Below are 41,171 nucleotides of genomic sequence, written 5' to 3' on the forward strand. Positions count from 1 at the left end.
CCGTGGACAAGCTGCGGGCGAGCTTCGCCGCGATCGGCGACTCTTTCCACATGGACTGGCAGATCCACCGGGCCGACGAGAAGATGCGCATCCTGCTGATGGTCAGCAAGTTCGGGCACTGCCTGAACGACCTGCTGTTCCGGGCCCGGATCGGCGCGCTGCCCGTGGAGATCGCGGGCGTCGTCTCCAACCACACTGAGTTCGAGGAGCTGGTGGGCTCCTACAACATTCCCTTCCACCACATTCCGGTGACGAAGGACACCAAGGCCGAGGGCGAGGCGAAGCTGCTGCAGATCGTGCGCGAGGAGAAGGTCGAACTGGTCATCCTCGCCCGCTACATGCAGGTCCTCTCGGACGACCTGTGCAAGCAGCTCAGCGGCCGCATCATCAACATCCACCACTCGTTCCTGCCGAGCTTCAAGGGCGCGAAGCCGTACCACCAGGCGCACGCGCGGGGTGTGAAGCTGATCGGCGCGACGGCGCACTACGTCACCGCGGACCTGGACGAGGGGCCGATCATCGAGCAGGAGGTCGAGCGCGTCGGCCACGACGTGACCCCGGACCAGCTGGTCGCCCTCGGCCGTGACGTGGAGTGCCAGGCGCTGGCGCGGGCGGTGAAGTGGCACGCGGAGCGGCGCATCCTGCTCAACGGCCGGCGCACGGTCGTCTTCGCCTGAGGCCCCCGGGCCGCGCGGCGGGGGGCCGGCCACGGAGGCCCGGCCCCCGTCCCGTCCCGCCCCGGCGCGGGAGCCGCCCCACGGAGGCGCGGTGACCGTCCCGCCCCGGCGCGGGAGCCGCCCCACGGAGGCGCGGTGACCGTCCCGCCCCGGCGCGGGAGCCGCCCCGCCGAGGCCCGGCGACCGTCCCCCCAACGGCGCAGCCGCGGCGCAGGGGCCGTCACATCCGGCTCAGGCCCGCCGCCGCGAACAGCACGTCCCTGATCGCCTCGCGATCGCCGACCTGCCCGGCCGCCGCCTCCTGAGGGGGCACGTGACCGGCGGCCAGTCTGCAGAACTCCACCCCGTCCAGGGCGACATGGGCCACCTCGAAGTCCGCCGACCCCACCGCCGCGGGCGAGTCCAGCGGGATCAGCCACTGCCCTCCGCCCGCGCCCTCGATCTCCAGCCGCAGGCTGCGCCCCGGCGCACCCGCGGGCACGAGGTGCGGGGTGCGCCCCGGGGCGGAGAGCCCCGCCCGCCGCCGCTCGGCGAGCGCGAGCGGCAGCATCCGGGCCGCCAGGTCGATCATCCGGTTCAGGTGGCGTGGCGCGGGCGGCTCATAGGGGTAGGCGACCGCCTCCGCGATGTCCTCGGCATGCACCCAGCACTCGAAGGCGCGGTCCAGCATCGCGTCCCGCAAGGGCAGTTCGAAGTCGCCGTACGACACCGCGAGGCCGCCCGAGTGGCTGCCCGTGAAGGACACCGACCGCACCAGGCTGTGGCTCTGGTCCCGCCAGGGCGCCTGCACCGAACGGGTGGGCGGGAAGTGGGAGGCCCGCCAGTACGCCTCGGTGCGCCCGGCCGGGCCCACCGCGTCCTTCCCCGCCGCCTCGGCGACCCCGGCCAGCAGGTCCTCCAGGCCGAGCGCCGCCGCGATCAGCCCGTCCACCGACATCAGGTGCGCGATCACCCCGGCGACGGTCGTACGGCGGGTCGCCGGCGCGTCGGCCTCGAACCAGCGCAGCCGCACCGGCGCGTGCCACTCCGCGTCCCCGAAGTCCTGCAGCAGCGCGTCCAGTCGCGCGGTCTCGGCGTCGTACGGCGCCGCCCACCCGGGTACCGGGATGCGCGGCGGCCGGCGGTCCAGGCAGCTCTCCAGGACGCGGTCGCGCAGGGCCGGGTCCAGGTCGAGGCTCTCCGGCCGGCGCAGCAGTCCGACCGCCTCGCGCAGCCGGCGGGCCTCGTCGGCGCCGCCGCCGCAGGTGCCCAGGTGGTCCTCGACGGCGACCGTCTCGTCCGCCGAGCAGGCGGCCAGGGCCCAGGCGCCGAGGAGCGACTTCAGGACATCGTGGGGCAGGTCGAGCGGCACGGGTGCGAGGTCCCCCGGGTCGGCGAGGTCCGGCAGCGGTAGCCCGCCGTCCTCCACGGAGGCGCGGGGCATCGGTATGCGCGGGGACCGGCCGGGACCGGACCCGTGCGGCACGTCCCCCGCACCCCGTGCCCCGTGACCCTGTGCCCCGTGATCCCCTGCCCCGGGCCGCCGGCCCTCGCGGTCGTCGTGCGCCTCGTGCGCCCCGGACTCCTCCGCCCCGCTCACACCGCACCCCCGTACCCGGGAGGTGTTCCGGTGTCGTGGGCGGTGGAGAGCAGTTGCAGGCCCAGGCGGAGCCGGCGGCGGGCCTCGTCCTCGGTGACGCCGAGGTCGGTGGCGGTCTGGCGGTAGTCCCGGCGCTGGAAGTAGGCCAGTTCCAGCGCCGCGCGCAGCGGAGCGGGCATGGAGTGGACGATGTAGTCGGCGCGGGCGGCTGCCGAGGCGCGGCTCACCTTGCGCTCCAGGTCCTCCGTGGCCCGCTCGCTCCGCCGGGGGAGTGCGGCGGTCTCGCTGTCGCGCAGCCGCTGCACGGCCAGGCGGTGGACCACCGCGGCGACCCAGGACCGCAGGTTGCCCTGCTTCGGGTCGTAGGTCTCGGGGTGTTCCCAGATGTGCGCGAAGACCTCGCGGGTGACGGTGTCGGCGGCCGCCTCCTCACCGAGGACGCGGTGGGCGAGGCTGTGCACGAGCGAGGCGAACCTGTCGTACAGCTCGCCGAGCGCCGCCGCCTCGCCGCGGGCGAGCCGCTGCTGCATCCGGCGGTCCCAGCGGGGCGGTACGTCCTTGTCGGCCATGCGGTCCCCTCCCCTCGCCCGTGTCCCGGCCCGTCCAGCGTGTCGGTGCCGCCCTCTCGAATGTAGTCGGCACGCCCGACGGTGCACGCCCCTTCGTGTCAATGTGCGCCCCCTTGAGCGCCGCAGGTGATAGTGCCCTCTTCACACATCCTTCACTCGGAACGCGCATATCCGCGATCGAACAGGATCGATAGTGACCGAAACATGTTCCTTCCTGACTACCCCCCGTTTGTCGCATCACGTTTCAGGGAACGGCCGCTGGGCAGCTGCGCGGAAAGAAACGTAGGAACTGCTTCCGTTTCCGGGTGGTTCCGGCGGTTCCGGCGGACCGGCGAGCGGAGGGGCATGGCCGTGGCATTCAAGGTGACCGGCGCGGAGCGAGACGGGTGGGCCGTGCTCCAGGTGTCCGGTGAACTGGATCTGTTGACCTCGCCGATGCTGCGGCAACGGGTCCACGACGCCGTCGCCGAGGGGCACCACAGCCTCGTCGTGGACCTCTCCGACGTCTTCTTCTGCGACTCCAGCGGGGTCGGCGTCCTCGTCGCCGCGCGCCGGCTGATCCGCTCCTGCCAGGGCCGGCTGCGGCTGATCCTGCCGGACCGGGGGGCCGAGGACGGCTCGCACGTCAACCGGGTCCTGGGCGCGCTCGGCGTCCGCCGCCTCTTCGACGTGCGGCCCGACGTCGACTCCGCGACCACGGACGAGGCGGACCCGCTCTCGGCCTGAGCGATACAGGTGCCCGTGCGACAAAGCCATACCGGTGTCGCAGAATTCCCCCGGTCTTGGCACAACCGACGTTTTCCCGGCACCTTCCCGCCGCCCGCGACGTACGCTCCCTGCCGGATCAACCCCCACGTCAACGGAAGGCGGCCCGAACAGACATGGTCAGCACCGAGTACGAGCGCAGGATCGCCGCCCGGTTCGCCACCTTCGACCAGGACGGCAACGGGTACATCGACCGCGCGGACTTCAGTGCGGCGGCCAAGGCGCTGCTCGCCGAGTTCGCCGTGACCGCGCGCTCCGACAAGGGCCAGGCCCTGTACGCCGGCGCGGAGGCCTTCTGGCAGGGCATGGCCGGCATCGCGGACCGGGACGGCGACCAGCGCATCACCCGCGAGGAGTTCGTCACCGGCGCCGTCAAGCGCCTGCGCGACACCCCCGACCGCTTCGCCGAGATCGCCCGTCCCTTCCTGCACGCGGCCCTGGCCGTCGCCGACACGGACGGGGACGGCCGCGTCACGACCGCCGACACCGCCCGCGTCCTCCAGGTGCTCCACGTACCGGACGCGACCGCCCGGGAGGTGGCCGCCGCTCTCGACACCGACGGCGACGGCGTGCTCGGCGAGGCCGAGATCGTCCCGGCGGTCGCGCGGTACTTCACGGTGCCGGAGTAGCGAAAGTCGTGGCCCACGATGTTGCGGATCGTGGCGTACGGCGGTCACGGAGCGTTGATACCGGGTTGTGGGCCTCGCGGGACTCGTCACGACCCGGAGTCGGGTGTCCGCTCCGGTACCTTGGGTGGGATGCGAGTGGCTGCGAGCACGAACCGTGCCGGTGATGCCCCTGGGGCGGCGCCGGTTCGTGCGGTGCGCGCCGCTGTCCGCACGGCGATCGGGGCCTCGGCCCCCGCCTGTTCGACTCCCCGGCACGAGCGTCGCACAGTATGCACCGCGCGTACTCCTTCGCGTTGGAATATGCCCGAAGCGCTTGTTGGGGTGACTGTACGTCAACCAAGCTGTCTCGTAAGGGAATCACGTTCCGTAACCCATGCTCTGGCCGTTGTCCTGGTCATGCAGAAAATGGCTACGATCGTGGCCCTCGCCGTACCAGCCGCCGCGGCCTCGGCCGTGACGTCCGGATGGCGTCGGGTCATGTGTCCGCCGGTTCGGATGGTGTGAGCGGTGCAGGTGCTTCAAGTGCAGCTGGAGATCCGGCCTGATCCCGCGGAGGTGGGCCGGGCCAGGCGGTGGGCCCGCTCGCGGCTCGCCGGGTCGGGGATACAGGCCGACGAGCCGTTGGCCGAGACCCTGGTCCTCCTCGTCTCCGAGCTGGTGACCAACGCCGTGGTGCACACCGGCCGGCCCGCCGTGCTGCGGCTGCTCCTGCCGGAACCGGCCCCCGGCGCCGTGCCGTCGGCCACGGTGCGGGTGGAGGTGGCCGACACCAGCTCCCGCGCCCCGGTGCCGCGGTGTGCCGGCGACGACGCCACCGGCGGCCGCGGCCTGGCCCTCGTGGACTGCCTGGCCGACCGCTGGGGCTGGAGCCCCGACGGCGCGGGCAAGAGCATCTGGTGCGAGCTGGACCGCTGTTCACAGCCGCCGGAGAGCGCGGCGACGGCGTACGGGGGCGGACTTCCCGCGCACCAGGGCCTCGCCTTCGAAACGGTGTAGGTGCCGGTGCGCGGATGCGCCGGGGGTGCACCCGTGCGCGGGGCGGCCCGAACAGGCCGTTCGTGACGAACCGCCGTTCCGGCGTTGACGGCCCCGGTCCGGTTGATCACGCTGGTGTGCGTCGATTCGCCGCGAGGGGACGGCGAGGGCCCGGTCGACGGCGTCCTCGCCGAGTGCGGGTCGTACCGGCCGGCGGCGCGTGCGCGCGACGGTGGGGGAGACGCGCCACCGGCCGGCCCGTTCGGGCGGACATCGGTTCCGCGCACCGCCCGACGGCGCCGCCCGCCTCCCCGCCGCGCCTCCCGATGCCTGCCGCCCGCCTCCCCGCCGCACCGCCTCCGCCCCTTCCACAGCCTGTGGACAACCGCGGCCCTGTCGCGCACGGGACGGCCCGGGAGGCGATGGCCCGGGCGGCGCTCAGGCTCCGGCGCCCGTCCGGAAGGTCCGCCGGTACGCCGTGGGCGTCACCCCGAGCGCCTGCTGCAGGTGCTGCCGCATCGACTGGGCGGTGCCGAACCCCGCGTCCCGGGCCACCTGGTCCATGGACAGGCCGGTGTCCTCCAGCAGGTGCCGGGCGCGTTCCACGCGCTGCTGGGTGAGCCACTGGCCGGGGCTGACGCCGACCTCCTCGCGGAAGCGGCGGGTGAAGGTGCGCACCGACATGGCCTCCTGCTCGGCCATGTCCCGCAGCTGGATCGGTTCGTGCAGCCGGCCCAGGGCCCAGGCGCGGGCCGCCGTGGTCGTGGACAGCTGGGGGTCGGGTACGGGCCGCTCGACGTACTGGGCCTGGCCGCCGTCGCGGTGGGGCGGCACGACCGTGCGCCGGGCCACGTCGTTGGCGACCGCGGTGCCGAAGTCGCTCCTGACCATGTGCAGGCACAGGTCGATGCCGGCGGCCACCCCGGCCGAGGTCAGCACGTCCCCGTCGTCGATGAACAGCACGTCCGCGTCCACCCTGACCTTCGGGAACATCCGCTGGAAGCGTTCGGCGTCCGCCCAGTGCGTCGTCGCCGGGCGGCCGTCCAGCAGTCCGGCGGCGGCGAGGACGTAGACGCCGGTGCAGATGGAGGCGAGCCGGGTGCCCGGGCGGATGAGGCCCAGGGCCGCGGCCAGTTCGCCGGTGAGCCGTCCCTCCTCGAAGACGGGGCCGAGTTCGTACGACGCCGGGACGATCACCGTGTCGGCCTCGGCCAGCGCCTCCGGGCCGTGCGGCACGTGGACGGTGAAGTCGGCGTCCGTCTCGACCGGTCCGGGCGGCCGGACCGAGCAGGTCACCACCTCGTAGAGGAGTCGGCCCCGTTCGTCCTTCGGGCGTCCGAAGATGCGGTGGGGAATGCCCAGTTCGAAGGGCAGCAGGCCGTCGAGCGCCAGGACGGCGACCCGGTGCGGACGGAAACCCCCGGTGGAAGTCATGGCCCGATCCTAGCGAACGATGTCCTCCGGGCCACTCGATGGGAAGAGCCGGGTGCCGGAAGCTCTATGACGTGACTCAGACAAGCCCAGCCGCAGCCCCCGTCCAGGCCCCGCCCGCCCGGCGCGACCGGCGCGACCGCGTGCACCGCGCCTGGTTCGTCGCCGCCGTCACCTTCGTCACGATCATCGGCGCGGCCGCCTTCCGCTCCCTGCCCGGCCTGCTCATCGACCCCCTCCACGAGGACTTCGGCTGGTCGCGCGGCACGATCGGCGCGGCCGTCTCCCTCAACCTCGCTCTCTACGGCCTCACCGCCCCCTTCGCGGCCGCGCTGATGGACCGCTTCGGCATCCGCCGGGTGGTCGCCGTCGCGCTGACCGTGATCGCGCTCGGTTCCGGCCTGACCGTGTGGATGACCGCGGCCTGGCAGCTGTGGCTGTGCTGGGGTCTGCTGGTCGGCCTCGGCTCCGGCTCCATGGCGCTGGCCTTCGCCGCCACCGTCACCAACCGCTGGTTCACCGAGCGGCGCGGCCTGGTCAGCGGCATCCTGACCGCGGCCTCCGCCTCCGGTCAGCTGATCTTCCTGCCGGTGCTGTCCTGGATCGTGGAGCACCACGACTGGCGCCCCGCCGCCGTCACCGTGGCGCTGGCCGCCCTCGCCGTGGTCCCCTTCGTCTGGCTCCTGCTGCGCGACCACCCGGCCGACGTCGGCCAGAAGCCCTACGGCGCGAAGGAGTTCGTGCCCAAGCCGCCCCCGGTCACCGGCGCCGCCCGCCGCACGCTCACGGTCCTGTCCTCCGCCGTGCGCACCGGCACCTTCTGGCTGCTGGCCGGCACCTTCGCCATCTGCGGCGCCTCCACCAACGGCCTGATCCAGACCCACTTCGTGCCCGCCGAGCACGACCACCACATGCCGGTCACGACGGCGGCCTCGCTGCTCGCGGTCATCGGCGTGTTCGACGTGGTCGGCACGATCGCCTCCGGCTGGTTCACCGACCGCTTCGAACCGCGCCGCCTGCTCGCGGTGTACTACGCCCTGCGCGGCCTGTCCCTGCTGTTCCTGCCGATGCTGCTCGGCCCGTCCGTCCACCCGCCGATGCTGTTCTTCATCGTCTTCTACGGCCTCGACTGGGTGGCGACCGTCCCGCCGACCCTGGCCCTGTGCCGCGAGCAGTACGGCGAGGACAGCGCGATCGTCTTCGGCTGGGTGCTCGCCTCCCACCAGGTCGGCGCGGCACTCGTCGCCTACCTCGGCGGACTGGCCCGCGACGTCTTCGGCTCCTACGACCTGGTCTGGTACGCCGCCGGGACCCTGTGCGCGGCCGCGGCCCTGATGTCCCTGGTGATCCGCCGTACCCCGGCGACTCCGCTGCCCGCCGTGTCCTGACCCCGGCGAGGCGGGCCGGCGACGTCGCGGCGGGCTACCTCAGCCGCTTCGCCACCGCCTTGGCGATCCTCCCGGCGTCCAGCGCCATCTCGCGGAACATCCCGCTGATGGGGTTGGTGAAACCGGTGAAGTACAGGCCGGGAGCCTCGGCGGGGGTGCGGCCGGCCCGGGTGACCGGGCGGCCGCGGTCGTCCAGGACGCCGAGGTGGCCGACCAGGCCCTCCAGCGCCCGGACGTAACCGGTTGCCGCGATGACCGCGTCCGGCGAGAGGCGGCTGCCGTCGGCGAGGACCACCTTCCCGTCCTCGAACGCCTCGACGGCGGCGACGATCTCCACCTTCCCCCGGCGCACGGCGTCGATCAGGCCCACGTCCTGGACCGGGATGGCGCCCTGCTTCACCCTGCTGTAGAGCCCGGTGTCGGGCCGGGGCAGCCCGTGCGCGGAGAGGTCCGGCACGCCGACCCTGGCCTGGAGCCGGCTCAGCCGGTCCACGAGCGCCACCGGCAGCCGCCGCACCAGCACCCCCGAGTACTGCGCGGGCCAGCCGAGGGTCGAGCGGCGCACGATGTGCGGCACCGTGCGCACCGCCAGCCGCACGCGGGCGGCCCCGCCCTCCACGAGGTCCACGGCGATCTCCGCACCGGTGTTGCCGATGCCGACGACGAGCACGTCACGTCCGGCGTACGGCCCGGCGTCGCGGTACTCGCCGGCGTGCAGGAGATCCCCGTCGTACGCCTCCCGGCCGGGCCAGTCGGGGATGCGCGGGGTGTGGTTGAAGCCGGTGGCGACGACCACGGCGCTGCCGGTCAGCTCCCGCCCGCCGGAGGCGTGCAGCAGCCAGCCCGTGCCGTCCGGGGTCCGCTCGACGCGGTGCACCTCCACACCGGTGACGATCTCCAGCTCGTGGTGCTCGGCGTACTTCTCCAGGTACCGGACCACGTCGTCCCGGGCCACCCAGCGCCCGAACCTCCGGGGTATGGCCAGGCCCGGCAACGCCGACAGCCGACGGGTGGTGTGCAGACGCAGCCGGTCGTAGTGCCCGCGCCAGGAGGCGCCCACCCGGTCGGCCTTCTCCAGTATCACGGCCCGTATGCCCCGCGCCCGCAGCGCGTACGCGGCGGCCAGGCCCCCCGGACCTGCGCCTATGACGTAGACCGGGCGGTCGGCGGGGGTCGCGGAGAGGGGCGCGGGCGCGGGACGGGAGGTGGCCATGAGCGGGAGCGTAATCACACACCCGGTTGATGGGTCTCGGTCAAGACCGGAATTGGTTGCGGATTGATCACGTGTGTGGAGAAGCCGGCGCCGCTCGTGACGCATCCCACACGGATGAGGAGGAGCGCCGTGCGAGCGCCGTGCCGCCGGTGCCGGCCGGGCCACCGCTCCCGCTACGGCCGGCGCCGTCACGGCGCACGTACGGCGGACTCCCGCGGCCCCCCGGACCCCGCCCCTCACGGCGCACGTACGGCGGACTCCCGCGGCCCGCCCCGGCCCCCGCCCCTCACGGCCACAGCAGCCCCTTGCTCCAGCCGAACTCCGTGCGCCGGTACTCCAGCCGTACGTGGCGCCGCTCGGGGTCGCCCTGGAAGAACTCCACCGCCTCCGGCCGCAACCGGTACAGCGTCCAGGTACCGGAGGGCTCGGCCGGGTTCTCCCGCGCCCGCCGCCAGGCCGCCTCCGACGCCTGCCGCAGCTCCTCCAGCGAGGACAGCTCCGCGCTCTGCCGCCCCGTCAGCGCGGCCGCCAGCGCGCCCGTCGAGCGTGCGTGCAGGTCCGCCAGGCTCTCGTGCGACGGCGCCGACGCCACCGTGCCGCGCACCCGGATCTGGCGGCCCAGCGCCGGCCAGTAGAAGGCCAGGGCCGCGTACGGACGGGCGCTCAGCGCCCGGCCCTTGCGGCTCGTGGCGTGGCTGCCGAAGGACCAGCCGTCGGCGTCCGCACCGTGCAGCATCACGATCCGTACGTCCGGGCGTCCCTCCTCGTCCACCGTCGCCAGCGACATCGTGTGCGGCTCCGGCTGCCCGGCGTCCACCGCGTCCGCGAACCAGCTCGTGAACAGGGACAGCGGTGTAGGGGGAGCGGTGTCCGGGTCGAAGGGGCGCAGCTCCGTCACCCCGGGCGCCCAGACCCGCAGGGACCGCAGCATGTCGTGGAGATCCTTGTGTGCCATGGGCCGAGTATCGCTCGACGGGCGGCCCGCACCGCCGGGAACGCCCGTCGCTCCCGGACCGTCGCTCCCGGCCCGGAGTCACCGCCACGCGCGAGCGCGGCCGGCCTCCGGCGCCTATAGCGTCGCCAGGCGCTCCACCAGCAGGAACGCGCCGATTCCCAGCATCGCCGCGCCCGAGGTGCGGGTGACCGCACGGGCCGCGGCCGGGCGGGCCGCGAGCAGGGCGCGGGCGAGGACGCCGACCGTGAGGTAGACGGCCGCGCAGCACGCCATGTGCAACATGCCGAGGGCCGCCGTCTGGGCCGGCACGGGCAGATGGGCGCCCCGCAGGGTGAGGAACTGGGGGAGGACCGAGAGGTAGAGCAGCAGGCCCTTGGGATTCAGTCCGCTGATCGTCGCCCCGCGCAGAAAGAGCCGCCCGGCGGGCGGGGACGTCCGTGCCGCTGCGGGCACCGCCGGACGGCGCAGTACCGACCAGCCCAGCCACAGCAGGTACCCGGCGCCCGCCACCGTCAGCGCCGTGAGCAACCGGGGCGAGCCCGCCACCAGCACCGCCAGGCCGGCGGTCGCCAGTGCCGTGTGCAGGGCGTATCCGCAGACCAGGCCCGCCACCGCACGCGTCACCGAGGCGCCTCGCAGGGCGGCCGCGATCACGTACGCCCAGTCCGCGCCCGGTACGCACACCAGCAGCAGATCCACGGCGAGGAAGGAGAAGAGCAGTCCCGAGTCCATGCTGGTGACATTAGGCGCGAATTGGCCGAAGGTGTTCCCGGAATTTGCCCCTCGACCCCCTACCTGAGCAAAGATCTGCCCCATGGACGACGTAGACAGAAAAATCCTTGCCGAGCTGCAGCAGGACGGGCGGCTGACCGTGACCGAGCTGGCCGCGCGGGTGCGTCTCAGTGTCTCCCCCTGCCACCGGCGGCTGCGCGAGCTGGAGCGCTCCGGAGCCATCACGGGATACCGGGCGGTGGTGGACGCGGCGGCGCTCGGGCTGACCTTCGAGGCGCTGGTCTTCGTGTCCATGCGGCAGGAGGACCGGGAGACGGTCGCCGAGTTCGAGCGCGCGGTCAGCGAGCTGGACCACGTACTGGACGCCCAGCGGCTGTTCGGCGAGCCGGACTACCTGCTGCGGATCGCCACCGCCGACCTCGCCGCCTTCCAGCGGCTGTACGACGAACGGCTCGCCACCCTGCCGGGGGTGCAGCGGCTGACCTCGACGCTGGTGATGAAGCACGTGGTGCGGGACCGGCCGCTGCCGGCGTGAGCCCCGCACAGCACGACGGGCGATGGCCACCCCAGGTGAACCGCCGCCCGCCAGACAGGACTTGTGCAAAAGGTGACGGGAAACCCCGGGAGTTACTTCGCGGGCTTCTTGCCCGTCACGCCCAGGTGGACCAACAGTGCCAGATTCGGCTTGAGTTCGGCCTGCTTCACGCCCCAGGACGAGAAGCCCTTCTGGTGCGCCGCCACCGCCGCGAGCATCGCCACCAGCGAGCCGGCCAGCGCCGCCGGGTTCACGTCCTTGTCGACCCTGCCCTTGGCCTGCAGCTCCGAGATCGAGTCCGCCAGGGAGTTGTTGACCGTGTTCAGGATCTTCATACGGATCTTGTAGAACCGTTTGTCCCCCTCGGCCGCGCCGAGGTCGACCACACGCAGGATGGCCTCGTTCCTCCGCCAGAACTCCAGGAAGCCGTCGACGAGTTCCTGCGCGGTCTGCCACCCGGCCTTGCCGGCCCAGGTGCGTCCCTCCAGCAGCTCGGTCAACCCGGCACTCTCGGCCGCCATTTCCTCGGCGATCTCCAGGACGGCGCCTTCGACGTCCGGGAAGTACTGGTAGAAGGTCGCGGGCGAAGTGCCGGCCTTCCGTGCGACATCGATGACCTTGACGTCCCGGTAGGGGGAGGAGCTGAGCATCTCGCCGAGGCAGTCGAGCAGCTTCTGCCGCGTCGCCTGCCCGCGCCGGCCGGCCACGCGGCCGTCGACGGTACGCACTTGTCCTGTCATGCCGTCAGCTTACCGACGGGTGATCGGAGCGCGATTCGGCCGACTGCAAATGGGGTGCGCGGGCCCGTCCGGGGAGGATTGGCTGGTCTGCGGGGTGCGCCCGGCCCGGTTACTTTGGCGACATGGCCGAAAACAGGGCATCCGCGCATGAAGCGGCGTACCGGGAGGGCGTCCCCTGCTGGGTGGACGCCCAGCTCCCCGACGTCGAGGCCGGCAAGCGGTTCTACGGTGAGCTCTTCGGGTGGTCCTTCGAGGAGGCGTACGGCTCCTCGGTGTGGGCCCGGCTGGACGGCGGCCTCGTCGCCTCGCTGGCCCCCAAGACGGACGGCCGTATGCCCACCGTGTGGACGGTCTCCTTCGCGACCTCGGACGCCGTGGCCCTCGCCCGGCGGATCACGGCGGCCGGCGGGCAGGTGGTCATGGCCCCGTTCCCGGTGGGTGACCTCGGCATCGCCGCCCTGGCCACCGACCCGGGCGGCGCGGTGTTCGGCCTGTGGCAGGCGGGCACGCACACCGGATTCGGGCGGCGGCACGAGCCGGGCACCTTCGTGTGGGCCGAGCTGTACACCCGGGACACCTCGGCCGCCAACGCCTTCTACGGCGGTCTCTTCCACGACGCCCTGTTCGGCACCGACGCCGAGCCCGACTTCGGCCGCGCGGACGTCACCGACGTCTTCCCGGCCGAGATGCCCCCGCACTTCGTCACCCACTTCCGGGTCACGGACCTGGACGACGCCCTCGGGGTGGTGCGGCGGCTCGGCGGCCGGGTGCAGGCGCCGCCCTTCGAGACGTCGTACGGCCGAGTGGCCGTCGTCACCGACAATCAGGGGGCGTCGTTCGCGCTGCTGCGGCGGTGAGGCGGTGGCACGGCGATGAAATGACCGTATTGGGCACGAGAAACACCGATTCGTCAACGGTTCGCAACCGGCCGCCCGGCCAGGGAGAATCGGGGTGCGTGCCGCCATGGCGGTGCGGTGGTGAGACGCTGCACTTCGGCCGCGTACATATGTGGGTGGCGCGGCTTGTACGGGGAGGTGGCAGGCAAGTGGTGGATCAGCTGACGCAGCACGATCCGCGGCGGATCGGGCCGTTCGAGGTGCTGGGCCGGCTGGGCGCCGGCGGCATGGGGCTGGTCTATCTCGCGCGCTCGGCGTCCGGCCGGCGCGTGGCGATCAAGACGGTGCGCACCGAGCTGGCCGAGGACCAGCTGTTCCGCGTGCGCTTCACCCGCGAGGTGGAGGCGGCCCGCGCGGTCTCCGGCTTCTACACGGCCGCCGTGGTCGACGCCGACCCGCGCGCCGCCGTGCCCTGGCTGGCCACCGCCTACGTGCCCGCACCCTCGCTCGAGGAGATAGTGAACGAGTGCGGGCCGCTCCCGGCCCAGGCCGTGCGCTGGCTCGCGGCGGGCGTCGCCGAGGCCCTGCAGTCCATCCACGGCGCCGGGCTGGTCCACCGCGACCTCAAGCCCTCCAACGTCCTCGTCGTCGAGGACGGTCCCCGGGTGATCGACTTCGGCATCGCGTCGGGCGTCTCCAACACCCGCCTCACGATGACGAACGTCGCGGTCGGCACCCCCGCCTACATGTCCCCCGAGCAGGCCAAGGACTCCCGCAGCGTCACCGGCGCCAGCGACGTCTTCTCGCTCGGTTCGATGCTGGTCTTCGCCGCCACCGGCCACCCGCCCTTCCACGGCGCGAACCCCGTCGAGACGGTGTTCATGCTGCTCCGCGAGGGCCCGGACCTCACCGGCCTCCCGGACGAGCTGCGTCCGCTCATCGAGGCCTGCATGCAGATGGAGGCCACCGGCCGGCCCAACCCGGCCGACCTCCAGGCCCAGCTCGCCCCGCACCTCTTCGGCTCCGGCTCCGACGACAGCGGCACCGCCTCGGCCTGGCTGCCCGAGAAGGCCGTCGCCCTCATCGAGACCCGCCGTGGCGGCCGTCCCACCGCCAAGCCGGCCCCGACCGGGCCCGGCCCCCGCAGCGGCGGCCACGCGGCCGTGCCCCCGCCGCCCTCGTACAACCCCTCGGTACCGGCCCCCGTGCCTGTCGGCGCCCCCGACACCGGTCCGGTCCGGCTGGCCGGCGCCCCGGTGCCCATCGGCCCCGGCCCCCGGGTCGCCGACGCCCGCGCCGCCGCCGTCAAGGCGCCCCCGCCGGAGGCCGGCCTGGTCGCCGGCTGGACCCGCCCGCGCCCCGGCCCGGCCGGCGCCGACCCCGCCGTACCGCCCGTCCCGGCCCAGCCGCCGGAGACGGCGAACGGCTGGCGGCCCTGGCGGTTCCGCATGTCCAACGACGTCTGGGGCACCCCCGCCGTCGACGGCGACCTCGTCTACGTCACCTCCTTCGAGGTGCACGCCCTCGACGTGGCCACCGGCCGCCGCAGCTTCAAGACCCGGGACGTCGCCTGGTCGATGGCCGTGTCGGACGGCCGTATCCACGCCTCCGACGGACCCACCCTGTTCGCCCTGGACGCCCGCGAGGGCACCGACCTGTGGCGGCTGTCCACGGACGCCTGGGTCTACTCCCTCAAGGCCGACCACGGCACGGTCGTCACCGGCACCCGCGGCGGCGGCGTCCAGGCATGGGAGGCAGCGGGCGGCCAGAAGCTGTGGGAGATCACCGGCTGCCAGACCGACTTCGAGTCCCCGGAGTCCGGCCCCCAGGTCCACGACGGCACCGTCTACGTCTGGCAGGACGCCCGGCTGCGCGCCCTGGAGGCCCGCACCGGCGAGGAGCGCTGGTCGTACCCCATCGGTGACGCGGCCTCCTGCGGCGGCGTCCCGGTCCGCCTGACCCCGGCGTCCGACGGCTACGTCTACATCTCCGCCGGCACGCGTGTCCTCGCCGTCGACGTGGCGAGCGGCCTGGTGCGCTGGCACTTCGAGGCCCCGGCGGTCTTCCTCAGCCCGCCGGCCTTCGCCCCGGGCCCCGCGGTCACCGGCGGCGGCGTCTACCTCGCCGACTACCTCGGCACCGTCTACGCCCTCGACGCCACCGACGGCCGCGACCGCTGGCGCATCGCCACCGAGGCACGCTCCTCCATCGAGCCGGTCCTGGTGGCCGCCGGCCACGTGCACGTCGGCAGCGGCAAGGGCCTCTACACCCTGGACGCGGTCACCGGCACACCCAAGTGGCGCTTCCAGGCGGGCGGCGACGTCGTGGGCGCCCCCGCGGTGGCGGAGGGCCGCATCCACTTCGGCTCCACCGACCACCTGCTCTACACCCTCAAGGCCGACGACGGCCGGCTGCGCTGGAAGCTGGCGACGGGTGGCGAGATCACCGGCTCACCGGTGGTCAAGGACGGGGTGGTGTACGCGTGCAGCAAGGACCGGTGCGTGTACGCGCTGGACGCCGAGAAGGGCACGGGCACGGCCCGGACCACGTGAGCGCGTGACGGCCGTCGTACCGGTTCGCACGGAAGGGGCCCGGACGGCGGCCGTCCCAGGGCCGACGCTACCTCCGGCACCGGGCACCCGCCACGCGGTGCGGGCCGGTGACGGCGCTCGGTAGGGTGCCCGCATGCCCATGCGTACACGGACGCGCACGCTCAAGTTCACGGCCGTACTGACCTTCGTGGTGCTCGGCCTCACCGGCTTCTCCACCGGCCGGCACCACAGCCGCCACGGCAGCGGAGGCGGGGGCGGATGCAGCAGCTCCCACCAGGACCACGACACGTCGTCCACGTCCACGTCAGGCGGCGGCTCGTACGGCGACGACTACGGCGGCAGCGGAACGAGCGGAACGAGCGGAAGCACCACCGGCGGCTACCGGTCCCGCCCGACACACCGCTCCACCTCCACGGCCACCGCCTCCGCCACGGGCAGCGGCAGACAGCTCAAGGACGGGACGGCCGAGCTGGTCAGCTGCGCCACCCCCGAAAAGCCGTACGCGACACTCCGGATCACCAACCCGAACGACCGCGAGGCCGAGTTCCAGGCCCGGGCCGTGTTCTACGACGACGAGGGCACCGAGATCCTCGACAACGCCTCCTACACCGTCAAGGTTCCCGCGAACGGCACGGCGACCACCCGGGTGACGGTGGGCGACCGCCTCCGCCTGAAGGTCGACCACTGCAAGGCCCGCCCGAAGGCCGACGCACGGCCCTGAGGCACGGGGCACCCTTGGAACGCATGTCGGGGTGACCGCTGTTGCCCTGCGGATGACCGGGTGGCGCCGGCGGCCGGCGCCGGAACGCCGCCCGGACACACCTCGGCCGCGACGGCTCCCCCTCCGCGCCGCCGCGGCCGATCCCCCGTGGTGGAAGGTCCCGTCAGGCCTTCTCGTCAGTGGCGTGAGAGTTGTCCGGCTTCGCCTGGCCGCCGGTCTCCTCGGTGTCGAGGGGGGCGATCTTCACCGGCTGAATGGTGGCGTGGCTGTTGAGCGTGGTCACGTCAGCCGTCTCGGTGTCTGCAGCCGCCGCCGCGGGCGTGTTCTCGTTGCTCATCACTTTGCTCCCCTGCAAGTTCGTGTTGCGGTGCGCTGACGGACCTCGTCCGGCAGCTCCCCCGAAGGCCGCCGGACGGGTCCTGCGGGCCGCTACACCTTACGGTGCGGCCGTCGGCCAACTCGCCTGCCCCCCGACGCGGCGGATCGACAACAAAGAGGATGCCGTGCTGCGATAAACGAACGATGAACGCATACATGCACCGAATCAGGCGATGGCACGGGGGGCGAGGAGAGCCCGCACCTCATCGGCTTCCGGAACCTTCAACACCTCGAAGATTTCCAGGGCTTCCTGCCAGCAGACGTGCGCACGACCGGACTGCCCTATGCCGCTCAGGGCACGGCCCAGCACGGTGAGTGCGTTGCCGCGCCGCCAATCACCGCCAACCCCGCGAAGAAGCGCCAGCGCCGTCTCGGCGTTCGTCGCGGCCGGCGCGGGGCGGTCGGCCGCCAAGTCCAGCTCCGCGAGCCGGAAGAGGGTCATCCCCTCCCAGAGGCGCATCCGGGAGTCCCGGAACACCGAGAGGGCCTCTTCCAGGCGCTCGGCAGCGTGCTCGTACTGGGCGCACTGGGTGAGGGCGAGGCCCAGCGCGTAACGGCCGTTGGCGCCCTTGAGGGCATGCCCCATGTCGTCGTACATGTCGGTTCCCTGCTGGGCCAGGGACACGGCGCTCGCGGTCTGTCCCATCGCCAGCCGGATCCGGGAGAGGTTGCACAGGGCGCTGGCTTCCCCTGGCCGGTCCTCGCATGAGCGGAAGCTGTCGATGGCGCGTGTCAGATGCTTTTCGCCGTCCTCGAAATGACCCTGATACAGCGCGATGATGCCGAGCATGTTGGAAGCCCAGCACTGGGGAAGCGGATCCCCCGCGGCGTCGGCGAGCCGCAGAGCTTCGGTGGCCTCTTCCGCGGCCGGCTGGAAGCGGCCCGTCAGGTGCAGCCCGTTGGCAACGGTGACCAGGGCGCGGGCCTCCGCACGTTGATCACCCGCTGCCTGTGCCGCGGTGCGGATGGAGGCACCCGTGTCCACGTACTCCCGCGAGTTGGCGCCCGACTCGGTCAGGTCGATGGCAGCCCACAACAGGTCGACAGCGCGTCTCAGGAGGTGCGGAGCCGTTGACTGCCGGACGCAGGCGAGCAGGCAGATCGCCTCCCCGTAGAGCCAGTCCTGGGCCCGCCGCCGGTTCTCGAACGTCAGCCCCGGATATTCCGCGACCTCCAGGTGATCCACCAACCGGTCGCCCGGTCGTTCGATCGCGTAGACCCCCGCCGCGGTCGCCAGATAGAAGTCCAGCAGCCGCGACATCGCCGCCTCCCGCTCGCTCGGCGGCTGCTCGTCCCTCTCCGCGCAGGCGCGCGCGTACAGGCGTACCAGGTCGTGGAACCGGTACCGGCCCGGCGCCGCGGACTCCAGCAGGGAGGTGTCGACCAGGGACTCGAGCAGGTCCTCCGTGTCCTCCGGGGGGAGGTCCAGGACCGCCGCCGCGGCGGTGAGGGAGATGTCGGGGCCGTCGGCCAGGCCCAGCAGGCGGAAGGCGCGGGCCTGCGGCGGTTCCAGCTGGCCGTAGCCGAGTTCGAACGTGGCCTTCACGGCCAGGTCACCGGCTTGCAGTTCGTCCAGCCGGCGGCGTTCGTCGGCGAGCTTGGCCGCCAGGACGGAGACCGTCCACGTGCGGCGGGCCGCGAGGCGGGAGGCCGCGATGCGGATCGCCAGGGGCAGGAAGCCGCACGCCGCGACGACGTCCAGCGCGGCTTCCCGTTCCGCCGCCACCCGCTCCTCGCCGACGATCTTCGTGAAGAGGGCCAGGGCCTCCTCGGGGGACATCACGTCCAGGTCGACCAGGTGGGCCCCGGCGAGGTCGAGCATCCGGACCCGGGAGGTCACCAGGGCCGCGCAGCCCTCCGTGCCGGGCAGCAGCGGCCGTACCTGTGCGGCGTCCTTCGCGTTGTCCAGCAGGACCAGGACCCGGCGGCCGTCCAGGACGGAGCGGTACAGGGCCGCCCGTTCCTCCAGGCTGTCCGGGATCGCCGAGTCGGCCGTGCCCAGTGCGCGCAGGAAGGAGCCCAGGACCGTCTCCGGTTCGGCGGGGCGGGGGCCCGCGCCCTGCAGGTCCACGTAGAGCTGGCCGTCGGGGAAGGCGGGGCGTGCCCGGTGGGCCACGTGGACCGCCAGGGTCGTCTTGCCGACCCCGCCGATGCCGGCCAGTGCCGACACCGCCATCACCCGGCCCTCCGCCTCGGACGCCGAGGACAGCACCTCGCTCAGCTCGCTGACGCAGGCCGAGCGGCCGGTGAAGTCCGGTACGGAGGCGGGGAGCTGGGCGGGGCGGACCCGGGCCACCGCGGGCTCGGCCGCCGGGGCGGAGGGCTCCGCCAGCGCGGGGTCCGCCTGGAGGATGCGCTGCTGCAGTTCCCGGAGGCCCGGACGCGGATCCACGCCCAGTTCCTCGGCCAGCAGGCGGCGGGTGTCGGCGTAGACCGCGAGGGCCTCCGCCTGGCGGCCGCTGCGGTAGAGGGCGAGCATCAGCAGTTCGCGCAGGCGCTCCCGCAGCGGGTGCGCCGCCGTGAGCGCCGTCAGCTCGGAGACCGCCTCCGCGTGGCAGCCCTGCTCCAGGTCCATGTCGAGGCGGGACTCCAGCAGGCCGAGGCGCCACTCCTCCAGGCGGGCCCGCTGCCCTTCCGCGTAGGGGCCGGGCACGCCCGCCAGGGGCTCGCCGTCCCACAGGTCCAGCGCCCGGTTGAGGGCCTCGCGGGCCTGGCCCAGGTCCCCGGCGGCGCGCGCCTTCTCCGCCTGGGCCGCGAGTTCCTGCGCGAGGGCCAGGTCCAGGGCGCCGTCGCCCGGCGAGCGCACCGCGTAGCCGCCGGACTCGCTGACCAGGACGCCGGGGTCCAGCACCTTGCGCAGCCGGGAGGCGTAGGTGCGCAGGGCCGCCAGCGCCTGGGACGGCGACTCGGTGCCCCACAGGGCGTCGATCAGCTCCGCCGCCGTGGCCGTACGGCCCTCGCGCAGCAGCAGGGCGGCCAGGAGGGCGCGCTGCTGGGGAGAGCCCGTGTTCAGCGCTTCCCGGCCGCGCCAGGCCCGCACCGGACCGAGCACGCTGAAGCGCAACCCCTCCGACTCCACGACGCCGCCGGCCCCGGCCGTGGTCACGGAGCCGGTACGCCGCTGCTCAGGCACTCGCGGCACACCGTCCATGCGTTCGCCCCCCTAGGACCCCGCTCACCCGCACTGACAAGACACCGTTGCCCGGGGCCGGCCTGCTCCGCCGGCAGGCCCCGGGCATCACGAACAACCCCGTCAGTTTGCCTTGTTCCGGCCGGTTGCGTCAGCCGTGGGAGACACCGGTCACAGGGTGACGCCCTCCGGTGCACAAGGTCCTCACATGCTCTCCGCACACTCTCTCCCCAACACCGCTGCCTGCAGCGTGTGCTGACGGACCGTCGGCGGAGTCAGTCCCTCAGGTCGATGCGCACCGTCAGCAGGTCGGTGCCGAACGCCCGTACCGCCGCGCTGTTGAAACGGGGCAGGGCGCGCAGGCGGGTCAGGGCGTCGTCGTCGGGGAGCAGGTGGGCGGTGCCGTGGTGCCAGCGGCCGGCGACGCGGACGCGGACCTCGGGGTCGGCCTGGATGTTGCGCACGTACTGCGACTTGTAGCCGAACTCCGAGACGATCCAGAAGGACTGTCCGACCCGGCGTCCGCCCACCGGTGTCTGCCGGGGCTGCCCCGACTTGCGGCCGGTGGTCTCCAGGAGGGTCTGGAAGGGCAGGCGCCGGTTGAGCGGGTTGGCGACGTACCGCTGGAAGCGGGTCACGAGGCGGTGCTTGAGGTCTGCGCGGCCTGGCATGTCCGGGGGTCTCCTGCTCTCTCGGGCACCGCGGTCGCCGCTCCCGCGAGGATGGCGTGGTGGCCGTGTAAGGGCTTGTGCGGAACGAACAGATGTGTGTGTGACGCGTGTTAGCCTCCTCCGCGATTGTGATCTATTGCAAACGGGGGCCTTCGATGGGCGCGTCTTCGGACGGCTATACGGTCAAGTCCGGGATGTCCGGACAGGCGAAGGAGCTGGACGGCGCGGGCGACGACGCGGGGAAGATCCGCAAGGCGATCCAACCCGGCATGTGCTATCTGGACGACGCCCTGGGAGGCCCGGACGCCGCCGCCGCGTTCAACGCGTACGCCGCCGCCTGGGAGGCGGAGGCCGGCACGCTGGAGTCGGCACTGCACGAACTGGCCGACAAGGTGCGGCTGTCCAAGGGGGCGTACCACGGCAGTGACGCCCTCGTGGACACGAGCGTGCGCAGCGTGTCCGCCGGTGACAGCTACGTCTCCACCATGCCCACCCCCGCCGGGGACGGCGATGTCAGCACGATGCCCGCCTTTGCGACCCGCCCGTCGGCGCTGAGCGGATACTGAGGGGACGGCGCGCGATGACGGAGTCCACGGCCGACCGCCGTAAGCGGCTGGGCGATCTGCAGCACGACATCTCCACCGCCGGCAGCAAGAACGACCTGCTCGACGCGATCGGCGACGCGCTCGGCGTGTCCGCCCCGGTGGGTGACCCGGTCACCCTGGAGAACCTGGGCAAGGCGTACCGCGGCCAGGTCGACGACGCGGGCCGGCTGCGGGAACGGGTCGACAAGGTGGCCCGCAAGGGCCTGCCCGAGGTGTGGGCCGGCGACACCAGTGTCCTCGCCTCCGACGCGGTGGCCGCGGCGGGACGGGAGGCGACGCACCTGTCGGACGCGTTCGACGGTGGGGGCAAGGCCCTGATCAAGCTGGCCGACTCGATCAAGGACGCGCAGAAGCAGGACGGGGACGGGCGGGCCAAGCTGCGCGAGGCCCGCACCATGCTCGGTGGCCGGGACGGCTTCTTCGACGACTGGCACGAGGACGACGAAGAGGAAGCCGCGCGGCTGAAGGCGCGATCGGTCGCCACCGCGGGCGCCGACCTGCTGCACAAGGCCGCCGTCGCCGCCGACGACGCGGCCCGCACGGCGGCCCGGGACCTCAACAAGTGGGCCTCGCAGGCGCGGGCCGGGAAGCTGGAGGGTGCCGACGGGCTGACCGCGGTCGACCGGCTGGCGCTGGCCGACGCGAGCAACGTCGACGGCGATCCCGCGCTGAACGAGATCCTGACCGCCAACGACCTGGAGCGCTCGCGCCGGGCCATGGACCGTCTCTCCGCGGCCGACCGGGCCCGCATGGACGATCTGATGGCGAACGCCTCCTCCCCGCAGGAGAAGGCGTACCTCATGAAGGCCCTCGCCGCCGGTCACAGCGTCGACGACGTCGAGAAGTTCGGCGGGAAGATCCACGGCAAGGACCCGGCGTGGCTGGAGGACCACCTCGCGCCGATCACCACGCAGGCGGACAGCATGGTGAACGAGGGCCTGAACGACGACGGCTCCAACCGCAACAAGGACGGCCAGACGTTCGGCTCCCAGGGCTGGACGCAGGGCGGCGACGGCTCGGAGAGCACCTGTGTCGCCTCGTCCACCGTCACCGCCCGGGCCATGGTCGATCCCGTGTACGCCCTCCAGCTCACGGGCGGGCCCAGTGGGCAGGAGGACGACCCCGACGCGTTCCGGCGGCGCCTGGTGGACGAACAGCACCGGGTGCACCTGGAGGGCGACGGCGGCGACAACTGGACCGGCATGGACCTGGAGGGCAAGACCGAGGTCCTCAACAAGGAGGTCAGCCCCGAGACCGGGAGCAAGTACGAGGTGCACGAGGTCCGCGACGCGGACGCGCGCCGCGCCGCCCTGCCCGACATCGAGAAGGCGGTGGCGGAGGGCAAGCCGGTGCCCATCGGCGTCGAGGGGTACGACGACAAGGGCGAGCGCTCCGGCCACGCGATGATGATCATCGGGCAGGAGGGTGACAAGCTGGAGATCTACAACCCGTGGGGCACGACCACCTGGGTCAGTGAGGACGACTTCGTCAACGGCGGTATGGCGAAGGCCAGCGACAACTCGATGCCCGACGCCTACGCCGTCCACCTCCCCCAGGACTGAACATGAACGTGACCGGACGCGCACCACTGATCGGGGCCGCCTCGCTGGCCTGCCTGCTCGCCCTCAGCGGGTGCGGGGAGAGCGGCGGCGATTCCCCCGCCGAGTACGGCTTCAAGGACCGGGCCGTCACCGTGGGGCAGGGTGAGCGGTTCTCCCTCACCGTCCCCGCGTCCCCGAGCCTGGGCCGGCACTGGTACCTGACCGAACCCCGGCCGGACGCGACCGTGCTGAAGTACCGGGGCAAGCGCGCCGATTACGGTGACGGCGGGAAGAACGTCGACGGCGGCCCGGGCGGCACCCAGTCCTTCCGGTTCACCGCCCTCGCCAAGGGCAGGGCCACGGTACGGCTGCTGTACTGCCCGGTGAACACCTGCCAGGGTCCCGACGACACGGCCCCGTCCACTCCCCCCGACGGCATGCCGTCGCCGTCCACCACGGCGTCCCCGTCCCCGTACCCCACGGCGACCGGCACCCCGGACACCCACGCCGCCTTCTACGTCTTCACGATCACCGTCCGCTGACCCGGACCGGAACCGAGGCCCCCCATGCCCCCAACTCCCGAGAGCCGCACCGACGACGAGGTCCTGGCCGCCACCGACGTCACCATGCTGCTGCGGTACGGACTGACCCAGGACGCGTTCCGCGGAGCCCTGTTCGGGGACGGAGCCGTCGCCGCGGCGGTCACCCTGGACCGGCTCGGCGTGCTGCCGCGATCACTGGTGTTCGTCGCCGAGATCGTCCGCTCCGGAGGCCTGGCGTACGCCGCCGGGCTCCCCGAACCGCTGCCGTCCCCGGAGGCGGCGGCCCTGCTGCGCGACTGGCTCAGCGGCGCCGCGCAGACCGCAACGACACCCGGGGCCGAGGCCTGGGCCGTCCGCTGGCTGGAGGCGGTCGCCGAGATCATCGCCCTGCGCCGGTCGACCCGTAGGTCTTAAGGGTCTCTCGCGATCCGGACGAGAGGCCCTGGGTGTGCTGTCCGCCGGCCAGTCGCCGTGGAAGCCGAACGGCACCAGGGTGGGCGGGGTGGGCGGCGGAGCAGGTCTAGCAGCCCGGGGCTGAACGGGAACGACACCAGGTACCGGGGCGGACCCCACCGCCCCGTCCGGCACCGCCCCCGACCTCGTTGAACCCCCGGAGGGCGACCGTATGCTCAAGGGATGACGACTTCCGCGACCCCCGGAACCGGACCGACCGAGAACTCCATGCGTCGCGCTCTCAAACGCGCCCGGGACGGCGTCGCCCTGGACGTCGCCGAGGCGGCGGTGCTGCTCCAGGCCCGCGGTGAGGCGCTGGACGGCCTCGTCGCGTCCGCCGGCCGGGTGCGGGACGCGGGTCTCGACGCCGCTGGCAGGCCGGGCGTCATCACGTACTCGAAGAGCGTCTTCATCCCCCTCACCCGGCTGTGCCGGGACAAGTGCCACTACTGCACCTTCGTCACCGTCCCCGGCAAGCTGCGCCGGGCGGGACACGGGATGTTCATGTCGCCCGACGAGGTGCTGGACATCGCCCGCAAGGGCGCGGCTCTCGGCTGCAAGGAAGCCCTCATCACCCTCGGCGACAAGCCCGAGGACCGCTGGCCGGAGGCGCGCGAGTGGCTCGACGCGCACGGCTACGACGACACCATCGCCTACGTCCGCGCCGTCTCCATCCGCATCCTGGAGGAGACGGGCCTGCTGCCCCACCTCAACCCGGGCGTCATGACCTGGACGGACTTCCAGCGCCTGAAGCCGGTCGCCCTGTCCATGGGCATGATGCTGGAGACGACCGCGACCCGGCTGTGGTCCGAGCCCGGCGGCCCGCACCACGGCTCCCCGGACAAGGAACCGGCCGTGCGCCTGCGGGTGCTGGAGGACGCGGGCCGCTCCTCCGTCCCCTTCACCTCCGGCCTGCTGATCGGCATCGGCGAGACGTACGAGGAGCGCGCGGAGTCGCTGTTCGCCCTCCGCAAGGTCTCCCGGGCGTACCACGGCATCCAGGAGCTGATCATCCAGAACTTCCGCGCCAAGCCGGACACGGCGATGCGCGGCATGCCGGACGCCGAACTGGACGACCTGGTCGCCACGGTGGCCGTGGCCCGGCACATCATGGGCCCGTCGGCCTGTCTGCAGGCACCACCGAACCTCGTCGACGACGAGTACGGACGCCTGATCGCGGCCGGCGTCGACGACTGGGGCGGGGTCTCCCCGCTCACCATCGACCACGTCAACCCCGAGCGTCCCTGGCCGCAGATCGAGGAACTGGCCGCGAAGTCGGCGGCGGCGGGCTTCGACCTGCGCGAACGCCTCTGCGTGTACCCGGAGTTCGTCCAGCGCGGCGAACCCTGGCTCGACCCACGCCTGCGCCCGCACGTGAGCGCGCTGGCCGACCCCGAGACGGGCCTGGCCCGCCCCGGGGCACTTCCGCGGGGCCTGCCGTGGCAGGAGCCGGAGGAGGCGTTCGTGCCGGCCGGCCGTACGGACCTGCACCGCACGATCGACACCGAGGGCCGCAGCGCCGACCGGCGTGACGACTTCGACGAGGTGTACGGCGACTGGGACGCCCTGCGCGAGGCGGCCGCCCCCGGCATGGCGCCGGAGCGGATCGACACGGACGTACGGCAGGCCCTGCGCACGGCGGCCGACGACCCGACGCGGCTGACCGACGCGGAGGCGCTGGCGCTGCTGCACGCGGACGGCCCGGCGCTGGACGCGCTGTGCGGGGTGGCCGACGACGTCCGGCGGTCGGCGGTCGGAGACGACGTCACCTACATCGTCACCCGCAACATCAACTTCACCAACGTCTGCTACACCGGCTGCCGCTTCTGCGCCTTCGCCCAGCGCCGCACGGACGCCGACGCCTACACCCTGTCGCTGGAGCAGGTCGCGGACCGTGCCGAGCAGGCCTGGGAGGTGGGCGCGGTCGAGGTCTGCATGCAGGGCGGCATCCACCCCGACCTGCCCGGCACCGCGTACTTCGACATCGCCAGGGCGGTCAAGAAGCGCGTGCCCGGCATGCACGTCCACGCCTTCTCGCCGATGGAGGTGGTCAACGGCGCGACCCGGACGGGCCTCTCCGTCCGGGAGTGGCTGACCGCCGCCAAGGAGGCGGGCCTGGACTCGATCCCCGGCACGGCGGCGGAGATCCTGGACGACGAGGTCCGCTGGGTGCTGACCAAGGGCAAGCTGCCCACGGCCACCTGGACGGAGGTCGTCACGACGGCCCACGAGCTGGGCATCCGCTCGTCCTCGACGATGATGTACGGCCACGTCGACCAGCCCCGCCACTGGCTCGGCCACCTGCGCACGCTCGCCGGGATCCAGCAGCGCACGGGAGGCTTCACGGAGTTCGTCACCCTCCCCTTCATCCACACCAACGCGCCGGTGTACCTGGCCGGGATCGCCCGCCCCGGCCCGACGACGAGGGACAACCGCGCGGTCACGGCGATGGCGCGGCTCCTGCTGCACCCCTGGATCCCCAACATCCAGACGAGCTGGGTCAAACTGGGCGCGGAGGGGGCGGCGGAGATGCTCCGCTCCGGCGCGAACGACCTCGGCGGGACCCTGATGGAGGAGACGATCTCCCGCATGGCGGGCTCCTCCTACGGCTCGTACAAGTCGGTCCGCGACCTGGTCGCGGTGGCAAAGGCGGCCGGCCGCCCGGCGCGGCCGCGCACCACCCTCTACGGCGAGGTCCCCGAGGAGCGCCGGCGAGCGGCCGAGGCGTCCGACGGCCACCTGCCGGATCTGCTGCCCGTCCTGGACTGAGTACGATGATCCGACCCCCGGCACCGGTCGGGGCCCCGTAGCGGAGGAGATGCGTACCCGTGGCTGCCCGACTGCCCTCGTGGGCCTGGGTCACCGGTCTGACGGCGGGAGCGACCGCGGCCGTGATCGTGCTGGCCGTCCAGGCCGACCACGCACCGCACCCCACGGCCGCGACGGCCAAACCCAGCGCCTCGGCCTCGGCGAGCACGCACCCGACCGCCAAGCCGAAGGCGCCGGCCGAGCCGGTCCTGCCGGACGAGTCCGGATCCGGTCGCCGGATCGTGTACTCGCTCGGCGAGAAGCGGGTCTGGCTGGTCGACGCGACCGGCAAGCCGAGCCGCACGTTCACGGTGTGGCCCGGCACGGTGAACCCCCGTCCGGGCCGCTACTCGATCACCCTGCGCACCCAGTCCCTCAAGGGCTCGGACGGCGTCGAGATCGAGCACATCATGTACTTCACCAAGGCGGAGGGCGTGAACATAGCCTTCTCCAACGCCCTCGACGGCGCCTCACCCCCACCGGCGAACGGCATGAAGCTGGGCGGCATACGCCTCCACAAGGAGGACGGAGCGGCGCTGTGGTCGTTCGGCGACCAGGGGACGAGGGTGACGGTCGTCAGCTAGTGCTGTGACCGCCTGGCTTCGCCGGGTCGCAGGGCCACGCTGGATGGAGCGCGCCGGCCGGCAAGAGGAGGCCCGTGGGAAGCGGTACGCGTGGGGAGATCAAAAGGACGGCATGGAGCCAGCCAGTCAGATCATCATCGCCTTGGACTGCGACAACCGCGCGACCGCTCAGAACATCGTCGATCAGCTGGGCGACGAGTGCCGCTTCTACAAAGTCGGACTGGAGCTCCTGACAGCGGCCGGGCCTGAGTTCGTCGAGCACCTCGTCGCCCGGGGCAAAGAAGTGTTCCTGGACCTCAAGCTCTTCGAGATCCCGAACTCCGTCGCCGGCGCCGTGCATGCGGCAGGAGCCCTAGGCGTCTCCCTGGTGACCGTGCACAGCATGGGAGGCACGGGCATCATGGCTGCCGCTGTTGATGCGGCCCGCGACTTCCCGGAGCTTCGCGTCCTCGCTCTGACCGTCGTCACCAGCATGACCGATTCCGACCTCGCCGACATCGGTCTCGGTGTTTCCACTGAGAGCCAGGTACTTCGGTTGGCTGGCCTGGCCAAGCGAGCTGGATGCCACGGTGTGATCGCCTCGCCGCAGGAAGTATCGGCCTTGCGGGGACTGCTGGGTGGCGATGCCTTGATCGTCACCCCGGGGGTTGCGCTGCCCGGTGACTCTCCTGGTGAGCACACTCGCCCCGGCACGCCACGGGCTGCCATTGCCGCGGGCGCCTCACACGTCGTCGTCGGACGGACGGTCACACGCGCCATGGACCCGGCATCCGCATTCCGCTCCGTCCGCGACAACCTGCAGCCGCAGTAGGGCAGCTCGCTGACCACGGTTGGCCAGCCTGCTGTTCGCCGGTAGCGCCCCGACCTGGTACTGCCCCGGCGCACGATCCGCTGCTGCTTTTGCCCTTCCTGATCGGTCAGTCCGAGCACCCGCACAGGCTCGGCCACCACACCTCTCAGCGACCGGACCGAACGTCACCGCCCATGCGGCCGCTCCCCCCGAACGTCGCGAATCACTTGGGGCATCAAGGCCACCATTCACTGCATCACCGGTCGCGGCGACTGCGGCGAAGCTCTCGTCGAAGACGTGATCACGCTCGCCACCCTCGACTGGGGGCTTCACCAAGGGTCTGCTGGCGCGCGGTGCCGAGAAGGCTGCGATCACGGAGATGGGGGAGAGTGTCGCGCTGAGAAGACTCGAAGCGGCGGCATGTAGCTTCTCCCCTTCCACGCGGGTTCTTCTGAGGAATGGCAAGGCGAAGCGAATCGTCAAGGTCCGTCCTGGCGACGAGGTGGCCACTGCCGACCCCCAGACCGGCAGACGCAAGGGAACAAAGACGGTCACGGCTCGACTCGTCCACCACGACGACGACCTCGTCGAGCTCGTGGTCCGCGGCAGGAACGGGAACCTCGAAAAGCTTCATACCACGTCCAATCACCCCTTCTGGGACGACACGGCACAGATCTGGATCCCCGCCGGCAAGCTCCAGGCCGGCCACGCTCTCAGCACCGCGACCGACGGACACGCACAGGTCGTCGCTGTTCAGGTCAAGCCTGGAAGCGCCGACATGTACAACCTGACTGTTGAGCGTCTGCATACGTACTATGTGCTGGCAGGTGCCACGCCCGTACTGGTGCACAATTCCGGTGGGTTGTGTGGCCCTGGCCTTAGAACGGCATCGGAAGCCGGTATCAGCCCGAATGATGCCAAGCGAATTCAGAATGCCGCGGATAAAGCAGGGCAGCCAATCATTGTGGTCGGGAGCCGTGCGAACGGAACGCCCAACCCGACATCGGACTGGGATTACATCCTGTCGGGTCCGTCCAGAACTCGTCACAGCGTCAAGAATTCGCTGCCGAGAGGTACGGGTGACGGTGAAGGGAGTGGGCGCGGTAGAGACTTCTGGCAGAACTACAATCCGAACCGCCCAGACTACGCGGAGCTGGACCCAAGCAGGCCGTACGTCGTATTTGAGCCACGGAGCAGGTGAGCACTTGCGAGCATCAGAGCGGATCATCAACGAGGTTGCCCAAGGACTCCGGAGCCTGGAGGACGCTGTGGCCTGGTTCTCTTCGCTAGAGCAGGTTGAGCAGAGGGCGGTGCTGCACGAGGTTGTTCGTTACTCCATGCAGGCCCATGCGACAGTGAACGACGCGCGTGATGGGCTGCTGCGATCAGGCGTCAAGCCGACCATGACCCCGGCAGTGTTGATTGTTCGAGAACCGATTCTCGAACAAATGGGGAAGATTGTAAATCTGCCCCCCGGTGAGTACGGGAAGTCCTTCCGCGTCCTCTTGTCCACGTTCGCTGTGGCTGACACGCGGCGAAGGGAAACGGAGTGCCGAGGAACTTGTAGGCACGCCTGGCACAACCTGTCGTAGGCGCCGACGTCCCCGGTGCCTCAGAGAGGGCGTTGCCGGGGATTTCTGAGTGATCGTCAGACGGTTCCTCGGTGCCGTTCAGGGCGTTGTTGAGGCAGTCGATGGCTTGGCGTTGGAGGCGAAGTCTGACGTGGGCATAGACGCCAGCGGTGACGCCGATATGGGCGTGGCCAAGCAATTCCTTGATGACAACGAGGTCGACGCCCTGTTCCAGGAGCAGGGTGGCGGTTGAGTGGCGTAGGTCGTGGAAGCGGATGCGTCGGAGTCCGGCCCGGTCGAGGAAGGTGCAGAAGCGGCGGGTGAGGTTGGCCGGGTCGAGAGGGCTGCCAGTGGGTGTGGTGAAGACGAGGTCGCTGTCTCTCCAGCCTGGCCCTGCCGTTCGCGTTCCTTGTCTTGCTGCTGTTTGTGCTCCTTGAGGGGGTAGAGGCATTCGGTCGGGAGTGCGATACGACGCTCCGACGATCGTGTCTTGGTGGGTAGGTGGGTGAGACCGCCCGTACGGGTGCGCTGGAGTGAGCGGCGGATGGTGGCGGTGCCTGTGCCGAGGTCGAGGTCTTCCCAGTGGAGGCCGAGGAGTTCGCCTTTGCGGAGGCCGGTGCGCAGGGCGAGTTCGTACAGTGCGTGCAGCCGGTCGGCTTTGGCCGCGTTGAGGAACTGGCGGGCTTCGGCCACTGTGAGCGGCCGGAAGCGCCTGGGCCGGGGGTGGGGGGCGGCTGGGACCGGGACGGGGGGCCGCTCCGGGGGTGCCTCGATGGCGGGCAGGTCGGGGGCGGGCGGCTCTTCGGTGGGTTCGGGGGCGTCGTCCTGGTCCTCGGTGTCCTCGGCGGCCGGGGCCGTCTTGGTTGCCGAGTGGGCAAGGAGCACCAGGACCAGGACGCCGAAGGCGGCCGAGGACTCGGCATGGTCAGCACGATCGCTCAGCGGGTCGTCGTCCACGAGAGCGAGGCCGGCCACACGGTCACCGCGGAGCTCTTCACAGACGTACGACGAAGAGGGCCCCTGTGCTGAGGAGGACGACCGGCCCCGGTTTCTGGTGCGAGTGCTGGACACAGAACCTGGACGGGCAGCAGCCGCCGACACTCTTCGGGGCCTACGACGCGTGCGATGCCGTGGAGGCGAACAACTGGGTAGCGACGATCCTCCGCACCATCTCACCGGCACTCGACACAGCAGCCTGCGCGGAGGCATGGGAACGGCTCTACGACCACCGCATCGACACCCGACGAGCACTCCTACGCCGTGAGCCCTGGGCCGTGTCCATCACCCATGCCAGCACGCGCATCACATGGACCGTCCGACCAGTGCTCTTCCTACCCCTCGCACACCGCCAGGGCAGCGAACTCCCCCTGTGCACAAGCGACTTCAAACCCCGGACACCCTGAGAGCCTGTCAAGCATCACCCGGGACCGGACACAACTCAGACGCCCGACTGCGTTACAACTTTCTCTACGGGTTCAAGGCGCCGCGCATGCGCGGCGCGGCGCCCGCCCGGTCCGCGCGCCGCCGCTCCTGCCTCCGTCCCGCTCCGGCGCCCGGCCCGAACGGGCGCCAGAGGGCAGCAGTTTGCGTCAAAGCGAGAAGACTCATGGGGCTCTGCCCCACACCCCGGACCTCTCTCGGAGGGGGCGGGGCTTGCGATTCTCCTCAGGTGCATTGTGGTGCGGAATGGTGGGTCGCGGGGTGGGTCCCTCCTCGGCCGGCCACCGGAGGCGTACCAGGAACCTCCAGGGGCCGCCAAGGCCAAGCGCAAGCGTCACGACGTGAGCCTTGGCGGCCCCTGAAGAACCCTGGTACGGCGAAGCTGACCGACCGAGGAGGACCCACCCCGCTCTGGCTGAACTCATGCGGAGGCCCGGGCGCAACTACTCAGCCGGGACCGAGCCGTTGACGGCAACGCTGACGGCAACCGGAGCGGACATCAGCGCACGCCAGCAGACGGGGACGGACTGACATTTCCCGGCCGCTACATAATGAGCAGGAAATCATCGACGGGAAATCGAGCCACATTATCCCTGGAATGGACTCCAGAACACCTGAAGGTGCGGACGCACTCGCCGATTATGTGGATCAAATCAACAGCACTCCCGGAACCCCGCTGCTCAACGGTGGGGGTGAGGCTTGGTATGATGCCGAAAGGGGTCTGTACATCTTCCGGGGCGGCAACCCTGCCGTCCCTAGCGGATCAGTTTACCGCGCTTCGCCGGAGTATTTAACCAACAAAACCGGGGTGCAGATCAAGAAATGAATCTCAATTGGTCCGGCGAAGAGTACGAGATGTTCCTCGCGTCGCCACGTGAGCATCAGTTGGTGCGCGACGCGATCGTGGAGGCCGGGTACGTTGTAGGCGGGCTCCCCGATGCAGACTGGGTCGCACGGCTCGGGCGCACCAAGGTCGAGGTGGAGGACTTCCTCAAGGGCTGGGGCGAGTTCTTTCCCTCCCGGAACCTCTCGGTGGCCGACCTGGAACTCATCAGATCGTGCTTCGCGGAGACGCTGGAATTCTTCTCCGATGAGGAATATCAAATGCGGATGAACTGGACGAAGGGAGAGTCCTCCGTCGCGTTCACCGGCCTGCTGGATGATCGAAGAAAGATCACCATCGAACGACAATGGGGATGAGACTGACCAGTCGTCCGCCCACCTATGGGTGTCGATTGGACGCTCTTTGAGAGTCCCTGCCGAGCCGGTACTCGGCAGGGACTCCAAGAAGGTCACGGTGGTGCGTAGGTGGTGGAAACGCATGCGGCGGAGGTCAGTCCTGTGAAGGAGCAGGGTAAAGGCGCGGGTGGTTGGGCGGGGCGATCGGCCTGACCTGTGCGCTGATAAACGCCCCTTCACCTCGCAGCGTGAGGAACCAGGTGAAACCTCGTAACACGGCTACTGTGCACGAGATGCGGTCGGGGGGGCGCCGGACGCCCTTCCGCGTAGCTGCCGGCCGGTCGTCACTCGTCGCGCGGGAGGTGGTTGACGATCAGTGCGACTCCGCTGAGCAGGAAGACGCGGGTGGCGGCGTCCAGGCCGTTCCAGGTCTTCGACTGCCACATGGCGAACCACTCACCGCCTATCGCGATGAAACCGGCCCCGAAGAGCAGCAGCAGCATCAGCAACCCGTAGGTGGAGACGCGCCGGGCGAGGTCGTGATTCCGTCGCACCCACAGCCAGGTCCCCCAGAGGAGCACCAGCGCGGCCACCGTCTCCCACACGATGATCGCCACGTAGGCGGTGTCCTGGAGCGCGGTGCTCGTGATCGCGCGCCACATCAGGTCGTCGTCCTTGAACGTCGTGTCCATCGCCAGCACGTGCCGCACGAACTGCTGGTTCGTCCCGAAGTCGGTGATGTTCCCGAGGGCGACCAGGGCGATGTAAAGGGCGAGGATGCCGGTGAGGACACCGGCGGCGAGCCTGAGGCCGGTGTGGCGTGTGGGGCTTGTGGGGCGCGTGATCATGTCCATGGCTCGCATCTTCCCCCGTGGACAAGTGAGTTGAGTAGTTCCGCTGTCTCCGTGCGTCCGAAACCTGCCACGCTGGGTGTGCCGAGGGGAGGCGGGCATGCCGCTGGTACCGCGTGAACCGGGCCGGGAGGACTGGCTCGGCGAGGACGAGGTGATCCGTGCCTGGCGCGTACGCCGGGCCGCCCTGCACCGGGTCGCCGAACTGGGCTCCGTGCCGTACGAGTTGCGGGGCGGCCGCAGTCGGGGCACCTACGGGGCGGAACCCACCTACCGCTGCTTCGCCCCGGACGACGTCCGAAGGGTCACCGACGCCCTGCGCGACGGCAGCCTCGTCCCGGACCCCTCCTGGCGCACCGACACCCCGGAAGGCCGCGAGGCCGAGCGCCGTGAGCGGCGTTCGGGGCGGCTCGTCGACGGCCTCTTCTTCGGACCGGTCCTGCTCCTGGTCCTGGGCGCGCTGCTCTACGGCTGGCTGGCGCGCTGAGCGAACGCCAGGAACTCCGTCCACGTCCCGCCGCTGACGGTGAGCCGGGCGCCGTCCTTGTTCTTGGAGTCGCGGATGTGGATGGCGGCGGGGGATATCGCCACTTCGACGCACTCCGGGCCGTCGTTGCCGCTGTAGCTGCTCTTGCACCACTCCAGAGCTGTCATGTCTCCCGTTCCAGTACTTTCTCGATGAAGGTCAGTGACTCGCGGGGTGCCAGCGCTTGCGCACGGATCAATCCATAGCGCATCTCCATCACTTGGGCTTCCCTGGGGTCGCTGACCACCCGGCTGTACATCTGGCCTTCCGTGTGGCCCAGGGTCTTGCCGCTGCGGAGTTTCAACATTTGGATCGAGCCCATCATGCCCGCGTGGTCCTCGCAGTCCGTGGGCATCACCTGGATCTCCACATGGCGCAACTGGCTCACTTCCAGGAGGTGTTCCAGCTGCCGCCGCAACACCATTCTGCCGCCGATCGGTCGCCTCAGCGTCGCCTCTTCCTGGACGAACGAGATCGTCGTGCGTGGAACGCGCTCGAAGACCGACTTTCGCGCCATGCGTGCGGAGACGAGCCGGTCGATCTCCTCCTCGGTGTACGCGGGCCGACGGATCGCGTACAGCGCTTGCGCGTACTCGGGGGTCTGTAGCAGACCGTGGACATGGAGGGCCGCATAGGCTCCCAGCTCGGCGGCCTCGCCCTCCAGCTTGGTCAGGTCCCGGACCTTCTTCGGATACCGGGCCCTCTCCACGTCCTCCTTCATCGCGGACAGCTTCCCGCCCGCACCCAGCACTTCATCGGCCGCGTCCAGGAACTGTGGCTGGGGAACCCTCACCCCGCGTTCCACGGCGGAGACCAGGTCCAGGCCGTATCCGATCCGCGCGCCCAGTTCCGTCTGCTTCAGCCCGGCCGCCTCCCGCCACAACTTGATCTGCCGCGCGACCGCCCTGAGCACGGCCTCGGCCTCCTCGTCCTCCATGTTCACCCTCCGTGTCGCGATGGTCACGGTCAGCGTAGGGATGTCCGGGGGGCCGGGTCCCGCGTATCCACGACCTGGTGAAACGGGAGGTGCCAGCAGTCGAGTCGGCGGATGCTCCGGACTGGGTCGTGGTGGGGCGCGACCCGGTGGTGCGCGACCCCAAAAGACCAAAGAACCGGGGAAAGAACCGAACCCACCCCCACCGCCCCCGTCGATCACTCGCCGGAGTGAATATGCCGAACGAAACTGGCGTGGCGCGGCAGTTGTGGTGCAACGTCGGGCAAGACACCACGTCCGTACATGCATCGGCCCCCGCCGGGAGTGGCTTCCCAGTGCGAGGGCCTGATCACCGAGGAAGTAAGAGGCTTCCCAGTGACTGACAAGAAGCGTAACGCGTCGGCGCGCCCCAGGACCCGGCATTCGTCCGGCGTCACCCACGTGAACGAACCCCACCACGACAACTTCACCGTGGTCGGCAACCATCTCGCCCAGCACCCCGAGCTGTCCCTGGTGGCCATCGGCCTGGCGCTGCACATCCAGTCGCTGCCGGAAGGCACACCGATCGGCATCAAGACGCTGGCGGCGAAGTTCCCCGAGGGCGAGATCCGCATCGCGGCGGCCCTCCGCGAGCTGGAGGAACACGGATACCTCGCGCGTCCCAGGGAGCGTCTTCAATCGGGACGAGTGACGACCCGGACGATCTCGTACAACAAGCCGAAGCTCGCACTGGCCGCGGCCGCCGCACCGGTGCCGGAACCTGCTGAGCCGACCCGGCCGAAGGCTCCCGCCGCTCCACGAGGTCCCGCCACTGACCTGCTCGTCGGCCTGCGCGCCCACGACTCCCGCCTGCTCCTCACCGAACGGGACGTGCACCGCCTGGCCCCGGCCGTCACCGAGTGGCTGGAGCGGGGCGTGCCGCCCACGGCCGTCGTACGCACCCTCACCACCGGACTGCCCCAGGAGCCGATCAAGCACCCGGCGGCCCTCCTGTCCCACCGCCTCACCAGCCAACTGCCCCCACACCTCCCCGCCCCGCCCCCGAGCGTCACCCCACCCCGCCCAGACCCCCTCCAGACCTGCGACGGCTGCGACCGCGCCTTCCGCTCCTCCCACCCGGGCCGCTGTCGCGACTGCCGCACGCCCCTGGCGGTGGCGTGAGCCCGGAGGCGGGCTCGGTGGGGAGGACGCCGGCCGCTCTGCTCGCAGAGACGCGGGGGCCGAGGAGCCGTCAGCGGCCATCGAGGAGACCCGGCTGATTCGGGAGGCGACCGAGGCCGACGCCGGATTGTGACCGACTGGCTGCCGGATTCCCGACGGAGTCGAACCGCTCACAGCTGGGCGGGAATGACCTTTCAAGGACGATTTGCACTACTGAACGGACCGTTCGCCGTCCATTACAGTGCAGTGCGTCGTGCGGCTGACGGTGCCGTTGGGAGGTCTGGTGGGTGCGACATCCGGCGCCGTCTGGGGCCGTTCCGAACAGCAGGACTTCCGCAGCCGAGTGCGCGGCACCCTGCTCGGGGTCGCCGTCGGCGACGCGCTGGGTGGTCCGGCCGACGCGCTGTCCCTGGAGGAGATACGCACGGCCTACGGCCCCGAGGGGCTGCTCGACCTCGCCTTCGGGCACGGGCGGCGCGGCTCGGTCACCCATCACACCCAGCTCACCCTCTTCAGCGTGGACGGACTGATACGTGCCCAGGTGCGACGCGACACCGGCGCCTGGCATCCGCCGACCGATCTGCACCGGGCGTATCTGCGCTGGGCGGCCACCCAGCGGGACTGGGGACCCGACGAGCGCCGCAAGGACGACGGCTGGCTGGCGCGCGAGGAGTGGCTGTACGCCCGGCGGGAGCCGACCCGCGCGCTGCTCGTCGGCTTCGGCGACGCGGCCATGGGCACGCCGGAGCAGCCCAAGAACCCCGGTGAACTCGGGCCGGAGGCCGTCGCCCGCTCGGCGCCGTTCGGGCTGCTGGTCGGCTGGGAGCCGCAGCTCGTCGCCCAGCTCGCGGTGGAGTGCGCGGCCCAGAGCCACGGGCACCCCATCGCCTACCTCTCGGCGGGCGCGTACGCCGTGATCGTCCACGCCCTGGCCCGCGGGGACAGCCTCGACGGCGCCGTCCAGCGGGCCCTCGCCCTGCTCGCCACCCGCCCCGGCCACGAGCCCGTCTCCGACGCCCTTCAGCACGCTCTCGGCACGGTGCGCCAGGGCATCCCCGGCCCGGCGAGGGTGGAAGAGCTGGCGGGGGACGGTACGGCGGACGGGCTGCTGGCGGCGTCGGTGTACTGCGCCCTGGTGGGCGAGGACGTACAGCACGGACTGTGCCTGGCGGTGAACCAGAGCGGCCCCTCGGCCGCGGCGGGCGCGCTCACCGGCGGCCTCCTCGGCGCCATGCACGGAGACACGGCCCTCCCGCCGGGCTGGCTGGCCGAGCTGGAGGGCCGCCCTACGGTCCTGGAACTCGCCGACGACTTCGCGATGGAGATGACCCAGGGCCCGGCCCTGCACGGCCCGGCCGGCTCGTCACCGGGCTGGCTGGCCCGCTACCCCAGAGCCTGACCGCCCAGACGGTGCACTTCCCGGCGCCGGCGCCCGCAGTTCCTCAGGGCGCGGGGACTGCGCGACCGGCCACGACGAACCCGCACCCGACGACGACCCTCGCAAACCCCCTACGGCGCCCCCACCACCCGTAAATCGTTCGGTTCAGTGACCATCGTTCATCGCGTGAACAGTCGCATCGGTCCCGGAGGCCGATCTCAGACGTCGAGCCCTCCCCGTCCTTCACGGCCGGGGAGGGCTCGTCAGCGCGTCAGGTCCAGCGCGTCAGGTTCAGCGCGTCACTTCAGCTCGTCCGGACACGGTGTGCCGCGCGGCAGCTGGTACGGCGCGCCCAGCCGGTACGTGCCGGCCTTCGGGGCGAGCAGCATGGTCCACTTGTCCCCGTTCGCGTCCTCCGGGGTCTCCCACAGGCAGCCGTTGGGGTTGTCGTACGTCTTGGGCGTCCCGGGGTCCCGGTGCTTCGACGCCTCGGTCTCCTGCGGGCCCTCGAGGCTCTTGCCCTGCTCGTCGACGACGCTCAGCCACGGCGAGTACGGGATCCGTATCAGCACCCGCCCGGGCTTGCTCACCTTCAGCGTCATCTCGCCCTGCTCGGCGCGGTCCACCGTCGCGTTGGGCTCGGCGAGCGGCGTCGCATCCGTCACCTGGAACAGCTGCCAGTTGGCGTCGCCCCAGATCTGCTTCAGATACGGCATCCCGCGCTGCAGCAGCTCCCGCTCCCGGCCGTCGCCGTCCAGGTCGTCCTGGGGCAGCACCACGAAGTGCACGGACCAGCGCTGGAGCCACTCGTGGTAGTTCGCCGAGTTGAGCGTGTGGTCGTAGAAGAGCGGGTTGCGCTCCATGTCGGCCTGCCGGTTCCAGCCGCGCGCCAGGTTGAAGGACGGGGCGAACGCGGAGGCCTCGCGGTGCGAGCGCACCGGCACCACCTCGACGCGGCCCTTCTCGGCGCCCTGCTCCTGCAGCTCGTTGATCAGCGGCGCGAGTTCCCGCGCCCAGGAGGCGTCCGGAGTGGTGTGGATGATGTCGTCCACCGTCTTGAAGCCGACCCAGCCGGTGAAGCCGAGCAGCGCCAGCACGGTCACGTACCACTTGCGCGACTTCGGCACCGTGTACGGCAGCGCGGCGACGAGCGTGGCCGCCGCGAACAGCATCGGCAGCCGGGAGATGTTCGACCCGATCTGCGAGCTGATCAGCCACACCAGGACGACGCCCAGGCTGTAGACGGCGGCCGTCAACCGGACGGTCTTCCACTCCTTGGGAACCAGGAACAGGCACAGCAGGCCGTACAGCAGCGGGAGTATCACCGAGCCGATCTGCATCGGCTGGGTGCCGGAGAACGGGAACAGCCAGGCCGACACCGCGACCACGGCCGACGGGGCGAGCCCCAGCGCCCAGGCGCCCGGCCGCCGCTTCTGGAGGAACAGCGCGGCCGCGACCAGACCGACGAACAGGCCCGCGACCGGCGAGGCCATCGTGGCGAGCGCGGCCAGCGGGGCGGCGACCAGCGCCTTCGCCCAGCGCTTGTACCGCCACCGGTACGGCCAGCAGAAGACGGCGGCGACCGCGCCGAGCGCGAACATCGTGCCGAGCCCGAACGTCACCCGCCCGGATATCGCGTTGCACAGGAGCGCGGCGACCCCGGCCAGCGTGGTCCACAGCGGGTTCTTCACCGCCCGGCTGCGGATCGTGATCAGCATCAGCAGGCCCGCCGACACCGTTCCGGCGATCATCATCGTCGTCCGGACGCCCAGGGCCGACATCAGGTACGGCGACACCACGCTGTACGACACCGGGTGCATGCCCCCGTACCAGGCGAGGTTGTACGCCGAGTCGGGATGGCGGCCGACGAACTCCGCCCAGGCGTCCTGGGCCGCGAGGTCGCCTCCGCTGTTCGCGAAGGCGAAGAACCAGATGATGTGCAGCACGCCGCCGAGCGCGGTGATGGACAGCACGGGGTGCAGCAGGAGGCGCTTGCGGAGGGGGTCGAGAGCGGAGAGGAGCCGGGACAGCGTGCCGGGGCGGTCGTCGGCGGTGCCATGGTCGGCGCGGTCGGCGCGGCTGTCGCGGTCCGCGCGGCCGTCAGGGTCGTCGTGCGTGCCGGGACGGCGGGCCCGGGCAGCCCCGTTCGCCCTGTCGTCCGTGACCGTCGTGTCAGTCGCGGACGTGCGTATTCGCGGGCCGGATCCCAGGCCCGGACCGGCGTCGTCGGCGTGTGTCGGCTCCGCAGTGGCCACCTGAAGGCACTCCCCGTGTCCTGTCTTTTGTTCTCGGCCGCGTTCCTCGGTGTTCCCGGCCGTTTACCGTCCCGGTCCGGTGACCGATGACCTGCCCCGATTCGTGACGCTAGCACGCACCCCGCCGACCGGCTCCCGGGTGGGGCGCCGATCGGCGGGGTGGAAGGGGCGGACGCGGGGCCCTGCGCTCAGCCCAGACGGGTCAGCTTCGCTCCGAACCCGGGCTCGCTCAGATCCTTCTGCAGAGCCACCGGAACCTTCACCGCACCGGCCGAACCGTCACCCACGGTGAGCGTCCCGACCTTGGTGCCCGCCTTCGCCGTGTGCGGCACGGTGTCCGGGGCGAAGGACAGCTTCACCTTCAGTCCGGGCCAGCCGGCCGCCGTCACGTCCTTCGTCGCCACGACCGGGGTACGGCCGCCGAGGCCGTCGTCCACGTACCCGACGACGTCGCCCTTCTTCAGGATCGTCGCCGACTTCAGCGCGCTCTGCGCGGCCCGGATCAGCTTGTCGCTGTGGTCGAGGGCGGCGCTGAGGATGGTGTTCTCCGGACCGCCCGCCGGCTGGCGCAGCACGGCGCCGACGATGGTGCGGGTCTCGCCGCCGACCTGCTGCTTCGCGGCGAAGACCAGGTTGCCGAGGGCGGAGGTGGTGGTGCCGGTCTTGATGCCGACGACGTTGTTGTGGCCGACGAGCTGGTTCCAGTTGGGGCGGTTCACGCCCTTGTAGTCGTCGTACGACATCATCGCCGCGACCTCGCGGAAGGCGGGCTCGGTCATCGCGGCCTTGGCGAGCTTCACCTGGTCCACGGCCGTGCTGACGGTGGAGTCGGTCAGGCCCGAGGGGTCGGTGTACGTGGTGTTCGTCATGCCGAGGCTCTTGGCGGTGGCGTTCATCTTCGCCACGAACGCCTTCTCGGAGCCCTCGTCCCAGCGGGCGAGCAGACGGGCCACGTTGTTGGCGGAGGCGATCAGGATGCTCTCGAGCGCCTCGCGCTGGGTGATCGAGTCACCGGCGGTGACGTCGACGGTGGACTCGTGGCCCGCCTTCGACTGCTTCTCCGCGGCCTTGTCGATCTTGATTTTGGGGCCGTCGGCACCGCTCTTGAGCGGGTGGTCGTGCAGGATGACGTACGCGGTCATGACCTTCGCCACGCTCGCGATCGGTACGGGCTTCTGGGTGCCGGAGGAACCGAAGCTTCCGATGCCCTGCACGTCCAGCGCCGCCTGGCCCTGGGACGGCCACGGGATGTCCGTCTTCGCGCCGCCGAAGGTGTAGCTGTCCTTCGCGGTGAGGTCGAGGGTGGGCTGGGGCAACGGGCGGAAGTTCTGCGCGACCGCGAGGATGACCGCCAGGAGGAGGACCAGGGGGGTCCAGATCTTGACCCGGCGCACCAGGGTGCGGACCGGGGTCTCCGGGGGCGGAGGCGTGTTCGTCAGCTCCGCCAGCAGGTCCAGCGGGGGCTTGGGCGGCAGGGGCTGCTGGGTGGTGCGCTCCAGGCCGACCTGGGGGACGGGGGTGGTGGCGTCCGGCTTGGCGGGCGTCGGCTTGGGGGCGGTCGGCGCGGGGGCGGTCGCCCCCGGGGCCGTTGCCTCGGAGGCGTCGGGCTTCTTGGGAGCGTCGGGCTTCTTGGGGGCGACGGGCTTCTTGGGTGCCGTCCGCACGTCGTCCTTGAGCGCGACGAACTTGCTGGTGCGCTCGGGGTCGGACTCCGGGGTGCGGGGCTTGGCCGCCGGCTTGGCGCCGCCCAGCTTGAGCATGGTCGTCGGCTGGTCGACCTGGGGCTTCTTCGGGCGCAGGGCCTTGAAGGCGGTGGTGGGCTGGTCGACGGTGGCCTGCGGCGCGTCAGCCGTGTCCTCGTCCGCCTCGGCTTCGCCTTCGGCGTCCGGGTTCCCACCCGCGCCACCCGTGCGGCCTTCGTCGTCGGCTGCGGGTGGCCCCTGTGGGGCGTCCTCGCCGTCGGCGGCCTCCGCCTCGCCGTCAGCAGCCTCGTCGTCGAGGGCATCAGCGAGCTCGGCAGCCTCGGCGGCCTTGGCCTCAGCGGCCTCGGCGGCCTTGGCCTCAGCGGCCTCGGCGG

General features: G+C 71.5%; 39 protein-coding genes and 1 pseudogene (1 of these 40 running past the window's edge). 24 read left to right on the forward strand and 16 right to left on the reverse strand.

Annotated features, from left to right (window positions below):
• Positions 1-677, forward strand: the 3' portion of a protein-coding gene (gene purU / locus IE177_RS24460) for a formyltetrahydrofolate deformylase (RefSeq protein ID WP_190017555.1). 202 nt of this gene lie to the left of the window's left edge; only the last 677 of its 879 coding nucleotides appear in the window; its start codon lies beyond the left edge, outside the window; it ends in the stop codon at positions 675-677.
• A gap of 220 nt (positions 678-897) precedes the next feature.
• Here purU and IE177_RS24465 read toward each other — a convergent pair whose 3' ends face one another.
• Together IE177_RS24465 and IE177_RS24470 are read right to left on the reverse strand one after the other, a co-directional pair.
• Positions 898-2,142 (reverse strand): maleylpyruvate isomerase mycothiol-dependent enzyme family protein, encoded by a 1,245-nt coding sequence (locus tag IE177_RS24465; protein WP_229816242.1) that lies wholly within the window; start codon positions 2,140-2,142, stop codon positions 898-900.
• Positions 2,143-2,252: 110 nt separating this feature from the next.
• The gene (locus IE177_RS24470) at positions 2,253-2,825 is read right to left on the reverse strand and encodes an RNA polymerase sigma factor (RefSeq protein WP_190017556.1); all 573 of its coding nucleotides are present in this window, start codon (positions 2,823-2,825) and stop codon (positions 2,253-2,255) included.
• A 345-nt stretch (positions 2,826-3,170) separates the two neighbouring features.
• On the opposite strand from IE177_RS24470, the gene IE177_RS24475 reads away from it, so the two are divergent.
• The 3 genes from IE177_RS24475 to IE177_RS24485 all read left to right on the forward strand — a co-directional run bounded on the left by IE177_RS24475 (position 3,171) and on the right by IE177_RS24485 (position 5,215).
• Positions 3,171-3,551 carry an STAS domain-containing protein gene (locus IE177_RS24475; RefSeq protein WP_190017557.1) on the forward strand — a complete coding sequence of 127 codons (381 nt, stop codon included), beginning with the start codon at positions 3,171-3,173 and terminating at the stop codon, positions 3,549-3,551.
• A gap of 155 nt (positions 3,552-3,706) precedes the next feature.
• A complete protein-coding gene (locus IE177_RS24480) occupies positions 3,707-4,219 on the forward strand; it encodes an EF-hand domain-containing protein (protein WP_190017558.1) in 513 nt (170 codons plus the stop codon).
• Between the two features lie 522 nt (positions 4,220-4,741).
• On the forward strand, positions 4,742-5,215 hold the full coding sequence (locus IE177_RS24485; RefSeq protein ID WP_190017596.1) for an ATP-binding protein: 474 nt from the start codon (positions 4,742-4,744) through the stop codon (positions 5,213-5,215).
• A gap of 417 nt (positions 5,216-5,632) precedes the next feature.
• Here the strand turns inward: IE177_RS24485 and IE177_RS24490 are convergent, their stop codons facing one another.
• On the reverse strand, positions 5,633-6,628 hold the full coding sequence (locus IE177_RS24490; protein ID WP_190017559.1) for a GlxA family transcriptional regulator: 996 nt from the start codon (positions 6,626-6,628) through the stop codon (positions 5,633-5,635).
• Positions 6,629-6,666: 38 nt separating this feature from the next.
• On the opposite strand from IE177_RS24490, the gene IE177_RS24495 reads away from it, so the two are divergent.
• On the forward strand, positions 6,667-8,013 hold the full coding sequence (locus IE177_RS24495; protein WP_373305165.1) for an MFS transporter: 1,347 nt from the start codon (positions 6,667-6,669) through the stop codon (positions 8,011-8,013).
• A gap of 34 nt (positions 8,014-8,047) precedes the next feature.
• Here the strand turns inward: IE177_RS24495 and IE177_RS24500 are convergent, their stop codons facing one another.
• The 3 genes from IE177_RS24500 to IE177_RS24510 all read right to left on the reverse strand — a co-directional run bounded on the left by IE177_RS24500 (position 8,048) and on the right by IE177_RS24510 (position 10,913).
• Positions 8,048-9,226, reverse strand: a complete 1,179-nt coding sequence (locus IE177_RS24500) for a flavin-containing monooxygenase (protein ID WP_190017561.1) — start codon at positions 9,224-9,226, stop codon at positions 8,048-8,050.
• A 286-nt stretch (positions 9,227-9,512) separates the two neighbouring features.
• Positions 9,513-10,181 (reverse strand): pyridoxine/pyridoxamine 5'-phosphate oxidase, encoded by a 669-nt coding sequence (locus IE177_RS24505; protein ID WP_190017562.1) that lies wholly within the window; start codon positions 10,179-10,181, stop codon positions 9,513-9,515.
• A 114-nt stretch (positions 10,182-10,295) separates the two neighbouring features.
• A complete protein-coding gene (locus IE177_RS24510) occupies positions 10,296-10,913 on the reverse strand; it encodes a LysE family translocator (RefSeq protein WP_190017563.1) in 618 nt (205 codons plus the stop codon).
• An 82-nt stretch (positions 10,914-10,995) separates the two neighbouring features.
• On the opposite strand from IE177_RS24510, the gene IE177_RS24515 reads away from it, so the two are divergent.
• A complete protein-coding gene (locus IE177_RS24515) occupies positions 10,996-11,448 on the forward strand; it encodes an Lrp/AsnC family transcriptional regulator (RefSeq protein ID WP_190017564.1) in 453 nt (150 codons plus the stop codon).
• Between the two features lie 92 nt (positions 11,449-11,540).
• Here IE177_RS24515 and IE177_RS24520 read toward each other — a convergent pair whose 3' ends face one another.
• Positions 11,541-12,176 (reverse strand): TetR family transcriptional regulator, encoded by a 636-nt coding sequence (locus tag IE177_RS24520; protein ID WP_190017597.1) that lies wholly within the window; start codon positions 12,174-12,176, stop codon positions 11,541-11,543.
• A 134-nt stretch (positions 12,177-12,310) separates the two neighbouring features.
• Between IE177_RS24520 and kbpA the strand changes: the two genes are divergently transcribed.
• From kbpA to IE177_RS24535, 3 genes are all read left to right on the forward strand, one after another.
• The gene (kbpA, locus tag IE177_RS24525; RefSeq protein WP_190017565.1) at positions 12,311-13,045 is read left to right on the forward strand and encodes an AfsK-binding protein KbpA; all 735 of its coding nucleotides are present in this window, start codon (positions 12,311-12,313) and stop codon (positions 13,043-13,045) included.
• A gap of 188 nt (positions 13,046-13,233) precedes the next feature.
• Entirely contained in the window at positions 13,234-15,576 is a 2,343-nt protein-coding gene (gene afsK / locus IE177_RS24530) for a protein serine/threonine kinase AfsK (protein WP_190017566.1), read from the forward strand.
• A 133-nt stretch (positions 15,577-15,709) separates the two neighbouring features.
• Complete coding sequence (locus IE177_RS24535) at positions 15,710-16,297, forward strand: hypothetical protein (RefSeq protein ID WP_229816243.1); 588 nt, start codon at positions 15,710-15,712, stop codon at positions 16,295-16,297.
• A gap of 163 nt (positions 16,298-16,460) precedes the next feature.
• Here IE177_RS24535 and IE177_RS24540 read toward each other — a convergent pair whose 3' ends face one another.
• The 3 genes from IE177_RS24540 to IE177_RS24550 form a co-directional block, all read right to left on the reverse strand.
• Positions 16,461-16,634, reverse strand: a complete 174-nt coding sequence (locus tag IE177_RS24540; RefSeq protein ID WP_190017567.1) for a hypothetical protein — start codon at positions 16,632-16,634, stop codon at positions 16,461-16,463.
• A 207-nt stretch (positions 16,635-16,841) separates the two neighbouring features.
• Positions 16,842-19,826: an SARP-family global regulator AfsR gene (gene afsR / locus IE177_RS24545; protein ID WP_190017568.1), complete on the reverse strand. Its 2,985-nt coding sequence runs from the start codon at positions 19,824-19,826 to the stop codon at positions 16,842-16,844.
• Positions 19,827-20,080: 254 nt separating this feature from the next.
• Positions 20,081-20,476, reverse strand: a complete 396-nt coding sequence (locus IE177_RS24550) for a nitroreductase/quinone reductase family protein (protein WP_190017569.1) — start codon at positions 20,474-20,476, stop codon at positions 20,081-20,083.
• A 194-nt stretch (positions 20,477-20,670) separates the two neighbouring features.
• On the opposite strand from IE177_RS24550, the gene IE177_RS24555 reads away from it, so the two are divergent.
• The 9 genes from IE177_RS24555 to IE177_RS35835 all read left to right on the forward strand — a co-directional run bounded on the left by IE177_RS24555 (position 20,671) and on the right by IE177_RS35835 (position 29,391).
• Complete coding sequence (locus tag IE177_RS24555) at positions 20,671-21,042, forward strand: hypothetical protein (protein WP_190017570.1); 372 nt, start codon at positions 20,671-20,673, stop codon at positions 21,040-21,042.
• A gap of 14 nt (positions 21,043-21,056) precedes the next feature.
• Positions 21,057-22,643, forward strand: a complete 1,587-nt coding sequence (locus tag IE177_RS24560) for a peptidoglycan-binding protein (protein WP_190017571.1) — start codon at positions 21,057-21,059, stop codon at positions 22,641-22,643.
• Between the two features lie 2 nt (positions 22,644-22,645).
• Positions 22,646-23,164 carry a protease inhibitor I42 family protein gene (locus IE177_RS24565; RefSeq protein WP_190017572.1) on the forward strand — a complete coding sequence of 173 codons (519 nt, stop codon included), beginning with the start codon at positions 22,646-22,648 and terminating at the stop codon, positions 23,162-23,164.
• A 24-nt stretch (positions 23,165-23,188) separates the two neighbouring features.
• A complete protein-coding gene (locus IE177_RS24570; RefSeq protein WP_190017573.1) occupies positions 23,189-23,578 on the forward strand; it encodes a hypothetical protein in 390 nt (129 codons plus the stop codon).
• 222 nt (positions 23,579-23,800) lie between these two features.
• Positions 23,801-26,386 (forward strand): bifunctional FO biosynthesis protein CofGH, encoded by a 2,586-nt coding sequence (locus IE177_RS24575; protein ID WP_190017574.1) that lies wholly within the window; start codon positions 23,801-23,803, stop codon positions 26,384-26,386.
• Between the two features lie 59 nt (positions 26,387-26,445).
• Entirely contained in the window at positions 26,446-27,009 is a 564-nt protein-coding gene (locus IE177_RS24580; RefSeq protein ID WP_190017575.1) for a hypothetical protein, read from the forward strand.
• A gap of 112 nt (positions 27,010-27,121) precedes the next feature.
• On the forward strand, positions 27,122-27,820 hold the full coding sequence (gene pyrF, locus IE177_RS24585; RefSeq protein WP_190017576.1) for an orotidine-5'-phosphate decarboxylase: 699 nt from the start codon (positions 27,122-27,124) through the stop codon (positions 27,818-27,820).
• Positions 27,821-28,178: 358 nt separating this feature from the next.
• The gene (locus IE177_RS24590) at positions 28,179-29,000 is read left to right on the forward strand and encodes a polymorphic toxin-type HINT domain-containing protein (protein WP_190017577.1); all 822 of its coding nucleotides are present in this window, start codon (positions 28,179-28,181) and stop codon (positions 28,998-29,000) included.
• Entirely contained in the window at positions 28,894-29,391 is a 498-nt protein-coding gene (locus IE177_RS35835) for a DUF5958 family protein (RefSeq protein ID WP_373305166.1), read from the forward strand. The genes IE177_RS24590 and IE177_RS35835 overlap by 107 nt, the downstream gene beginning before the upstream one ends.
• A gap of 52 nt (positions 29,392-29,443) precedes the next feature.
• Here IE177_RS35835 and IE177_RS24595 read toward each other — a convergent pair.
• Positions 29,444-30,093: pseudogene (locus IE177_RS24595) on the reverse strand (site-specific integrase); the annotation flags it as partial.
• A gap of 147 nt (positions 30,094-30,240) precedes the next feature.
• Between IE177_RS24595 and IE177_RS24600 the strand changes: the two are divergent.
• The 3 genes from IE177_RS24600 (at position 30,241) to IE177_RS24610 (ending at position 32,010) form a co-directional block, all read left to right on the forward strand.
• Entirely contained in the window at positions 30,241-30,399 is a 159-nt protein-coding gene (locus IE177_RS24600) for a hypothetical protein (protein ID WP_373305167.1), read from the forward strand.
• A 1,009-nt stretch (positions 30,400-31,408) separates the two neighbouring features.
• Positions 31,409-31,636, forward strand: a complete 228-nt coding sequence (locus IE177_RS24605; RefSeq protein ID WP_190017578.1) for a hypothetical protein — start codon at positions 31,409-31,411, stop codon at positions 31,634-31,636.
• Complete coding sequence (locus IE177_RS24610; protein ID WP_190017579.1) at positions 31,633-32,010, forward strand: hypothetical protein; 378 nt, start codon at positions 31,633-31,635, stop codon at positions 32,008-32,010. Before IE177_RS24605 ends, IE177_RS24610 begins: the two co-directional genes overlap by 4 nt.
• 323 nt (positions 32,011-32,333) lie before the next feature.
• On the opposite strand, the gene IE177_RS24615 is transcribed toward IE177_RS24610, so the two are convergent.
• Positions 32,334-32,837 carry a DUF2165 domain-containing protein gene (locus IE177_RS24615; protein WP_190017599.1) on the reverse strand — a complete coding sequence of 168 codons (504 nt, stop codon included), beginning with the start codon at positions 32,835-32,837 and terminating at the stop codon, positions 32,334-32,336.
• Between the two features lie 103 nt (positions 32,838-32,940).
• On the opposite strand from IE177_RS24615, the gene IE177_RS24620 reads away from it, so the two are divergent.
• The gene (locus IE177_RS24620; RefSeq protein ID WP_190017580.1) at positions 32,941-33,327 is read left to right on the forward strand and encodes a hypothetical protein; all 387 of its coding nucleotides are present in this window, start codon (positions 32,941-32,943) and stop codon (positions 33,325-33,327) included.
• On the opposite strand, the gene IE177_RS24625 is transcribed toward IE177_RS24620, so the two are convergent.
• Together IE177_RS24625 and IE177_RS24630 are read right to left on the reverse strand one after the other, a co-directional pair.
• On the reverse strand, positions 33,306-33,494 hold the full coding sequence (locus tag IE177_RS24625) for a DUF397 domain-containing protein (RefSeq protein ID WP_190017581.1): 189 nt from the start codon (positions 33,492-33,494) through the stop codon (positions 33,306-33,308). The two genes, IE177_RS24620 and IE177_RS24625, sit on opposite strands and share 22 nt — an antisense overlap.
• On the reverse strand, positions 33,491-34,303 hold the full coding sequence (locus IE177_RS24630) for a helix-turn-helix domain-containing protein (protein WP_190017582.1): 813 nt from the start codon (positions 34,301-34,303) through the stop codon (positions 33,491-33,493). Before IE177_RS24630 ends, IE177_RS24625 begins: the two co-directional genes overlap by 4 nt.
• Before the next feature lie 372 nt (positions 34,304-34,675).
• Here IE177_RS24630 and IE177_RS24635 point away from each other — a divergent pair, with 372 nt between their 5' ends.
• Positions 34,676-35,461: a helix-turn-helix domain-containing protein gene (locus tag IE177_RS24635; RefSeq protein WP_229816246.1), complete on the forward strand. Its 786-nt coding sequence runs from the start codon at positions 34,676-34,678 to the stop codon at positions 35,459-35,461.
• 283 nt (positions 35,462-35,744) lie between these two features.
• Positions 35,745-36,860 (forward strand): ADP-ribosylglycohydrolase family protein, encoded by a 1,116-nt coding sequence (locus tag IE177_RS24640; RefSeq protein WP_190017583.1) that lies wholly within the window; start codon positions 35,745-35,747, stop codon positions 36,858-36,860.
• Positions 36,861-37,138: 278 nt separating this feature from the next.
• On the opposite strand, the gene IE177_RS24645 is transcribed toward IE177_RS24640, so the two are convergent.
• Together IE177_RS24645 and IE177_RS24650 are read right to left on the reverse strand one after the other, a co-directional pair.
• Positions 37,139-39,094 carry a DUF8823 domain-containing protein gene (locus IE177_RS24645; protein WP_190017584.1) on the reverse strand — a complete coding sequence of 652 codons (1,956 nt, stop codon included), beginning with the start codon at positions 39,092-39,094 and terminating at the stop codon, positions 37,139-37,141.
• Positions 39,095-39,282: 188 nt separating this feature from the next.
• Positions 39,283-41,171 (reverse strand): D-alanyl-D-alanine carboxypeptidase family protein (locus tag IE177_RS24650; protein ID WP_229816247.1); only part of this gene is annotated, 1,889 nt, incomplete at its 5' end.

Origin of the sequence: Streptomyces lucensis JCM 4490 (assembly GCF_014650035.1) — a bacterium.
Lineage (GTDB): Bacteria > Actinomycetota > Actinomycetes > Streptomycetales > Streptomycetaceae > Streptomyces > Streptomyces lucensis.

Bases quoted from the DNA above. Each gene is read 5' to 3' on its own strand.
- IE177_RS24470 (WP_190017556.1), bottom strand. From the start codon at position 2,825: ATGGCCGACAAGGACGTACCGCCCCGCTGGGACCGCCGGATGCAGCAG.
- IE177_RS24475 (WP_190017557.1), top strand. From the start codon at position 3,171: ATGGCCGTGGCATTCAAGGTGACCGGCGCGGAGCGAGACGGGTGGGCC.
- IE177_RS24480 (WP_190017558.1), top strand. From the start codon at position 3,707: ATGGTCAGCACCGAGTACGAGCGCAGGATCGCCGCCCGGTTCGCCACC.
- IE177_RS24490 (WP_190017559.1), bottom strand. From the start codon at position 6,628: ATGACTTCCACCGGGGGTTTCCGTCCGCACCGGGTCGCCGTCCTGGCG.
- IE177_RS24495 (WP_373305165.1), top strand. From the start codon at position 6,667: ATGGGAAGAGCCGGGTGCCGGAAGCTCTATGACGTGACTCAGACAAGC.
- IE177_RS24500 (WP_190017561.1), bottom strand. From the start codon at position 9,226: ATGGCCACCTCCCGTCCCGCGCCCGCGCCCCTCTCCGCGACCCCCGCC.
- IE177_RS24505 (WP_190017562.1), bottom strand. From the start codon at position 10,181: ATGGCACACAAGGATCTCCACGACATGCTGCGGTCCCTGCGGGTCTGG.
- IE177_RS24510 (WP_190017563.1), bottom strand. From the start codon at position 10,913: ATGGACTCGGGACTGCTCTTCTCCTTCCTCGCCGTGGATCTGCTGCTG.
- IE177_RS24515 (WP_190017564.1), top strand. From the start codon at position 10,996: ATGGACGACGTAGACAGAAAAATCCTTGCCGAGCTGCAGCAGGACGGG.
- kbpA (WP_190017565.1), top strand. From the start codon at position 12,311: ATGGCCGAAAACAGGGCATCCGCGCATGAAGCGGCGTACCGGGAGGGC.
- IE177_RS24535 (WP_229816243.1), top strand. From the start codon at position 15,710: ATGCCCATGCGTACACGGACGCGCACGCTCAAGTTCACGGCCGTACTG.
- IE177_RS24540 (WP_190017567.1), bottom strand. From the start codon at position 16,634: ATGAGCAACGAGAACACGCCCGCGGCGGCGGCTGCAGACACCGAGACG.
- afsR (WP_190017568.1), bottom strand. From the start codon at position 19,826: ATGGACGGTGTGCCGCGAGTGCCTGAGCAGCGGCGTACCGGCTCCGTG.
- IE177_RS24550 (WP_190017569.1), bottom strand. From the start codon at position 20,476: ATGCCAGGCCGCGCAGACCTCAAGCACCGCCTCGTGACCCGCTTCCAG.
- IE177_RS24555 (WP_190017570.1), top strand. From the start codon at position 20,671: ATGTCCGGACAGGCGAAGGAGCTGGACGGCGCGGGCGACGACGCGGGG.
- IE177_RS24560 (WP_190017571.1), top strand. From the start codon at position 21,057: ATGACGGAGTCCACGGCCGACCGCCGTAAGCGGCTGGGCGATCTGCAG.
- IE177_RS24565 (WP_190017572.1), top strand. From the start codon at position 22,646: ATGAACGTGACCGGACGCGCACCACTGATCGGGGCCGCCTCGCTGGCC.
- IE177_RS24570 (WP_190017573.1), top strand. From the start codon at position 23,189: ATGCCCCCAACTCCCGAGAGCCGCACCGACGACGAGGTCCTGGCCGCC.
- IE177_RS24575 (WP_190017574.1), top strand. From the start codon at position 23,801: ATGACGACTTCCGCGACCCCCGGAACCGGACCGACCGAGAACTCCATG.
- pyrF (WP_190017576.1), top strand. From the start codon at position 27,122: ATGGAGCCAGCCAGTCAGATCATCATCGCCTTGGACTGCGACAACCGC.
- IE177_RS24590 (WP_190017577.1), top strand. From the start codon at position 28,179: ATGGGGGAGAGTGTCGCGCTGAGAAGACTCGAAGCGGCGGCATGTAGC.
- IE177_RS24605 (WP_190017578.1), top strand. From the start codon at position 31,409: ATGGACTCCAGAACACCTGAAGGTGCGGACGCACTCGCCGATTATGTG.
- IE177_RS24610 (WP_190017579.1), top strand. From the start codon at position 31,633: ATGAATCTCAATTGGTCCGGCGAAGAGTACGAGATGTTCCTCGCGTCG.
- IE177_RS24615 (WP_190017599.1), bottom strand. From the start codon at position 32,837: ATGATCACGCGCCCCACAAGCCCCACACGCCACACCGGCCTCAGGCTC.
- IE177_RS24620 (WP_190017580.1), top strand. From the start codon at position 32,941: ATGCCGCTGGTACCGCGTGAACCGGGCCGGGAGGACTGGCTCGGCGAG.
- IE177_RS24625 (WP_190017581.1), bottom strand. From the start codon at position 33,494: ATGACAGCTCTGGAGTGGTGCAAGAGCAGCTACAGCGGCAACGACGGC.
- IE177_RS24630 (WP_190017582.1), bottom strand. From the start codon at position 34,303: ATGGAGGACGAGGAGGCCGAGGCCGTGCTCAGGGCGGTCGCGCGGCAG.